We start from the raw sequence: 56060 nt of genomic DNA, 5'->3' as shown, positions 1-56060 counted from the left end.
TGCCGAACTGGTGTTGCGCGTCCGTGAGCTGGCGCCGGACCCGGCCACCCGCATCATCGTCAACTGCGCCGGACGCACCCGCAGCATTATCGGCACGCAGTCACTGATCAATGCCGGCGTGGCCAACCCGGTCTCGGCCCTGCGCAACGGCACCATCGGCTGGACGTTGGCCGGGCAGAAGCTCGCCCATGGTCAGTCGCGACGCTTTGCCCCGACCTCGGAAGCCCACCGCCAGGTCGCCGCCGCGGATGCGCGGCGTGTGGCTGACAAGGCCCGCGTCGGCCGCGCCACCCTCGCCGACCTGCAGCGCTGGCAACAGCAGGCGTCCCGTACCACCTACTTGTTCGATGTGCGCACCCCGGAGGAATTCGAAGCCGGCCACCTGCGCGGCGCGCGCTCGACCCCGGGTGGGCAGTTGGTGCAGGAAACCGATCACGTTGCCAGCGTGCGCGGTGCACGCCTGGTACTGGTCGATGATGACGGTGTGCGCGCCAATATGTCGGCTTCATGGCTGGCCCAACTGGGCTGGGAAGTGCATGTGCTGGACGGCCTGCAAGCCGCAGATTTCAGCGAGCATGGCGCCTGGGTCGCGCCGGTGCCCGCACCGCCCCAGGCCGAACTGATCAGCCCGCACACCCTCGCCGAGTGGCTGGCCCATGGCGACACGGCGGTACTGGATTTCACCGCCAGCGCCAACTACGTCAAACGCCATATCCCTGGTGCCTGGTGGGCCTTGCGCGCGCAACTGCCCCAGGCGCTGGCCAAGGTGCCGGCCGCCCAGCGCTACGTGCTGACCTGCGGCAGCAGCCAACTGGCGCGCCTGGCCGTGGCCGAAGTCGAAGCCATCACCGGCAAGCAAGTGTTCCTGCTGCAAGACGGCACCGCTGGCTGGATCAACGCGCAACTGCCGCTGGAAGAAGGTGAAACCCACCTGGCCTCACCGCGTATCGACCGCTACCGCCGCCCTTACGAAGGCACGGACAACCCCAAGGAAGCCATGCAGGCCTACCTGGACTGGGAGTTCGGTTTAGTCGACCAACTGGCCCGCGACGGCACCCATGGGTTCTATGTGATCTGATCACTTTTCCATACCCGGCACAGATCCCTGTGGGAGGAAGCAAGTCGAATCGTCGCACCGCCTCTCCCACATGGACCGCATCCACCTCAGGGTTAATCCATGCAATTTTAGAATAATAAATAAATACATAATCAGTTATTTTAATAATTAACATATAACCAAAAAGAACTTCACAGTATGTTTTTATGAGCATAACGTAAACTCCTCACCGACCCCTTCTCCAGGCGGAGGTAGCCAAACCTTTTTTCTGATCTGCCTGGAGCCTGCATCCCATGGTCTTTACTACCCCATTCAAGCGCCTGCTCCTGAGCACCGCCCTGGCCCTTGGCCTGGCCACCAGCGCCCACGCCGCCGACCTGCAACCGCTGCGGGTGGCCAACCAGAAATCGACGATCAAGACGCTGCTGGAAGTCTCGGGCGAGGCGAAAAACGTGCCTTATGAAATCCAGTGGTCGGAGTTCCCGTCCGCTTCGCCCCTGGGCGAAGCCTTGAATGCCGGGGCCGTGGATATCGGCGCCTTGGGTGACGCACCCTACGTGTTTGCCTTGGGGGCCGGAGCGTCGCTCAAGGTGGTCAGCATCATCCACGCCGAAGGGCGTAACACCACCGCCCTGCTGGTGCCCAAGGATTCGCCGATCAAGACGGTGGCCGACCTCAAGGGCAAGAAAATCGTGACCGGACGCGGGTCCATCGGCCACTACCTGGTGATCAAGGCCCTGGCCACGGCCGGCCTGACCACCAAGGATGTGCAGTTCATTTTCCTGTTGCCCAGCGAGTCGCGCCTGGTGCTGGATAACGGCACCGTCGACGCCTGGTCGACCTGGGACCCTTACACCACGGTGGTCACCTCACAAAGCCAGGCGCGGATCGTGGCCAGCGGCAACACGCTGTTGAGCAACCACCTGTACCTTGCCGCCACCAGCCAGGCCATCGCCGACAAGCGCACGCAGTTGGACGACTTTGTCGCCCGCGTCGACCGCGCCTACGCCTGGGCCAATACCCACCCCAACGAGTACGCCGCCGCCCAGGCCAAAATCACCGGGCTGCCGCTGGCCGTGCATGTGGCCGTGGCCAAGGAGACCCGCCTGAGCCCGGTGCTGATTGACGACAGCGTGATCAGTGGCCTGCAAGCCACCGCCGACACCTACCAACAAGAAGGCCTGCTGACCAGGCACATCGACGTGTCCCAGGGCTTCGACAAGAGCTTTAACGCCAAGCGTGCCCCCAACAATCAAGCCTCGCGCTAAGGAGCAGAAAACATGAGCAAGCCACGTCAATTGAAATTGGGGGCCATGGTCCACGGTGTCGGCCACGGTTGGGGCGAATGGCGCCACCCGCAGGCGCAACCCAACGCCAGCACGAATTTCGGCTTCTACAAGCAGCAGACCGAGCTCGCCGAAGCGGCCAAGTTCGACTTCGTGTTCATCGCCGACAGCCTTCACATCCACGCCAAGTCCAGCCCGCATTACCTCAACCGTTTCGAGCCGCTGACCATCCTCTCGGCCCTCGCGGCACTGACCACGCACATCGGCCTGGTCGCCACCGTGACCGTCAGCTACACCGAGCCCTATCAGGTCGCGCGCCAGTTCGCGTCGCTGGACCATATCAGCGGCGGTCGTGCCGGTTGGAACGTGGTCACCTCGTGGCTCAGCGGCACCGCCGACAACTTCGGCAAGGTAGAGCACCCGCCGCACGCCGTGCGCTATCGCATCGCCAAGGAACACCTCAACGTGGTCAAGGGCCTGTGGGATTCCTGGGAAGACGACGCCTTTGCCTACAACAAGCAAAGCGGCGAATTCTTTACGCCGAGCAAGCTGCATGCGCTGAACCACAAGGGCGAGTTTTTCTCGGTAAAAGGCCCGCTGAACATTGCGCGCTCGCGCCAGGGCCAACCGGTGATTTTCCAGGCGGGCACGTCCGAAGATGGGCGTAACTTTGCGGCGCAGAACGCCGACGCCATCTTTGTGCACGTGGAGAGCATCGAAGAAGGCCTGGCCTACACCCAGGACCTCAAACGCCGCGCCAAAGGCTTTGGCCGCGACGCCGACAGCCTGTCTATCCTGCCGGGCATCCGCCCGATTGTCGGCCGCGACGAGGCCGAAGTGGAAAGCCGCTATCAGCAGGCCGTGGACCTGGTCACCGTGGAAGATGCGATCGTCGCCCTGGGCCGCCCGTTCAATGACCATGACTTCAGCCAGTACCCCCTGGACGCCCCCTTCCCGGAACTCGGCGACCTGGGCTCCAACAGCCAGAAAGGCGGCTCGGACCGCATCAAGCAACTGGCCAGGGACGAAGGGTTGACCCTGCGCGAAGTGGCCCTGCGGTTCTCACGGCCCAAGCGTGATTTCGTCGGCACCCCGGAGCAGGTCGCCGATGCGATCCAGACCTGGTTCGAGACTGGCGCCAGCGATGGTTTTATCGTCAATTCGGTACTGCCGGATGGGTTGCAGTACTTCACCGAACTGGTGGTGCCGGTGCTCCAACAGCGCGGCCTGTTCCGCACCGAGTACAGCGGCCAGACCCTGCGCGACAATCTCGGCCTGGACGTACCGGCCAATCGCTACAGCGTGATCGACCCCCCCGAAAAGGCCCTGGCCTGAGTACATTCTTATGACCCAACCGTCTCTACGCTCCGTGGAAGTCGCCCACTTCGATGCCCTGCTCGAACGCCTCGGCGCCGAGCTGGCCAGCACCGCGCACCTGTACGACGAAAGCGGTGCCTTCCCCCAGGACAATTTCACGTTGCTGCATGAACACGGCCTGCTCGCCCTCACCGTGCCCAAGGCCCTCGGTGGCGGCGGAGCCAGCCTGCCCCAGGCGCGCAAGGCGATCAGCGCGATTGCCAAGGGTGAACCGTCCACTGCACTGATCCTGGTCATGCAGTACCTGCAACACACCCGCCTGCAAGACAGCAAGACCTGGCCCCGGCACCTGCGCGTGCGAGTCGCCGAAGAGGCGGTACGCAACGGCGCGCTGATCAATGCCCTGCGCGTCGAACCCGACCTCGGCACCCCGGCCCGCGGGGGCCTGCCGGCGACCACGGCGGTGCGCACCGTTGATGGCTGGCGCATCAGCGGGCGCAAGATCTACTCCACCGGCAGCCATGGCCTGAGCTGGTTCAGCGTATGGGCACGCAGCGATGACCCAGACCCACTGGTGGGCATCTGGCTGGTGCCCAAGGACAGCCCCGGCGTGAGCATCATCGACACCTGGGACCACCTGGGCATGCGCGCCACTTGCAGCCATGAAGTGGTGCTCGACAACGTGCTGGTGCCGCTGGATCACGCCGTCAGCGTCAGCCCCTGGAGCGCGCCAAAGCCCGAGCTGGATAGCGAGGATTTCCTATGGATGTCGGTGTTGTTGTCCTCGGTGTATGACGCCGTGGCCCAGGCCGCGCGGGACTGGCTGGTGAATTGGCTGGAAGAACGCACGCCCTCCAACCTCGGCGCGGCGCTGTCCACCCTGCCGCGTTTCCAGGAAACCGTTGGGCATATCGACACCCTGTTGTTTGCCAACCGCAGCCTGTTGGACGCTGCCGCCGAAGGCCACACCCCGGCAGCCAATGCGGCTCAATTGAAGTACCTGGTGACCGGTAACGCCATCCGTGCGGTGGAACTGGCCATTGAGGCGTCCGGCAACCCCGGCCTGTCGCGACACAACCCACTGCAACGGCATTACCGCGACGTGCTGTGCAGCCGCGTGCATACCCCACAGAACGACGCCGTGCTGCAAGGCGTCGGCAAAGCCGTCTTCGCCCAACGCCAGAAGGAACGCACATGAGCCAGGTGATTATTGCCAGCCAACTGGGCGAAGACTACAACGACGTGATCCGCGCGCGCGTCACTGCGATCCACCCTCAAGCCCAGGTGATCGGCGTGCCGGTGGGCGTGCCAGGCGACCTGCCGCCCCAGGCGAATATCCTGCTGCTGCGCCCGATCAATGTGCACGGCTACACGGCACCGGACACCCCACCGCCGGGCTGGCCCTATGGTGCGCAATGGGTGCACCTGGTCTCATCGGGTATCGACTTCTACCCGCAGTGGCTGTTCAACGGCCCACCGGTGACCACCTCCCGGGGCAGCGCCGCCGACAACCTGGCCGAGTTCGCCCTGGCGGCGATCTTTGCCGCCTCCAAGCATTTGCCGGACATCTGGGTGAAGGACTCGCAATGGAACTTCACCGCCCTGCGTCCGCTCAAGGGCACCACCCTGGGCATCCTCGGCTTCGGCGCAATTGGCCAAAGCCTGGCGCACAAAGCCCTGGGCCTGGGCATCAAGGTGGTCGCGCTGCGCCACCGTTCGACGCCGTTGGGTGTTGACGGTGTGCAGGCGGCGGCGGATATCCATGACCTGTTCGCCCGCGCCGACCACTTGGTGGTGGCAGCGCCGCTGACGGAGGCCACGCGGCATATCATCAACCGTGATGTGCTGGGCAGCGCCAAGCCGGGGCTGCACCTGATCAACATCGCACGCGGTGGGTTGCTGGATCAGGAGGCGTTGTTGGAGGCGTTGGATAACGGCCAGGTCGGCCTGGCATCGCTTGACGTGACCGAGCCAGAGCCGCTGCCGGATGGGCACCCGCTGTACAGCCACCCACGGGTGCGGTTATCGCCGCACACCTCGGCGATCTCGACCAATAGCCGCAACGAGATTGCCGATACGTTCCTGGCGAATCTGGAACGCTACGTTTCAGGTATCGAACTATCGAATCTAGCTAACGCCTGACGCCGTTCAACCATGTGGGAGAGGGCTTGCCGTGGCGATCGGGCTTGTTGTGGCGAGCGGGCTTGCCCCGCGTTGGGCTGCGAAGCGGCCCCATCACAGGCGATGTGTTTTTAACTGACACACCGCGCTGCCTGGTTTTGGGGCCGCTTCGCGCCCCAACGCGGGGCAAGCCCGCTCGCCACAACAAGCCCGATCACCACAGCAAGCCTGCTCGCCACAACAAGTCCGATCACGCCTAGTTCTTGCTCGCGAAAAACTCACAGGCGCCGCGTTGATTCAGGAAACACGCGTTATCGTTGACGTTTTTCGCGAGCAAGCTCGCTCCTACAATTAGGGCTTGCCCCCTCTCCCACAGGGGGCCTGTGTCCGTTGGAAACGTTCATTTGATGCGGTAGTGGAAGGTGTTGCGCACCGCTGGTACGGCCACGGCCTTGCCTTCGACGATCCGCGGCTGGTAACGGAAAGTATTCGCCGCCGCCAATGAAGGCCGGATAAACAAGGGGTGGCAGCCGTCCAGCACCTTGGGGTTTTCTACCCGGCCCTGGGGGTTGACGGTGTATTCCACCGAGCAGTCGCCTTCGATGTGCTTGTCCAGGGCGCGTTCGGGATAGTCCGGTGCCTCCTTGCTCAGGGGTTGGTATTGGCGGCTGTCGAAGGCCGCTGCCGGGGCTGGGGCTGGGGTAGCAGCTCGGGCTTTTTCAGCGGCCAGGCGTTGCTGATCGAGGCGCTGTTGTTCCAGCTCGCGGTGGCGTTGTTCGGTGGCCAGGCGTTCCTGCTGCTGCTCGATTTTCTTGTCTTCGACGCGTTTACGCGCCAAGGCGGCTTTCTCGAGTTTTTGCGCCTGGATCTGCGGGTCGACCGTGGGCTTTGCCGGGGCCGGCACCGGTACCACCAGCGGCTCCGACGGTGCGGGCGCGGCCACCACCGGTTCAGGCTCGGGCGCTGGCGCCGGTGGCAGCATGACCAGCTGCGTGTGCATCACCCTAAGGGCATCCACCACGGGCTTCTCCGTCGACCAGCCCAGCATCAACGCGGCCAGCACGCCCACGTGCAGCGCCACCGCCAGGCTGGCGGCGAGGCTGTTTCTGCAAAAACCCGAAGCATCCCGGGGCGCCATCGGCAGGGTCGGACTGTGCATGATCATCGCCGTCATTGCGGGGCCTCGGTCACCAGCCCCAGGTTGCTGACCCCGCCCTTCTGCAACACCGCCATGGCCGCGACCACACGGCCGTAACCGGCGTTGTCGTCGGCGCGGATGTAGACCTGGGTGTCGCTGCGCGCGGCCACCACCTGCATGACCTTGGCGCCCATTTCCTCCAGGCTCACGGCGCTGTCGGTCTGGTGTTGGGTATCGAGTTCGCCGCCGAGGTTCCAGTAATAGCCACCGTCGGCCTTTACCGACAGCGTGAGGATCTGCTGGCGGGTGTCGGTGGCCAACGCCTCGGCGGCGACCTTGGGCAGTTCGATCTTCACGCCCTGGGTCAACATCGGCGCGGTCACCATGAAGATCACCAGCAGCACCAGCATCACATCGATATACGGCACCACGTTCATCTCGGCCTTGGGCCCGTGCTTGCGTTGCGGCCTTACTAACATGGGAGCGCTCCTGTTCAGGCGGCCACGGCCAGGTTGATCGCGGCACCGCGCAGGCTGCGGTGCAGGCGCACTTGCAGCTCATTGCCAAACGCGTAGTAACGGGTGAGCAGAGTCTGGCCGCGCGCCGCGAAACGGTTATAGGCGATCACCGCCGGGATGGCGGCAAACAGGCCGATGGCCGTGGCGATCAAGGCTTCGGCGATGCCCGGCGCTACGGTGGACAACGTGGCCTGCTGCACCTGGGAAAGGCCGATAAAGGAATTCATGATGCCCCACACCGTGCCGAACAGACCGATGTACGGGCTGACCGACCCCACGGTGGCGAGAAATTGCAGGCCCTTTTCCAGCTCGATTTCCTGCTCGGTGATCGCTACCTGCAAGGCCCGCTCGACGCCTTCGAGCACCTGCGGATCATGGCTGTGCAGGTGCTGGTATTCCTGAACCCCGGCAATAAAGATCGGCGCCACGCCGCCCTCGCCCGCCTGCAACGTGTCGCGGTACAGCGCCTGCAAGTCCGGCGCGGCGCGAAAGCGTTGCACAAAACCGTTCAACTGCCGTTCCAGGCGGCGCAGCACACTGCCGCGTTGGATAATCAGGTACCAGCTGAGCAAGGACGCCAACAGCAAGGTAACCATGACCGCCTTGACCAACAGGCTGGCGTCGCTGATCAAACCCCAGATCGTCATATGTTCCATCGTCGCGTGCATAGTGAATCTCCCATTCGATTAAAAAGTGATGACCGGTTGATGACGGTTCACGGCAATTTCAATGCGCGGGTGACCTCGGCCCAGGGCACGAATTTGAAGTTCTGGGTTTGCTCGGGCATGCGCTTGCGCCCGTCCTGCACCACCAGCATGCCCTGGCTCCAAGGCCCACCGAGGTTGATGGCGGTGACTTCCAGGCCATCGGTTTCCGAAGCGCCGTCGATCCCGGCAGCGGCGTTCAAGCCGACGCGGAAGCCGCCATGCACGGCAAACGGCGGCTCGGCATCCACCACCAGGTAGCTGTCATTGCCTTGGCTCGAGATCACCAGGTAGTCATGCTTATCACTCTGGTACAGCGCCAGGCCTTCGACATCCGCATGCAACTGTGGGCCGACCTTGATCACGCTGGTCAAGGTCGCCGGTTGATCGGCACGCGCATCCACCGCCCACACGCCCACATCTTCTTCACCGATAAACAGGCGCTGGCGCTGGTCGTCGGCCACACAGCCTTCGGGTTGGCTGTCGACCTTGAACTGGCGCACCAGCTCGCCCTGCACCCGGCCGTCCGGCGCGCTGAGGCGGTATTGCAGGAAGGTGCCGTCCTTACCGTTGGCGATTGCGTAGATCTCGCCGCTGGCTGGCTGGAACAGGCAAATGCCGTAGATTTCCTTGAGCGGCGTGGGCACTTCACCGGCTTCACGCAGCTCGCCGCTCTGACGGTCGATGCTGAACAGGCTCAGGCTGTTGTGATCGCGGTTGCTCGCCACGGCCAGGTCGACCGTTTGCTGGCCGAGCTTGAAGCGGGGGCGTACATCGACGTTATTCAGGCGGCCCACCGCCAGTTCCTGCAACAGCTTGCCGTCGAGGTCGTAGGCGAGCAGGCCTTGCTTTTTGTTGGTGCCGAGCACACGGCTTTTGCCCGGTGTTTCGGGGTGAATCCAGATCGCCGGGTCATCCGCCGCATCGCCCTGGCGGCCAACCGGGTCGCTCTGGCGCAAGGCCGCGACCTCCGGCAGCAGCGGCGCCACCGCGACGGGCTTGGCCTGCCAGTCGAGCCTGGCCTGGTAGAGCGCGCCGCTGTCGTCATCGCGCACCAGCAGTTGGCGGCCATTGATCGCCAGTTGTTCCGGCTCTTTCAGGCCCGGCAGGGTCAGGCTCGATTGCTCCACCCAGCGCTCGCCGGTTTGCTGGAACAGGTGCAACTGGGCGGTCTTCGGGTCCAGCGCGACCACGCCACCGGGTACCAGCGCCATGGCCCCAGCTTCGCGTTTGGGGTTGTCGAACAGCGCCACCGGGGTGCGTTTCACATCGGCTTCCGGGTGCGCCGGGTAGGCCCACCAGCCCACATTCTCTTCATTCACCACCAATTGCTGGGTGGCGTCGTCCACCTGGCAGAACTGCGCCGACGGCGGCAGCGGCAAACCGCGTACGCGCTGGGGTTCAGCGAGCAAGGTCGAGCCGTTGCCCACCAGCCATTGCTCGCCCTTGCCCTCCTCGCCCACCAGGAACACAAACAGGTTGGCCGCTGCGTCGCGGTACAGGCACAGGCCATTCACCGGGTAGTCGCGGGTCGGCAGGTAGACCGGCGTGCCCCAGGTTTTGCTGGCGCTGTCCAGGTTGATCAGCAGCGCCTGCTGGCGGTCGTTGTCGAGGCTGGCGACCAGCACGTGGGTGCCTGCGGCGCGGGTGTCGAGGCTGCTGAAGTTGCCTTTGAAACGCGCCAGTTCGGCGCCTTTGCTGTCGAGCAGTTGCAGGCCGTCACGGGTGCTGGCGGCCACGCGCTCGCTGGCGTTGGGCAGGAAGGCCACGGCTTCGGCCTTCAGGCTGGGTGCCCAAGGGGTCAGCGCCAGGTCGGCGGCGAATGCATTGCCGCCGGTGGCCAGGGCGATCAGCAGGTATAGCTTGGAAAGTCTCATGAACAAACAAAATCCTTGTCTTGTAGGAGCGAGCTTGCTCGCGAAGAACGTCAACGATGTCGCGGGCTGTCTGGATGCACGCGGTGTTCCGGGCTTTTTCGCGAGCAAGCTCGCTCCTACAGTGGGGTATGGGGTGGGTTAGAAATGGGTGAAGGTCAGGCCCACTTTGTAGGTCGGGCCGTACTCTTCGTATTGGCCGTTGTAGCTGCGGTTGCCGGTGTAGACGAAGTACGACTCGTCGGTGAGGTTCTGGGCCTCGAAGCTGACTTGCAGGTTCTTGGTCAGCGAGTAACGCGCGCTGAAATCGACGAAGGTCTGCGCGTCGACGTGCCGGTCGTGGGCCTTGTCGTTGATCGACGCCAGTTCATACAGGTAGGCCGACTTGTAGTTGGCCGACAGGCGCAGGCTGAGCGTGTCGTCTTCCCAACCGAGCATCAGGTTGCCGACGGTGTCCGACTGGTTGGGCAGGCTGATAGTGCGCTTGCGGTTCGTGCCACTGGCGGCGTCGAAGCCTTCGATATCCGCGCTGGACCGGCTGAAGGTGCTGTTGGCGCCGATCAGCAAACCGTTCCACGGTGCGGGCAGCCAGTCGAACTTCTGTGAGTAGGCCAGTTCCAGGCCGTAGAGCTTGGCGCTGTCGCCGTTGGCGTAGGTATGGGCCTCGGCGAAGTTGGCCCAGGCGCCGGTGCCGGCGAGGTCGGTGTTGTAGACGAAATGCTTGATGTCCTTGTAGAACACGAACGCCGACACAGTTCCGGCGCGGCCCATGAAATGCTCGATGCCCAGGTCCAGGTTGCTCGACTCCAGCGGCTTGAGGTCCGGGTTGCCGAAGGTGGCTTCGTCATCGTCGATCACAAAGCCCGGTGCCAGCTGGCCAAAGGTCGGGCGCACCACCGATTTGGTCCAGGCCGCGCGCACCTGGGTGTTCTTGTCGATCTGGTAGCGCGCATGCAGGCCCGGCAGCCAGTGGTGATAACGGCGCTTGGTCTCGGTGGCGGTGAACTGGCCGTCGGTGGCGCCGGTCCCCTTGGCTTCGAACTCGGTGCCTTCGTAACGCAGGCCGGCGATAAAACGCCAGTCGTCGATGTCGATGGTGTTCATCAGGTAGCCGGCGTTGATGTCTTCGCGGAGGGTGAAGTCGTTGACCCGCGATTCGGTCTCGTCGTAGAAATCCGCCGGGTTGAGGCTGCCAATCAGTTGCTTGATGGCGCCGGGACTGATGCCTGGGCCGTAGTTGCCGAGGCGATAGTCGACGCTGCCCTTCTGGAACTGGGTGAGGTTGAGCTGGTCGGCGCTGTAGCCCAGGGTGTCGAAGTCTTTATAGACCCAGGCTTCAAGGTCGTTGTCCTTGTTCCGTCGACTGACCTTGCCGCCGAACTTGACCTGGGAGGCGTAACCGCTCAGGTCATAGTCGCGGGCCAGGTCCAGGCGCAGGTTTTTCTCGGTGTCGCGGGTGTTCTGCTTTTCCCAATCGACCTTGTCGAGGGTGAAGTTGCTGGCGTCGTAGAAGCCGCTGCCGATGATCGGGCGGGGCTTGTCCTTGTCGTAGAAACCGCTGTTGGCAAAGTCGCCGCCGTCGAAGGTGGCGCCTGCGATATGCGCCGGGCTGTCTTCGCTGGACTGGCTGTAACCGGCCTGGCCGCTCAAGGTCCAAAGGCCCAGCATGCGTTCGCCGCCGAACACGTAGGACTGGATTTCCTGGGTTTCTTCACGGTTCTTCAGCTTGCGCTTGCCCTCGGCATCGCCCAGTTCGCCAGCGGCCTGGGGGTCGGCAAATTCAATACTGGTGGAGTTGCGGGTTTCGCTGTCTTTGTAGCGGCTGTAGAGGGTGCGCAGGTAGTAGCTGCTGAGGTCGTCGGGCTTGTAGTCGAAGTTCAGGCCACCGCCGGCGCGTTCGCGGCTGATGTCGTAGTCGCGCTGTTCGAACTCGTTAAGCCGCGCGCCCCGGCTGAAGTCCCAGGCGCCGCCGGTTTCGACGTTGTCCGAGCCGAAGTCGCGCTTTTGCCAGCTCAGCGCCGCCGCCACGCCGAAGTTGTCGATGCCGTCGCCGAGGCTGAAACGGTTACTGGCGGCGCCGGAGAATTTCGGGCTGGTCTGCCCGGTATTCTTGTCGTAGCTGGCTTCGGTGCTGCCGGTGTAGAACAGGCCGTTGTGGTCGAAGGCCGAGAGACTCTTCACGTCGACGGTACCGCCCAGGGAGTTGGCGTCCATGTCTGGGGTCAGGGTCTTGATCACCGACAGCGACTGCACCAGTTCCGAGGGCAGCACATCAAGGGCCACGGCGCGCCGCTTGCTCTCGGGCGATGGCACCAGGGTACCGTTGATGGTCACGCTGTTAAGGTCCGGGCCCAGGCCGCGCACGCTGACAAAGCGCCCTTCGCCCTGGTCACGCTCGACGCTGATCCCCGGCAGGCGCTGCGCCGCTTCGGCAACGTTTTCGTCGGGCAACTGCGCCACACCGTCGGCATGCACCACGCTCTTGATGCTGTCGGAGGAACGCTGCTCCTTGAGGGCCTTGTCGATGGCCGCAGCCTGGCCGACCACTTCAACGTGTTCGGTGGTGGCCGCTTCCGCCGCGTTGAGCCGTTCACTGGCGATGGCCAGGGCCAAGGCAGTAAGCGTAAAGCTGACGAGCCCGGTGCGCTTGTACATGAAATCCTCCCCAAGAGTCCGTTGGCGCCAGGCAAGTGGCCCGGCAACTGGGAGGGCAAGCTAGGGGTGGGGGATGACGGTTCTGTGACAGGGATCGCCGCGAAGCCCCGTAAACCGTGGGTTTTACCCGATTCTGGATGTGGAATGAGCTGATATGACCTGTGAAGATCCCCTGTGGGAGGGGGCTTGCCCCCGATGGCGGCCTCTGGGCCGACTATTTTTTTGGTTTGGACCGGGTACATATCCGTTGCTGCGGTAACGGCCACTTAGGGTTCCGCCCTTACGGCGGCTCACTTTGGAAAAGCCCCAAAGTAAGCAAAGGGCTCTTGCCCCACCACTCGGCACCTCGCCCAGGCTCGGTGTGCCCGCAATCCGACAGTGATTTGGGGGGCCGCCGCCACGCGCCATCCATGGCGAGGGGCGGCTAAACCGGCATCCCTGCCGGTTTACCCCCCAAATCACTGTCGAATTGCGGCCAGCGTGGTTTAACGGGGCGCCTGAGATCAAGATCTAAAGCAAGATCAAGAGCGGCTCGCTTCGCATCGTGGTTAGCGTTGGCTAATACAACATTGTGTAGATACCCATGCCCCGATGGCGGTGGGTCAGCTGGTATATCTGTTGACTGATACACAGCCATCGGGGGCAAGCCCCCTCCCACATTTTTTGACCTTTGTTGTCTGTGAGATGAGCTGATTCGACCCTCCCCCACCGTCATCCAACGGTCACATGCATCTGCTGTGCTGGCCTCCTCGCTCACTTGTCCAAGGACCCGCGGCCATGTTTTCCGTGCTCAAGCCCCACCGCTGGAAACTCTCGTTGCTGCTGATCGCCGCCAACCTCGGGCTGATCCTGCACCTGGCCTGTGGCGAGTTGAAAAGCGTCAGTGAGTGGGTATGGCTGGATATCTTCGGCGAAGGCGGTTCCGCCCTGCTCGCCCTGGTGTGGCTGGGCCTGGTGCTGAAAAGCCGCCCCGCCGGCCGCGTCACCAACTACCTGGCGCTGGGCCTGTCGTGCATCTTTTTCTCCTGGTGGATCGACAGCCTCGACGAATTCATCCGCCTGCCCGACAGCATCACCTGGGACCACTGGCTGGAGTCCGGGCCGATGCCGGTGGGCATGATCCTGCTGACCATCGGCATCTACCATTGGCACCGCGAACAACTGGCGATCAGCGCGCAGATGGAGAAACGCGAACGGCTGTTTCGCGAACATCGCCTGTTCGACAAACTCACGCCGCTGGCCGGCGCCGATTACCTCAAGCGTCAGTTGGCCGACAGCCTGCAAGACAGCCGCGAGCAACAACAACCGCTGTCGTTGCTGGCCCTGGACCTGGACAATTTCGCCGCCATCAACCAGGCCTACGGCCACGCCGAGGGCGATGCGGTGTTGCAGGCGTTGAGCCATTTGCTCCTGCTCAACCTGCGCCGCCAGGACTTGCTGTGCCGCCTGGCCGGTGACCGCTTTGTCGTGCTGCTGCCCAATACCGGCGAACGCCAGGCCAAGGAGCTGGCGCTGGAGTTGCAGCAAGCGGTGCGCGGCCTGGCCCACAAGACCCGGCAACAGGGCGAACGCCTGCAACTGGCTGCGACCACCGCCGTGGTGATGGCGCTTGAAGAACCGCCCCAGGACTTGCTCAAGCGTCTGAACCTGGCGTTGGCCAGGGCCAAGCAACCGCTTGCGAAAAGTGCCTGAGATGGCCGTGAAAACCAGCTGGTATGAAGCCGACAGCCGCTTCATCCCCGGCCATTACCAACCCGCCACGCTGATCGACCTGGCGCTGTCCCGCGACATCGACAGCCACCGCCTGCTGCGCGGCACCGGGCTGTTTCATGAGGACATCCTGGCGGGTACCGCACGCCTGAGCCCACAGCAGTTTCTCGGCTTGATCGGCAACAGCCGCAAGCTGTTGGACGCCGACGACAGCAGCTTTTTGTTGGGGCAGCGGCTATTGCCCGGTTACTACGGCGCGGCCAGTCACGCTCTGGGCCATGCGCAACACCTGCACCAGGCGCTGGAGATCCTGATCCAGCAACAGGTGCTGCTCAGCCCATTGGCCACGCTGCAACTGGAGCTGGATGAACACCACGCCTACCTGTACTGGCGGGACAGTTGCGGCGCCGGCGAGCATTGGCGCTTCCTGCTGGAAGCGAGCATGACCTCGCTGGTTGCCATGAGCCAATGGCTCAGCGGCCAGCGCCTGCCGTGGGCGTGCAGTTTCAGCCACGGCGAGCCGCGCTATGTCGAACAGTACTGGGTCAACCTGGGCGAACACACGCGCTTCGAGCGCCCGCTGGACATGATGAGCATCCCGCGCGAATACCTCACCCGCGCCTGGCCGGGCGCCTCGGCCACCGCTGGCCAGGTCGCCCGCCAGCAAGCGCGCGAGCAGATCGAACAATTGGGTTTTGCCTGCAGCTTTCTCGACTGCCTGTACGACTACCTGCACGACCAGGTGCGCCAGCCGCCGAGCCTGGAACAGGCAGCCCAGGCCTTCGCCATGAGCCCGGCGACCCTCAAGCGCAAGCTGCACAAACACGACACCGGCTTCCAGGAGCAGGTGGATCGGGTGCGCAAGCAAGTCGCGTTGCACCTGTATCAGGTGAAGGGCTACAGCAACGATGAGGTGGCGGCGTACCTGAACTTCAACGACGCGGCGAACTTCCGGCGCTCATTCAAGCGCTGGACCGGCAGCACGCCGAGCCTGATCCGCCAGCTATTCAACAGCCACTAGCCAGGCGCTCGCGCAGGAACGCCACCAGCGCCTGCACCGGCCGTGAGCTTTGCCGATGCTGGGGATACACCGCCGACAAGGTCAGGTCTTCGGGGGCGAAGTCGTCCAGTACGCTCACCAGGCGCCCGTCCTTCAAGGCATCGCCGACGATAAAGGTCGGCAAGTAGGTCACACCCAGCCCTGCGATGGCGGTGTCGCGCAGCAGGTCGCCGTTATTCACACGTATGCGGCCACTGACCTGCAGTGCCTGCACCTTGCCTTTGAAGCGCCACTGCACCTGGCGGCCATGGCCATAGGGCAGGCAGTCGTGGTCGGCGAGGTCCTCGGGTTTTTGCGGGGTACCGCGCAGGGCCAGGTAGTCGGGACTGGCGCAATACACCCGCGGGATGCTGGCGATACGGCGGGCGATCAGGGTGGAGTCTTCCAGGGTGCCGATGCGCAAGACCAGGTCGTAGCCTTCGCCGATCAGGTCCACAGGGCGGTCGCTGAGGTCGACCTCCACCGACACCTGGGGGTGGCGCTGCAAGAACTGCGGCAGCAGGCAGCCCAGGTGCGCCATGGCAAACGACAGCGGCGCGCTCAGGCGCAGGGTGCCGCGCGGTTCGCTGTTCTGGCCGGCGATGCCCTGCTCCACTTGCTCGACATCGTTGAGCAGGCGCAAGGCGGATTCGTAGTAACTTTGCCCCAGGGGCGTGACATCCAGGCGGCGGGTGGAGCGGTTGAGCAGGCGCACGCCGAGGCGGTCTTCGAGCTGGATCAGGCGGCGGCTGACAAATTGCTTGGACAGGCCGAGTTGCTCGGCGGCGGCAGTAAAGCTGCCGGACTCCATGACCTGGCAGAACAGGCGCATGTCTTCGAAGGGGTTCATTGTCGCTTCTCGGTGGACATTTGGCTGTTTTATAACTGGATAGTCGCATCACCACAATTTAAATGTGGGAGGGGGCTTGCCCCCGATAGCGGTGCATCAGTCAACAATACTGAGACTGACACACCGCAATCGGGGGCAAGCCCCCTCCCACATTGATTACCTAAAGGCTTGAAAACCGCTTACTTGGCAGTGAACGCCGAGTAGCTGTTCATCAGGTTGCGGTAGTTCGGGATGCGCGGCGACAGCAGGTTGGCCAGGCCTTCCATGTCGTTACGCCAGTCCACTTGCAGCTCGCAGGCCACGGCGAACCAGTTCACCAGTTGCGCACCGGCGGCGGTCATACGCGCCCAGGCGGCTTGTTGCACGGTTTCGTTGAAGGTGCCGGAGGCGTCGGTGACCACGAATACCTCGAAGCCTTCTTCCAGGGCGCACAGGGTCGGGAACGCTACGCACACATCCGTTACCACCCCGGCAATGATGATCTGCTTGCGGCCGGTGGCCTTGACGGCCTTGACGAAATCTTCGTTGTCCCAGGCGTTGATCTGGCCAGGACGGGCGATATACGGCGCGTCCGGGAACAGTTCCTTCAGCTCGGGTACCAGTGGGCCGTTAGGACCGCCTTCAAAACTGGTGGTGAGGATGGTCGGCAGGTTGAAGAACTTCGCCACGTCGGCCAGGGCCAGTACGTTGTTCTTGAACTCATTGGGGGAGAAATCCTGCACCAGGGAGATCAGGCCGGTCTGGTGATCCACCAACAGCACCACGGCATCATCTTTATTCAGGCGTTTGTAAGTCATGGGAGTTGCTCCTGTTTGTCGAAAGAGGCGAGTTGATTAAAAGGCAAAGCAAGAACAGCCAAACGCCCCCCAGAAACCCTGGAAGTCGCTGACCGGCACGCTGGAAAGGCGCGCCTTTTCGTGGCTATGGGAATGCACGCCACAGGGGCCGCTGCACTGGTGGACCTGAGCTTGCAACGGCGAAGACGGACGCCAGTGCCCTGGCACCTTGACCACCGGCGACCAGTCCGGCAGCACCGGTACACGCGGTGGCGCGAAACCTTCGAAGTCGCCGGCGCCGTACACCACCTTGCCGCCGACCACGGTGAGCACCGATTCGATCCATTTGATGGCTTCTTCATCGACGCTGAAAAAATCCGCCGACAGCGCGGCGACGTCCGCCAACTGGCCGACCTTGATCTGGCCCTTCTTGCCCTGCTCCGACGAGAACCAGGCGCTGCCGTGGGTGAACAGCTCCAGCGCGGTCAGGCGTGGCAAGCCTTCGGCATGCAGCTCCAGGCCGCCGACGGTACGCCCGCTGACCATCCAGTACAGCGAGGTCCACGGGTTATAGCTCGACACCCGCGTGGCATCGGTGCCCGCGCCCACCGGCACGCCTTCGGCCAGCATGCGTTTGATCGGCGGCGTGGCTTCGGCGGCCTTGGCACCGTAGCGCTCGACAAAGTACTCACCCTGGAACGCCATGCGGTCCTGGATCGCAATACCGCCACCCAGGGCGCGTACGCGCTCGATGTTTTTCGGGGTGATGGTTTCGGCATGGTCGAAGAACCATGGCAGGCCATTGAACGGAATATCGCGGTTGACCTTCTCGAACACGTCCAGCATGCGCGAGATCGATTCGTCATAGGTGGCGTGCAGGCGGAACGGCCAGCGCTGCTCCACCAAGTGACGCACCACCGGTTCCAACTCCTGCTCCATGGTCAGCGGCAGGTCCGGGCGCGGTTCGAGGAAGTCTTCGAAATCCGCCGCGGAGAACACCAGCATCTCGCCAGCGCCGTTGTGGCGCAGGTAGTCGTCGCCCTGGTGCAGGGTGACGCTGCCGGTCCAGTTCTTGAAATCGCTGAGCTCTTCCTTGGGCTTCTGGGTGAACAGGTTGTAGGCGATGCGCACCGTCAGCTGTTCATCCTTGGCCAGTTGCTCGATCACCGCGTAGTCATCGGGGTAGTTCTGGAAACCGCCACCGGCGTCGATCGCACTGGTGAGGCCCAGGCGATTGAGTTCACGCATGAACTGGCGGGTCGAGTTGACCTGGTATTCCAGGGGCAGTTTCGGGCCCTTGGCCAGGGTCGAATACAGAATCATCGCGTTGGGCCGCGCCACCAGCATGCCGGTGGGGTTGCCTTGGCTGTCACGCACAATCTCGCCACCCGGCGGGTTCGGCGTGTCCTTGGTGTAGCCGGCCACGCGCAGGGCGGCGCGGTTGAGCAAGGCGCGGTCATACAGGTGCAGCACGAACACCGGGGTGTCCGGCGCGGCCTGGTTGAGTTCTTCCAGGGTCGGCATGCGCTTTTCGGCGAACTGGAATTCGTTCCAGCCACCGACCACCCGCACCCATTGTGGCGTGGGGGTGCGGTCGGCCTGCTCCTTGAGCATGCGCAGGGCATCGGCCAGGGATGGCACGCCTTCCCAACGCAGTTCGAGGTTATAGTTCAGCCCGCCCCGGATCAGGTGCAGGTGCGAGTCGTTAAGGCCGGGGATCACGGTACGCCCCTTGAGGTCGATGACCTGGGTACCGCTGCCGCGCAGGGCCATGGCCTCACCGTCAGTGCCGACGGCGACGAAGCGCCCCTCGCGAATGGCGACGGCGGTTGCGCGCGGGTTTTCACGGTCCACGGTGTGGAACTGGCCATTGAACAGAATCAGATCGGCGTTCATAGGGTTTCCTTTACAGAGGCTTCAAGCCAGGGAGCGAACAGGCGGGTAGCCGCCGGCATCAGCAGGTAGACCACCAGCAGGACGATGGTCAGGGTGACCAGGAAGGTGGAGACCACGTAGTTGGACAGGAACGGGTGCAGACGCAGGATCGGCCCCCAGATAAACGGCAACAACAAGGTCTGCGGCAAAATCACACACAGGCTGACCACCGCCTGCTTCCAGCGCGGCGGCTTGGCGGCGCTGTCGGCCAGGGGCGTGAACCAGAACTCGTTGGCCGCGCCGATTTCAGTCTGGTCGCCGTCGGCCAGCATCGGCGCAGCTTCAGCGATCAGCTGTTTGCGTTGGGGGGAGTCGAGCCACTGCTCCAGCGCAGCGGTGGTGCCATAGCGCAGTACGCAGGTGAACAGCGCCAGGCCGCCCTGCTTGCTGCGCACCACGTCTACACCGAGGTGGCCGGGGCGCTCGCCGGCGATGCGCACGATGCGCCGCAGCCAGGCTTCGTAGTCGGCTTCAAGGCCTGGCTTGATGCGGTGTTTGACGACCAGGGTGACGACTTCGTCAGGGCTGGTCTTAGGTGTCGGGTCCATGGTGTCTTCCCCCCTGGAACGTTGAGCGATGGGGGAAGTGTGGCGCTATCGGGCAGGGGAAAATTGCATGTACGTGCTGTCTATGCGGCGGCCCCGGGACCGCCCTCGTCACACCGACAGGTAGCGACTGATGGTCGCCTCGTCCACTCGATCACGGGTCTCTTCGATCACAAAGCGGCCCTTCTCGATCACCAGGAAACGGTCGGCGATCTCCAGGGTGAAGGACAGCACCTGCTCCGACACCACGATGGTCAGGTCGCGCAGGTTGCGGATTTCCTTCAGCGTGCGTGCAATGTCCTTGATGATCGACGGCTGGATGCCCTCGGTCGGTTCATCCAGCAGCAACACCTTGGGGTTGGTCGCCAAGGCCCGCGCGATCGCCAACTGCTGTTGCTGCCCGCCCGACAGGTTGCCGCCCTTGCGCGACTGCATGTCGTAGAGCACCGGGAACAGCGCATACAAGTCCTCCGGCACCTTGCCTCGGGCCGAGGCCGGCAGGCCGGTCTGGATGTTTTCCAGCACGCTCATGCTGGGGAAAATCATGCGGCCCTGGGGCACATAGGCAATGCCCCGCGCTACCCGCTCATGGGTTTCCAGCGCCGACACCTCATGGCCGTCCACACTGACCTGGCCTTGCCACTGCGGCAGGATGCCCATCAGGCTCTTGAACAGGGTGGTCTTGCCCATGCCGTTGCGGCCCATCACCGCGACGATCTCGCGCTTGGCCACGTGCAGGTCCAGGTCGTGGAGGATCTGGCTCTGCCCGTAGCCGCAGGACAACTGGTCGATCTTGAACATGCGCGGCTCCTCAGTGGCCCAGATACACTTCGATGACTTTCGGATTGCTTTGCACCGACTCCATGCTGCCCTCGGCCAGGACCTTGCCCTGGTGCAGCACCGTGACCTTGTGGGCAATGCTCTTGACGAATTCCATGTCGTGCTCGATCACCAGCACCGAACGGCCCTGGCTGATGCGGTTGAGCAGCTCGGCGGTCTGCGCGCGCTCGTTGACGCTCATGCCCGCCACCGGTTCATCGAGCATCAGCAGCTCGGGGTCCTGCATCAGCAGCATGCCGATCTCCAACCACTGCTTTTGCCCGTGGGACAGCAGGTCGGCCTGTTGTTGCAACAGGTCGCCGAGGAAGATCTCCCGCGCTACCTCTTGCACCCGTGCGATCACCTGGGCGTTGCGCTTGAAGAACAGCGCGCCCCACACCTTGCGCCCGGCCGGGTAGGACATCTCGAGGTTTTCGAAGACGGTGAGGTTTTCGTAGATCGACGGGTTCTGGAACTTGCGCCCCACGCCTGCGCGCACGATGTTGTACTCGCGCATCTTGGTCAGTTCCTGGCCATCGAACTGGATGCTGCCACTGGTGGCGCGGGTCTTGCCGCAGATCAGGTCCAGTACCGTGGTCTTGCCCGCGCCATTGGGGCCGATCACCACGCGCACTTCGTTGCGGTCGATATACAGGTTGAGGTTGTCGACCGCCTTGAAGCCGTCGAAGGACACCGTCAGGCCCTCGATGGCCAGCACCGGTTTGTTCATTTCAAAGCCAACGGCGGTCATGGTTGGGTCTCCAGGATCTTGCTTTCAGCCTTGGGTCTGGCCTTGGGGACCACGGCTTTCATCGGCGGTGGGCGGCGCAGCAGCTTGGCCAGCGCCTGGCGCCCGTGGCTGTCCCACAACCCGGCCAGGCCATTGGGGAAGTACATGACCACGGCGATAAACAACCCGCCCATCAGGTACAGCCACAACTCGGGGAAGGACTCGGAGAAATAGGTCTTGCCGTAGTTCACCAGCAGCGCGCCATACACCGCGCCGAGCAGCGACATGCGCCCGCCCACCGCCGCGAAGATCACCATCTCGATCGACGGCACGATGCCGACGAACGACGGCGACATAAAGCCTACCTGCAAGGCAAACATCGCCCCGCCGATGGCCGAGAACGCCGCCGCCACACAGAACACGAAAATCTTGAAGCTGGCCACGTCATACCCGGAGAAACGCACGCGCTCTTCCTTGTCGCGCATCGCCATCAACAGCCGGCCCAGCTTGGAGGCGAGGATAAAGCGGCCAATGAAGATGCAACCGAACAGCAAGCCGGCGTTGATGAAGTACAGCAGCATTTTTGCGCTGTCGGTGCGCAGGTCCCAGCCGAGCAGGGTCTTGAGGTCGGTGATGCCGTTGACGCCACCGGTCAGGCCTTGCTGGCCGACGATCAGCACCGTGAGGATCAGCGCAATCGCCTGGGTGACGATGGAAAAGTACACATCGCCCACGCGCCGCTTGAACAGCGCCATGCCGATGATAAAGGCCAGCAGCACCGGCACCGCGATCACCGCCACCAGGGTGAAACTGAAGCTGTGGAACGGCTGCCACAGCCAGGGCAATTCGGTGATCTGGTTCCAGTCCATAAAGTCCGGAATGCCGGGGGTGGATTGAATCTTGGTGCTCTCCGGGTCCGAGGCCTCCAGCTTGAGGAACATCGCCATGCAATAGCCGCCAACGCCAAAGAACACGCCCTGCCCCAGGCTGAGAATGCCGCCATAGCCCCAGCACAGCACCAGCCCCACCGCGACGAACGCGTAGGTCAGGTACTTGCCGACCATGTTCAGCCGGAATGCATCCAGGGTCAGGGGAAACACCACCAGGATCAACAGCGCCAACAGCACGATGCCGATCAGGTTTTGCTGGCCGCCCAGCAGCTTGTCTAAAGCCTTCATCTGCTCGCCTCTACTTGCGCACTTTGATGGAGAACAACCCTTGCGGGCGCAGCATCAGGATCAGAATCACCGACGACAAGGTCAGTACCTTGGCCATCGAGCCACTCAGGAAAAACTCCGACAGCGATTGGGTCTGGGCGATCACGAACGCCGAGGCAATCGTGCCGAACAGGCTTTGCGCGCCGCCGAACACCACCACCAGGAAGGTGTCGACGATGTACTGCGAGCCCGCCGTGGGGCCAGTGGAGCCGATGGTGGTGAACGCCGCACCGGCCACCCCGGCCACGCCACAGCCGAGGGCGAAAGTCATGCGGTCGACCTTGCGTGTGTTGATCCCCACCGCGCGGCTCATCAAGCGGTTCTGCACCGTGGCGCGCACCTGCAGGCCCCAGCGCGAGCGGTACAGCATCAGGAAGATCGCACCGGTCAGCAGCAGGGTCAGGCCCATCATGAACAGGCCATTGCGCGGGATCTCGATGGCGTCGGTGAAGTTCACCGAGCCCATCAACCAGGCCGGTGGCTCAGCGCTGACCTCACGGGCGCCGAACACCGAGCGGAAGGTTTGCTGCATCACCAGGGACAGGCCCCAGGTCGCCAGCAAGGTGTCCAGCGGGCGCTTGTACAAGCGGCTGATCATCGCCCATTCCACCAGCCAGCCAACGGCGCCGGCAACGAGGAACGACAGGGCGATGGCGAAGAAGAAGTAATAGGGCTGGAAACTCGGCGCAAAGTGCGCGGTGAGGCTGGAACATACGTAGGTGGTGTAGGCACCGATCGTCAGGAATTCACCATGGGCCATGTTGATCACGCCCATCTGCCCGAAAATGATCGCCAGCCCCAATGCCATCAACAGCAGCACGCAGAACACGGACAAGCCGTTGAACCCCTGCATCGCCGCGATGGCTCCAAATTCCGATAGCCATTCCATGATGATGGTCTCCTGAGAGCGGGAGGTGATAGTTGGAATGCGATGTGCTTTTGCTCTATGTGGGAGGGGGCTTGCCCCCGATAGCGGTGGTTCAGTTATAGAAATGTCGACTGACACTCCGCCATCGGGGGCAAGTCGAATCGTCGCACCGCCCCTCCCACATTTAGATCTCTTTATGCCTGAGGGTTATTGGTAACCCTTTGGAAACGGGTTCGGCTCGATCAGATCCGATTCGTAGATCACCTTGAACTGCCCGTTCGGCTGCACTTCACCGATGCGCGATTTGCTCCACAGGTGATGGTTTTCGTGGATCTTCACGTAGCCTTCCGGCGCGGTTTTCAGCTCGATGCCCGGGGAGGCGGCGACGACTTTGTCCACGTCGAAACTGCCGGCCTTCTCCACCGCCGCTTTCCACAGCCAAGGGCCGAGGTAGGCCGCCTGGGTCACGTCGCCGATCACCGCGTCCTTGCCGTACTTGGCCTTGAAAGCTTCGACGAAGGCTTTGTTGTTGGGGTTGTCCAGGCTCTGGAAGTACTTCATCGAGGCATAGAAGCCGGCCATGTTTTCGCCGCCGATGCCGAGCAGTTCGTCTTCGGTGACCGACAGGGTCAGCAGGGTTTGCTTGGACGCGTTCACACCCGCCGCGTTGAGCTGTTTGTAGAACGCCACGTTGGAACCGCCCACCACTGCGGCAAAGACCACATCCGGTTTTTTCAGCTTGACCTTGTTGATCAGCGAGCCGAACTGGGTGTTGCCCAGCGGGTAGTAGTCTTCGCCGACCACGGTACCGTGCAGCACATTTTCAATGTGCTTGCGCGCGATCTTCATCGACGTGCGCGGCCAGATGTAGTCGGAGCCGACCAGGTAGAACGTTTTGGCGCCCTTGGTCTTGGCGATCCAGTCGAGGCTGGCGAGGATTTGCTGGGTGGCTTCCTGCCCGGTGTAGATCACGTTTTTCGACTGTTCCAGGCCCTCGTAGAAGGTCGGGTAGTAGAGCAAGCCGTTTTCTTTCTCGAAGATCGGCAGCACCGCTTTACGCGAGGCCGAGGTCCAGCAGCCGAATACCGCAGCCACCTTGTCGTTGACCAGCAGTTTCTTGGCTTTTTCAGCGAAGGTCGGCCAGTCGGACGCGCCGTCTTCCTGGATCACTTTGATCTGCCGTCCCAGAATCCCGCCCGAGGCGTTGATCTGCTCGATGGCCAGGCGCTCGGCCTGGATCGAGCCAGTCTCGGAAATCGCCATGGTGCCGGTGGCCGAGTGCAACTGGCCGACAGTGACTTCGGTAGGCGTCACGGCCAAGCCTTCGTTATCGGCCAGCACGCCCTGGCTGAACAGCGCGGCCGCCAGCAATGACAGGGCCAACAGCGGTTTGGAGCGGATCAATCGTGGTTCCATGGGGCGACTCCTCTGCAATGAGGGCTCCAGCATGGCGGCAGCCGACCCACGCGGGTATACGCAGCCTGACGTAACGGGATACGTCATTTGACGTATGCCACTGCGCACCAATGCAGGGCAGGATCGCGTCCGCCCAGCCACCGCTGACCAATGTGGGAGGGGGCTTGCCCCCGATAGCGCCGGGTCAGCGAACAAATAAGTGACTGACACTCCCTCATCGGGGGCAAGCCCCCTCCCACATTTGACTCGCAGCGCCCGCGAGGGCATGGAACTTGCTCACTCCCTTCGTCCACCCTGCGGAGCCTCCCCACCGTGCAATCCCCTCCCGGCACCCAGCGCATCGTCAAGATCCGCCGCGACTACAACACCTGGGTCGCCGACGAGACCATGGAAGACTATGCCCTGCGCTACACGCCCAAATCCTTTCGCAAATGGTCGGAGCTGCGCATTGCCAACACCGCCCTGGGCGCGGTGTCGTTCCTCGCACTGGAAGCCATCGGCGGTGTATTGGCCCTGAGCTACGGCTTCACCAACACTTTCTGGGCGATCCTTGCCATCAGCCTGGTGGTCTTCCTGACCGGCCTGCCCATCAGTTACTACGCGGCGCGCTACGGCGTGGACATGGACCTGCTGACCCGTGGAGCCGGCTTCGGTTATATCGGCTCGACCATCACCTCCCTGATCTACGCCAGCTTCACCTTCCTGTTCTTCGCCCTGGAAGCGGCGATCATGGCCCTGGCCCTGGAGTTGTATTTCCATATACCGCTGGCCTTTGCCTATGTGATCTGCTCGTTGCTGGTGATCCCGCTGGTGGCCTACGGCGTGACCCTGATCAGCCGCCTGCAACTGTGGACGCAACCGTTGTGGCTGCTGTTGCTGGTGCTGCCGTACGGCTTCGTGTGGTGGAAAAACCCCGATGCCTTCAGCGACTGGACCAGTTTTGTCGGGCGCAGCGGCGATGGCGGCGGTTTCAACCTGTTGGCGTTCTGCGCCGCCTGTACCGTGGCGCTGTCGCTGGTGACGCAGATCGGCGAACAGGTGGACTACCTGCGCTTCCTGCCGGAAAAAACCGCGGCCAACCGCAAGCGCTGGTGGGCCGCCCTGCTCTGCTCCGGCCCCGGCTGGATTATCCCGGGCGCGTTGAAGATGTTTGGCGGGGCGTTCCTGGCCTTTCTCGCCCTGCAACATGAAATCCCCATGGAGCGCGCCGCCGAGCCGACCCAGATGTACCTGGTCGCCTTCCGCTATGTGTTCAGCTCGCCGGAATGGGCCCTCGGCGCAATGGTGCTGTTCGTGTTCATTTCACAGATGAAGATCAACCTGACCAACGCCTACGCCGGCTCCCTGGCCTGGTCGAATTTCTTCGCCCGCGTGACCCACAGCCACCCTGGGCGCGTGGTGTGGCTGGTGTTCAACGTGGCGATCGCGCTGATGCTGATGGAGCTGGGCGTGTTCGATGTGATCGACCAGGTGCTGGGCTTGTACGCCAATATTGCGATTGCCTGGATCGGCACGTTGGTGGCCGACCTGGTGATCAATAAACCCTTGGGGCTGTCACCCAAACATATCGAGTTCAAGCGCGCGCATCTGTACGACATCAACCCGGTGGGCGTCGGCTCGATGCTGATTGCCTCGCTGCTGTCGATCCTCGCCCACTTCGGCCTGTTTGGCGCCCTGGCACAGGCGGCACCGCCCTTCGTGGCGCTGGGCACGGCATTGATCATGGCGCCCCTGTTGGCCTGGCTGACGAAGGGCAAGTACTACATCGCGCGCAGCAGCGACGTGCGCTTGATTCACCCGGTTGCACCGGCGACCCATGCCGTGTGCGGGCTGTGCAGTAACCCGTTCGAGACCGCCGACATGGCGTTCTGCCCGGCCTACAGCACGCCGATCTGCTCGTTGTGTTGCTCGCTGGATGCGCGCTGTGGCGACCGCTGCAAACCCCATGCGCGATTGGTCAGCCAGTTCGAAGGCGTATTGCGCGGGTTGCTGCCCAACACGCTGATGCCGCGCCTGCATACGCGGCTGGCCCATTACCTGGGGCTGCTGTTGGTCCTGGTGTTGCTGCTCGCCGGCGCCTTGGCCTTGATCTACGTGCAGGCCGCCCAAGGGTTGCCGCATTCGGAGACGTTGTACCAGGCGTTCTTCAAGGCGTTCCTCACCCTCTCGGTGCTGGCCGCCGTGCTCGCCTGGTGGGTGGTGCTGACCCGCGAAAGCCGCCGCGTCGCCCAGCAGGAATCCGACCGCCAGACCCTGTTGCTGATGCAGGAAATCGACGCCCACAGCCTCACCGACCAGGCCTTGCAACAGGCCAAGGAAGCCTCGGAAGCGGCCAACGCCGCCAAAAGCCGCTACGTCACCGGCTTGTCCCACGAACTGCGCACGCCGCTCAACAGCATCCTCGGTTTCACCCAGATCCTGCAGCGTGACAGCGCCATGCCCGAGCAGCACCAGGACGCGCTGGCGACCATCCTGCGCAGTGGCTCGCACTTGCTGTCGCTGATCGATGGCCTGCTCGATGTGGCGAAGATCGAGGCCGGCAAGCTGCGCCTGGAGCTGACGGAAATCCCCTTCCCCGAACTGATCCACGACCTGGAGCAGATGTTCACCCCCCAGGCCCAGGACAAGGGCCTGCGCTTTCGCCTGGACTGCGTGGGCAAGATCCCGGCGGTGGTGCGCGGCGATGAAAAACGCGTGCGCCAGATCCTGATCAACCTGCTGGGCAACGCGGTGAATTTCACCGACAGCGGCGAAGTGTGCCTGCGGGTCAGCTACATGCGCGAGACGGCCAATTTTGAAATCATCGACACCGGTATCGGTATTGATCCGGGGCAGATCGAGCGGATTTTCCAGCCGTTCGAGCGTGGCGACCTGATGCGCCAGGACAACGGCGTGGGCCTGGGGCTGACCATTACGCGCATGCTCACTGCCTTGATGGGCGGCGAATTACGCGTGACCAGCGAGCTGGACAAGGGCACCTGCTTCCAGGTGCGGCTGTTCCTGTCGCAAGTGCGCGCGCCGCAAGCGGTGGTGCATGTGGAACACGACATCATCGGCTATCAAGGCGAGCGCCGACGCATCCTGGTGGTGGATGACCATGTGGACCACCGCAAGGTGCTCAGCGGCATGCTCACGCCGTTGGGCTTCGAGGTGATCCAGGCGAGCAACGGCCAGGACGCCATTCGCCAGGTGGCGTTGCTGGCGCCGGACCTGATCCTGATGGACCTGTCGATGCCGACCCTGGACGGCTGGGAGACCAGCCGGCTGATCCGGCGCAATGCGCTGTCCACCGCGCCGATCATCGTGATTTCGGCCAACGCGTTTACCGACGATCGCGAACGCAGCATCGCCGCCGCCTGCAACGACTACCTGGCCAAGCCAGTGCGTACCCCGGAGCTGCTCGGGTGCCTGCAACAGCACCTGGGCTTGCAGTGGGTACGGCGTACCAAGAGCCTGGTCCCGCCGCCGCCACCCAGCGTGCTGCCCAGCGCCGACGACCTCGCGGTACTCGCCGAACTCAGCGCCATTGGCTATGTGCGTGGCCTGCACGAAAAACTCGACACGATCCTTGCCCAGCGCCCCGACGTAGAGCCGTTCATCACTCAAGTCCGCGGGCTGCTCAAGGGTTTTCGCCTGGATGAACTCAACCGAACCCTCAAGGAGGCCGAAGATGAATGCTCTCACCCGCAGCACTGAACCTGGCGTGGTGCTGATCGTCGACGACACGCCGGACAACCTGGCGATGCTCTCCGACGCCCTCGACGACGCCGGCTACATGGTGCTGGTGGCCCTCGATGGCCTCAGCGCGCTGAACCGCGTGCAACGCCGGCGCCCCGATCTGATCCTGCTGGACGCGATGATGCCGGGCCTGGACGGTTTCGAAACCTGCCGCCGGCTCAAGGCAATGCCGGCCAGCGCGGATATCCCGGTGGTGTTCATGACCGGGCTGACCGACAGCAAGCATGTTGTGCAAGGCTTCGAGGTCGGTGGCAGCGACTACGTGACCAAGCCGATCCAGACCGACGAAGTACTGGCGCGGGTGGCGGCGCACTTGCGCACCTCACGCATCCTGATGTCTGCACGGGCGGCGACGCAACCGAGTGCGTTGACCCTGGAGGATGAGCCGGCGCACCGGCTGTTGTCCGCCAGGTTCCAACTGACCGAGCGTGAGGTGGAGGTGTTGCGCTGGGTCGCGTGCGGCAAGACCAACCGGGATATTGGCGATATCCTGGGGTTGAGCCCGCGCACGGTGAACAAGCACCTGGAGCATGTGTATGTGAAGTTGGGAGTGGAGACCCGCACCGCCGCTACGTCAGTGGCGTTAGCGGCAATCTGATGTGGAAGGTCCCGCCAAATCTGCGGTCCCCCCCCTGTGGCGAGCGGGCTTGCCCCGCGTTGGGGCGCGAAGCGGCCCTGAAACCAGTCTCCCGGTTCTACCAGAAGGAATGCGGCGGCCTTATTGGGGCTGCTTCGCAGCCCAACGCGGGGCAAGCCCGCTCGCCACAGTTAGCCCGTCTGCCACAACGGCCCGTCTGCCACAACAGTCCGCTCGGCACTGAAGTGCGGTTCCCCCAGGGGATCTTCATTGCCGGGAATAAGTTAACCGCCGAAGGTTTGTGAAGGCCGGCGCAATGTCGGGTCAAACGGGTTGATCCTGGGACCGATCGCCGCCGCTTCGCGTTTCAACAATTCCACCACCATCGGCAACCGGCTCGGCCCCAGGCGATCGCTGATGGTCGCCACGCTCAATGCCGCCACCGCATGCCCGTCCCGGTTGAGGATCGGTACCGCCAGGCCCGCCATGCCTTCCAGCACCCCGGTGTTGCGCGCCGCATAGCCCAGGTTGCGCACGTTCTCCACCTCCGAACGCAACAGCACCTCGTCATACAGGTGGAAGTCCTTGAGCCGTGGCAAGTTGTAGCGGATCACCGTCTCGCGCTCTTCTTCCGGCAGGAATGCCAGGATGGCCAGGCTGCCCTGCCCCACGCCCAATGCCACGCGCCCGCCGATGTCGCCGGTGAAGGTGCGGATCGGGTACGGGCCCTCGCTGCGGTCCAGGCAGATCGCGTCAAAGCCGCTGCGCGCCAGCAAAAACAATGAGTCGCCCAAGGACGCGCTCAAGCGCAGCATGCTCGGGCGCACCAGGTCGCGCAGGTTGCCGGTCTTGCCCGCGTTCGCCGCCAAGGCGAAGAACTCCAGGCTCAGGCGATAACGTTTGCTGCGCGCGTCCTGTTCGACCATGCCTTCGTCCATCAGGCTGCGCAGCAGGCGGTGGGTGGTGGGCTGGGATAGGCCGACCTGTTGGGCGAGTTGGGTGACGCGCTCACCACCTTCCGGCACCTCACCCAGGGTACGCAGCAACGCGAACAGACGGGACACCCCGCCCGCCCCCACTTCCTTACTGTTGCTATTCCGATCAGTGGAATCCATAACACGCTATCTCATGAGTAATTCTGTTCAGTGAATAAATCTTAAAATAATTGCTCACTCAGTGAAATTCCATCTTCCGCCCATCCTAGTCTTCGTCCTAATCTGCGTCCACAGGGGCGAAATGAACAACAACCGGCAGCCGACTTGAGATCGAGCGCCAACGCACCCGCAACACTCTTTTCGCATCTGCCCAAAACAAAAAAAGCGCGTTTCGACGCGACTGAAAAAAAGGTGGAACGCAGACATGGCATTTCTCCAACTCAACGCCTTGAGCAAACGCTACGGCGCCGTCGACGCGGTGGTCGCCACTGACTTGGCCGTGGAAAAAGGCGAGTTCGTTTCCCTGCTCGGCCCCTCGGGCTGCGGCAAGACCACTACCTTGCAAATGATCGCCGGCTTCGTCGAGGTGAGCGGCGGCCAGATCCTGCTCGACGGCCGCGACATCACCCATTCCAAGCCCGCCAGCCGTGGCCTGGGCGTGGTGTTCCAGAGCTACGCGCTGTTCCCGCACATGAGCGTGCGCGACAACGTCGCCTTCGGCCTGAAGATGCGCAAGGTGCCGGGCAGCGAGATCGCCGCCAAGGTCAAGACCGTGCTGGAGCTGGTGCGCCTGGCCCCCCACGCCGACCGTTACCCACGGGAGTTATCCGGCGGCCAGCGCCAACGCGTGGCCCTGGCGCGCGCCCTGGTGATCGAGCCGCCGGTGTTGCTGCTGGATGAGCCGCTGTCCAACCTCGACGCCAACCTGCGCGAAGAGATGCAGTTTGAAATCCGCCGTATCCAGTGCGCGGTGGGCATCACCACCTTGATGGTCACTCACGACCAGGCCGAGGCGCTGTCCATCAGCGATCGTGTGGTGGTGATGCAAGCCGGGCGCGTGACCCAGATCGATGTGCCGTACACCCTGTACGAACACCCCCGCACGCGGTTTATCTCGGACTTCGTCGGCAAGGCCAACCTGCTGCCCGGCGACTATGACGAGCTCGGCACTGCGCAGGTCCGCCACGCCAAGGGCGACGGCGAGCTGGTGTTGAGCCTGCGCCCGGAAAAAATCCAGCTGGTGGACGCCGGCACCGGCCGCCTGCAAGGCCAGGTCGTCAACCGCTACTTCTTCGGCAGCCAGTGGCTGTACCGCCTCCAGACCGCGCTGGGCGAAATCACCGTGGTGCGCAGCAACGACGGCAGCGCGCCGTTGGGCCATGGCGCAACGGTCGGCCTGGATTGGCAGGCCGACCTGCTGCGGGTATTGGCGACGGATGAGGTGCACGCATGAGTCGGGGTTATTGGCTCTCGCTGCCGGCGCTGGTGCTGTTCGCCGGGCTGCTGATCCTGCCGTTGGGCCTGACGCTGGTGCTGTCGTTCAACGTGTTCGACTATCAGGTGGGTGTAAAGGCGGATGAATGGACCTTGGCCCATTACCTGTCGTTGTTCAGCGATGCGTACTTCTACGAGATCTTCTGGCGCACCTTCTGGATCAGCGCGTTGGTGACCTTGCTGTGCGTGGTGATTGGCGTGCCCGAGGCCTACATCCTTAGCCGCATGGGCACACCGTGGCGCTCGATCTTCCTGATTTTGATCCTCACGCCGCTGTTGATTTCAGTGGTGGTGCGGGCGTTTGGCTGGAGCCTGCTGCTCGGTGCCGACGGGCTGGTGAACCAGATGATCCAGGCGCTGGGCGGGCGCCCGGTGAAGCTGTTGTACACGCCGTTCGCGGTGATCATTGCGCTGGTGCACGTGATGCTGCCGTTCATGATCATTCCGGTGTGGACCTCGCTGCAAAAGCTCGACCCCTCGGCCGAACAGGCGGCGTTGTCGCTGGGCGCAAGCCAGGCCACGGTGATGCGCAAGATCGTGTTGCCGCAGGTCATGCCCGGCGTGCTGTCCGGCACCTTGATTGTGTTCGGCCTGGCCGCCAGCTCCTTTGCGATCCCCGGCCTGCTCGGCGGACGCCGCCTGAAAATGGTCGCCACCGTGGTGTACGACCAGTACCTCTCGGAACTCAACTGGCCCATGGGCGCGACCATCGCGGTGGTGCTGCTGCTGGTCAATCTGCTGATCATGCTGAGCTGGAACCGCATGGTCGAAGGCCGCTACAAAAAGTCCCTGGGGGTTTAAGCGCATGTCCAGAAACGGTCCTTTGGCCCTCGGTTTCCACGGTTTGGTGGTGCTGTTCATGATGGCGCCGCTGGTGGTGGTGTGCCTGGTGGCTTTCACCCCGGAAAACACCTTGAGCCTGCCCACCTCGGGTTTCTCACTGCGCTGGTTTCGCGCCGTGTTCGAGCGGGCCGACTTTATCCAGGCGTTCTATAACAGCCTGATCCTGGCGTTTACCGCCGCGACCTTGGCGACACTGATCGCGGTGCCGGCAGCGTTGGCGATCAGTCGCTATCAGTTCCCGGGGCGCAACTTCTTCAGCACCTTGTTCCTGTCACCGATCATCATCCCGCACCTGGTGCTGGGCGTGGCGATGCTGCGCCTGTTTGCGCTGATGGGGGTGAATGGCAGCTTCACCTGGCTGATGTTGGCGCACGTGGTGATCATCACGCCCTATGTGCTGCGCCTGGTATTGGCGGCGGCGGTCGGCATGGATCGCAGCGCCGAGCAGGCGGCCGAGTCCCTCGGCGCCGGGCGCATCACGCTGTTTCTCAGGGTGACGTTGCCGATGATTTTGCCCGGCGTGGCCGGTGGCTGGTTGCTGGCCTTCATCAACAGTTTCGATGAGGTGACCTTGTCGATCTTTGTCAGCTCGCCAGCCACGCAAACCCTGCCGGTGCGCATGTATGTGTACGCCACCGAGTCCATCGACCCGATGATGGCGGCGGTGTCGGCGCTGGTGATTGCGCTGACGGCGGCGACCATGATTCTGCTCGACCGGGTCTACGGCCTGGACCGCGTGCTGGTGGGGAAACATTAATGGCTCTGTTCAAACGATTGGCCGAGACCGCGCGCCCTGCCGTGGCCTTCACCCTCGACGGGCAACCGGCCACCGGCCTGCGCGGCGACACCCTGCTGACCGCCGTGCTGACCTGCGCCGAGCACCTGCGCGGCAGCGATTTCAGCGCCGAGCGCCGCGCCGGGTTTTGCCTGATGGGCGCCTGCCAGGACTGCTGGGTGCGCCTGGAGGATGGGCGGCGGGTACGCGCCTGCTCGACGTTGCTGGAAGAAGGCCAGGTGATCAGCCGTGATCCGGGGCGCCAGCTATGAAGCCGGTGGTGATTGTGGGCGCAGGCCCGGCGGGGATCAGCGCGGCGCGCACCCTGCTCGACCACGGCGTAAAACCTTGCCTGATCGATGAAAGCCTGCGCGGTGGCGGGCAGATCTATCGGCGCCAACCAGCGGGTTTCCAACGCTCAGCCAAGCAGGTCTACGGTTTTGACGCGCGCAAGGCAGACGCTGTGCACCGCACGATGGATGAGTTGGCCGGTTTGATCGACTATCGGCCCGAAACCCTGGTGTGGAATGCCGAGGACGGTCGCCTGGACACGCTCAAGAGCGGCCGTGCCGACAGCCTCGAGTATTCGCGGATCATCGTCGCGACCGGCGCCACCGACCGCATCCTGCCTGTTTCGGGCTGGACCTTGCCCGGCGTCTACAGCCTGGGCGCCGCGCAAATCGCCTTGAAATACCAGGGCTGCGCCATCGGCGAACGGGTGGCGTTCTGTGGCAGCGGGCCATTGCTGTATTTAGTGGCTTATCAATACGCCAAGGCCGGGGCCAAGGTGGTGGCGGTGCTCGACAGCGCGCCGTTCAGTGCGCAATGCCGTGCGTTGCCGGCGCTGCTCGGGCAACCGGCGACGTTGGCCAAGGGCTTGTATTACCGCGCCTGGCTGAGCGCCCACGGGGTTCCCGTGCATCAGGGCGTGACGCTCCAGCAGATCGAGGGTGAACAGCGGGTCAGCGGTATTCGTTGGGATAGGCAAGATTTGGCCTGTGACGCCGTGGCCTTCGCCCACGCCCTGCGCAGCGAAACCCAACTGGCGGATCTGCTCGGCTGTGAATTTGAATGGAATGCCTTGAACCGTGCCTGGTTGCCGCGCCGGGACAACGCTGGGCGCAGCAGCCTCGCAGGCGTGTACCTGGCAGGCGACGGCGCCGGGATCATGGGCGCGGATGCCGCACAGATGGCGGGCGAGCGGGCGGCGTTGGCGGTGTTGGAAGACTCAGGCGTGGCCATCGATCATCGCCGCCCCGCTGTGCTGGAGCAGCAATTGGCAGGCATCCAACGCTTTCGCCAGGGGTTGGAGACTGCGTTCCCCTTCCCTGAAGACTGGGCGGCGCAGGCACCGGATGAATTGATTGTGTGCCGCTGTGAAGAAGTCAGCGTCGGCGATGTACGCGCCGTGGTGGATGAAGGCCACTGGGAGATCAACCGGGTCAAAGCCCATTGCCGGGTTGGCATGGGCCGCTGCCAGGGCCGCATGTGCGGGCTGGCGGCAGCCGAGATCGTCGCTGAGCGCAGTGGCCGCGGGATTGAACACGTCGGCCGCTTGCGTGGCCAGGCACCGATCAAGCCGCTACCGTTTGGCGTGCAGGTGCAGCCATGATCGACGCCATCGTGTTGGGCGGCGGGATCGTCGGGGCTTCGGCGGCCTTGATGCTGGCGCACAAAGGCCAGCGCGTGGCCCTGGTAGAGCGGGACTTTTGTGGCTCGCATTCCAGTGGCGTGAATTACGGCGGCGTCAGGCGCCAGGGTCGGCCGTTGCATCAGTTGCCGCTGTCGCAGCGCGCCCACCAGCTGTGGGCCGACCTGCCGGGGTTGATCGGTATCGAGGGCGAATACGTGCGCTCCGGGCATCTGAAACTGGCGCGCAGCCATGCGGATTTCGCCGCGTTGCAGGCCTATGCCGAGCAAACCCGAGGTTTTGGCCTGGGCTTGCAGCTGCTCGATCACGCCGAACTGCGCGCACGCTTCCCTTGGGTCGGCGATATCGCAGTGGGGGCTTCACTGTGCCCTGAGGACGGGCACGCCAACCCGCGACTGGTGTCCCCCGCCTTCGCCCGTGCGGCGCAACGCCTGGGCGCATCGGTATACGAGCAGGCCGAGGTGATCCGCATCGAACATGACGGCCGCCATTTCCGCGTACACTGCGCCAACGGCCTGCACCTGCAAGCCCCCTGGTTATTGAACTGCGCCGGCGCCTGGGCCGGCACCCTCGCCGCGCAATTTGGCGAGCCGGTGCCGATCATTTCGGCGCACCCGGCCATGTTGGTCACCGAACCGCTGCCGGTGGTGATGAACGTGAGCACCGGTGTCGAAGGCGGTGGGATTTATGCACGCCAGGTGGCCCGCGGCAATTGCATCCTTGGCGGCGGGCGCGGCTTTGCCCTTGGCCCCCGGCAGGCGCGCCCCGGGCAAGCGGCAGTGCTGGAAATCCTGCGTAATGCCGCCGAGCTGTACCCGTTCCTCAAGGGCGCCCAGGCGATTCGCACCTGGAGCGGCACCGAAGGTTACCTACCCGATCACGAGCCGGTGATCGGCCCCAGCAGCACCCAACCTGGCCTGCTCCACGGTTTCGGCTTTGCCGGCGCCGGGTTCCAGCTGGGCCCAGCGGTCGGTGAAGCCCTGGCAGAGATCGTCTGCGACGGGGCCAGCCGCCAACCCATCGAAGCGTTTTCCATCCGTCGTTTCCAAGCCTGAGAGGAAAAACATCCATGAACACTCGTATTGCGCTGTCCTGCTTGTCCCTCGCTCTGCTCGCCTCCACCGCCCATGCCGCGCCGACGCTGTACCTGGGCATGAACGGCGGCACCATGGAACGGGTGTACGCCGACAAGGTGCTGCCTGCGTTCGAGAAGGCCAACAACGTCAAGGTGGTGATCGTGCCCGGCACGTCGTCGGACATCCTCGCCAAGGTCCAGGCCAACAAAGACAACCCGCAGATGCACGTGATGTTCCTCGACGACGGCATCATGTACCGCGCCATCTCCATGGGCTTGTGCGACAAACTGGCAGCCAGCCCGACCCTGGAACAGATCCCGGCCAAGGCGAAGATCAAGGACCAGGCCGTGGCCGTGACGTTGGGCGTCACCGGCCTGGGCTACAACGCCAGGATGTTCAAGGAAAAAGGCTGGGCCGCCCCCACCTCATGGATGGACCTGGCCGACCCGCGCTTCAAGGACAAAGTGGTGTTCCAGTCCGTGGCCTCTTCCACTTTCGGCCTGCACGGTTTCCTCATGTTCAACCGCCTCCAGGGCGGCGACGAAACCAACGTGGAGCCCGGCTTCAAGGCCTGGCCAAAAACCGTCGGCCCCAACGTGCTGGAATATATCGCCAGCTCCGCGAAAATCTCCGAGATGGTGCAAACCGACGAAGCGGCGATCTTCCCCCTCACCCCAACCCAGGTGGCCACCCAGAAACTCCTCGGTGTGCCAATGGAATACGCGCAACCCAAGGAAGGCGCCGTGGTGCTGAACGTGGCCGAGTGCGTGATCGCGCGTAATGACCAACCGGAACTGGCACAGAAACTCGCCGCCTTTTTGCTGACCGCCGAGGCCCAGGCCCCGGCGCTGGAGGAAGGCGACCAGATCCCGTCGAACCCGACCACCCCGACCACCGACAAGACCCGCGCGCGGGTAGAGGCGATGCAGGGGTATTTGCAGACGGCGATTTCGATCGATTGGGACCAGGTGAACCAGGCGCGGCCGGAGTGGAATGCGCGGTGGAGTCGGTCGATTGAGCGGTAGGCGGGTATAGCTTGCGCTCCCACGTTGTTGACGTGGGAGCCGCCGTTACCCTTCCCTACCCGCCCTGGCCTTGAGTTTATTGCAGTAATTTTTGTAGATCGCTCTCGCGGTATTTCGTTGAATGCGGATTTCAAATAATTTTTGCCGCATTTCCCGGTGGCGTTCGGTATTGAGCAGAAGCAATCCCAGGAGTGGAAATACAACGCCCAGAGAAAACGCCACGGTATGCGGGCGGTATTGAATCGTTGGTATGACCAGCATCAGGCAGAAAGCGAAATAGCCCGCCAGGAGTCCAACTGCCCAGTTGAAGCCACGCACAATCATGAAATTGGAAAACCCGAAGAAAAACGTCAGCGACAGAAGCCCCCACCCCATCAATTCGGTTCTCAGTGACGGCTCGAGCTTGCGCAAATAGTGATCATCAACCAGCACGGTCACCATAGCGGTTGAGAAGATAGCCATGAATATCGTGCTCATGAACACTGGAAAGTTACGGCGGAGAAAACGGAGAGGTGACTCATTCACTCTGAAATCTCCTCGTACCAGCCCACAACTATCGTCGTGGCATTTCCAACGTGACCATGTTGATAACTTCCAGCCAGCCCCGAAATCCCGCCCAGAACATCGTTTAATGGTTCGTTGAAGCGTCGAACCCTGCGGCTTTCTACCCGTTCACGGGGGGTGAGGTGGGCCCAGGGGAAACCGTCCTTCAATACGCTGCTAGCCATTCCTTTACTCCTGAACTCACAAGAGCGCAGAGCGTAAAGAATCAATATCCGTCAAGAATGTAGGAAGGTTTCCTTTTTTAAGACAGGCACTTCCCGATCTGGTCTCAGCGCCTTGTAGTCAATCCTGGGAATGGGAAAGGTACCGCCGCAGAAAGCCGATGGCGGGCCGATCCGGTTCGGCTGGAATATTCGCGAGCACATCAACATTTGATCGTCCGTTCAAGCGGGAACTATCGGCAGCGCGCGTTTGTGCGCTGTCTTGCTGTACGCCCCTTCGACAATCGTCCTCACCCGCTCACTCACCGGCTCGCCCATCAGGTAGGCATCGATCTCTTCGTACGTGCAGCCATAGGCATGTTCATCCAGCTTGCCCGGTACGAGTTCTTCCAGGTCGGCAGTGGGCTGCTTGTGCACCAGGTTCGTCGGTGCCCCAAGGGCACTGGCCAACAGGCGCACCTGGGTCTTGGTCAGGCCCGACAGCGGTGCCAGGTCACAGGCGCCGTCGCCGAATTTGGTGAAGAAGCCCATCAATGCCTCGGCGCCGTGGTCGGTGCCGACGACCAGGCCGTTGTGCAGGTTGGCCACGGCGTACTGGGCGATCATGCGGGTACGGGCCTTGACGTTGCCTTTGATGAAGTCGACATGCTCCGCACTGGCTTCAGTGGCGCTCAGGCTGGCCATCAGGCCGTCGACGCTGGCGGCGATGTCGAGGGTGTCGATCTGGCCCGGAGCGATGAAGTCCAGGGAGGCCTGGGCGTCGTGTTCGTCGGCCTGGCTCTTGTAGGGCAGGCGCATGGCAATAAAACGCGCGGCGTAGTCCTCGGCCCGCAGTTGCTCCACCGCCAACTGGCACAGGCGACCGGCGGTGAGCGAATCGACGCCGCCGCTGATGCCCAGTACCAGGGCCTTGCAGCCTGAGTGGCGCAAGGTGGTCTTGATGAAGTCGATGCGCCGTTGGATTTCCTTGGCTTCACTGCCCTTGACCAGTTGCCGATCGATATTCAGTTCCTGCGCGATACGTTCTTGCATGTCACACCTCCACCCTGCCCACGTTGAACACCTGTGCCGCGTACTGCAAAAACGAGGCGTCTTCGCAGACATTCTTGATCGGATCATCGGAGAATTTCACCACCGGTTCGCCGTGCACCCGCACCAGCTTCATGACGATACTCAGCGACTCGACGCCCTCCACATCGCACGCCAGGCTCGTGCCCATGCCGAAACCGAACTTGGCCTTGCCACGCACGTGACGCAGGATCGGCAGGCATTTTTCGAAGTTCAGGCCGTCGGAGAACATCAGGTCCTTGGTCATCGGGTCGATGCCCAATGCTTTGTAGCGGGCCAGGACTTTGTCGGCCCAGGCGATGGGATCGCCGGAGTCCTGGCGCAAACCGTCGTACAACTTGGCGAAGTACAGGTCGAAGTCCTTGAGGAAAAAGTCGGTGCTGATGGTGTCGGTCAAGGCAATGCCCAGGCGGCCGCGGTATTCACGTACCCAGTTTTCCAGGCCGGCGTTCTGGCTTTCGCGCAAGCGCCCCAGTTGCTGGTGCACCATCATCCACTGGTGAGCCATGGTACCAATCAGCGGCAGGTCGAATTCGTAGGCCAGGTGCGCGTTGCTGGTGCCCACGAAGTGGCCGGGGAAGTCGCGGCGCATGATGTCCACCACTTCACGCTGGGCCTTGAATGACAGGCGCCGACGGGTGGAAAAGTCAGAGACGCGCAGGTCGGCCAGCTCGTCGCGGCTGAGGTGTTTCTCCAGCCAATCGAATTTCTGGTAGAGCTTGCGGGTGACGTCTTCCAGGGTCACGTCCGGGTACTTGTCGCGGTTGCGCAACTCACTGACCAGCGCCAGCACCGGCTGCTCGAACATGATGCAGTGCAGCATCGGGCCGACCACGCGGATATTCAGCTGGCCGTCGATTTCGCTGACGTGGATGTAGCGCAGGTTGAAGCGGAACAGGCCGAGGAAGCGTTCGTAGTCGGGGGTGAGGTATTCGCGAAAGCGTGGGTTGAACAGGAAGCGCAGCTCGCCTTCGCGCATTTGCAGGCCGGCCATTTTTTCAAGCTCGGCACGCAGTTCGGGGATCAGGTGACCGAGTTTTTCCCTGGAGCGCACGATGAAGTTGTATTCGACGTCGACGTTGGGGTGCTGGTGCAACACCGCCTGCATCATGGTGAAGGTGTAGTAGTCGGTGTCGAGCAAGCCCTGGATCACCGGGGCTTCGTAGTCGTAGGCACTTTCCATGGTGTGTCTCCTTAACGCGTGGCCATCGCGGCCAGTTCTTCGCGGGTGCTGCTGATCACAGCCCCGGCCTTGAGCAACTCATTGACGGCCTGCACGCTCCCCTCGTCGCTGATTCCCCGGCATGCCGGCAGGTGCAGGACCACCTCCAGGCCAGCCTTGAGCAGTTGCAGCGCAGTGGTCTTGACGCAGTAGTCCAGGGCCAGGCCGCCGACAATCACACGGACCACGCCTTGGGCCTTGAGGTATTCGATCACGCCCGTGGAGAGCTTGTCGTGCAGGTCGTGGTAGCAGGCGCCGTAAGGGTGCAGGTCGGGTTCGACGCCTTTCCAGATGAAGTAATCGTAGTCATATGGGGCGGGCAACTCGTCCAGCAGGGTGAAACCCTCGGTGCCCGGCACGCAGTGGCTGACCCAGGTGACATCGGCGTGCGCCAGGCCGGTGGGTTGCAGCATCTCGCTGGGTTGGGCAACCACCCAGGGGGCGTGCGGGCTGTGGGCATCTTTGCTGCCGATGCGGTGGCCGGCGAGGCTGGCCATGTAGTTGAGTTCAGCACCGATCTGGTCACCACCCGCCACCGGCAACTCGTTGGGGCACAGCGGCGTAAAGCTCTTCTGGGCGTCGACGTCGAATGAAGCGATGGCAGTTTTCGAGAGGGTCATGGCGGTTCTCCTGTGGCCTGGAAACAAAAGTACACGTCATGTACTTTCATTGCAAGAAACATTTGTTTATCTATTCTGGACTCAGTACATGACATATCTATTCGATCCGTTAGACTGTGCCCCACCGCTGTTTACAAGGACTCCACATGCCACTGAGCGCCTACCTCCACACCGTCGACCTCTGCGTGCTGTGCTACTGCCGCGCGGCGGGAGAATTAAAGCTGCTGCTGAATAAACGCGACGCCGAGCCATTCGCCGGGCATTGGGCGCTGCCGGGCGTGGTGGTGAATGGTGGGGTGCAGGATCTGAGCCTCCAGGATGCCGTGGAACGCTTGCGCGCCAGCAGCAAGGTTGGCCTGGCGTTGGCCTGGAGCGAGCAAGTGGGCACGGTGGGCGATGCGTTTCGCGACCCGCGTTGCTGGTCGTCGTCCACTTATTACCTGGCGATCGTCGCCGATGAGGTGGCGCTGGGTGAGCATCAGGGCTGGTTCTCGCTGAAGGCGGTGGCCGATGGCAGCATCAAGTTGCCGTTCGATCACAACAGCATCGTCGCGGCCGTGCAGGAGCGGCTGTTGTCCAAGTCGCTGTACAGCAACTTGCCCTTGATGTTCCTGGGCCATGAGTTCAGCGCGCCGGAAGCGACGACGATCTTCTCGCTGGTGCTGGCGCGGCCAGTGTTGAAGACCAGTATTCGCCAGCGCTTGTTGAAGCTGACGGAGGCAGGGTACTTGCGCGAGACGGGACGCAAGAAGCAAGGCGAAGGCGGCAGGCCCCAGGCGACGGTGGAGAACCTGAGACCTGGGGAGGTTTATTTCTTTGATCGCAGTTTTGCTGACTAGCCTCGATTTAAAGAACACCGATCATCCAATGTGGGAGGGGGCTTGCCCCCGATGGCGGTAGATCGGTCTATATATGTACTAACTGTCACACTGCCATCGGGGGCAAGTCGAATCGTCGCACCGCCCCTCCCACATTATTTTGATTGGGGTATGGCTTCAGCTCATCCAGTTGCCGCCATCGACGTTATAGGTTTGCGCCACCACATAATCGGCCTCCTTCGACGCCAGGAAAATCGCCATCCCGGTCAAATCCTCGGCTGTCCCCATCCGCCCAAACGGCACCTCGGCCGCCACCTGCCGCTTCTTCTCGCCCGGCGCCAGCCCTTCATGCTTGGCGAACAATGCATCCACCCCGTCCCAATGCTCGCCATCCACCACCCCCGGCGCGATGGCGTTGACGTTGATGCCCTGCTTGATCAGGTTCAGCCCCGCCGATTGCGTGAGGCTGATCACCGCCGCCTTGGTCGCGCAGTAGATCGCCACCAGCGGCTCGCCACGACGCCCGGCCTGGCTGGCCATGTTGATGATCTTGCCGCCATGGCCCTGGCTGATCATCTGCCGTGCCGCCGCCTGCAACGTGAACAACGTGCCGGCAACGTTGATCGAGAACAGCCGCTCATAACTGTCACGGGTGATATCGACGATGGGCGACAGGTCGAACAGTGCGGCGTTGTTGACCAGGATATCCAGCTTGGCGGCCTGGGCCACCACGGCGGCAATTGCGCTGTCGATGGAAACTTGGTCGGTGACGTCCATCGCCACCGCGTAAGCCTGGGGCCCGAGTTCGGCCGCTGTGGCCTGGGCGCGTTGCAGGTTGATATCGGCGATAGCCACGGTCGCGCCTTCGGCGATATAGGCCTGGGCAAAGGCGCGGCCGATGCCGCGCGCCGATCCGGTGATCAGCGCGCTCTTTCCTTCGAGTCGTTTCATGGGTTTGTCCGTCAACGTTATTTGGGATAGCCGGCGCGTTTCATCTCACGCTCGGTGGTGGACTGGGCCTGCTGCAATGCCTGATCGACCGACATGCCGCCGGTCAACGCCGCCGAAAGCAGCTTGCCGACGGAAGTGCCGATGGCCTGGAACTCGGGGATGGTCACGTACTGGATGCCCACGTACGGCACCGGCTGGGCCGAGGGATGCGCGGGATCGGCGTGCTTCATCATCTCCAGGGTGACCTGGGCGAACGGTGCGGCCTTCAGGTAGGCCGCGCTGTAGGTGGATTGGCGCGTGCCCGGCGGTACGTTGGCGAGACCCTCCTTGTCAGCCACCAACTGGATGTAGTCCTTGGAAGTGGCCCAGGTGATAAAGGTCCTGGCGGCGTCCTTGTGCTTGGACGTGGCGGGGATCGCCAGGGACCAGGCATAGAGCCAGGAAGAGCCTTTGTCGGTGACTTCGGTGGGCGCGGCGACGAACCCTACGCTGTCGGCGACCTTGCTCTGGCTCTTGTCGGTGGTGAACGAGCCGGCGACGCTGGCATCCACCCAGATGGCGCATTTGCCGCTGTTGAACAGTGCCAGGGTTTCGTTGAAGCCGTTGCTGGACACACCCGGCGGGCCGTATTGCTTGAGGGTGTTGACGTAGAAGGTGGCCGCCGCGGTCCACTCGGGGCTGGTCAATTCCGGCTTCCACTGCTCATCGAACCAGCGTGCGCCAAAGGCGTTGGCCATGGTGCTGAGCAGCGCGATGTTCTCGCCCCAGCCGGCCTTGCCGCGCAGGCACATCCCGTATTGGTCTTGGTCTTTAGCCGTGAGCCTGGCGGCGAACTCGCCGAGCTGGGTCCAGGTGGGGTGCGCGGGCATGCTCAGGCCGGCTTGTTTGAACAGGTCGGTGCGGTAATAAGTGACGGTGCTTTCGCCGTAGAACGGCAAGGCGTACAGGGTGTCGTTGACCGACAGGCCCTGGCGCACCGAGGGGAAGATGTCTTCGGCGTCGTAGTCGGCGGGCAGTTGGGTCAACGGCTCCAGCCAGTGCTTGGCGCCCCACAGCGGGGTTTCGTAGGTGCCGATGGTCAGCACGTCGAACTGCCCGCCCTGGGTGGCGATATCGGTGGTGAGGCGTTGACGCAGCACGTTTTCTTCCAGCACCACCCAGTTGAGCCGGATGTCTGGGTGCTGCTGCTCGAACACCTTGGACAGGCGTTGCATGCGGATCATGTCGCTGTTGTTGACCGTGGCGATGGTCACGGTGTCGGCGGCCTGGCTGGGCACGGCCAGTGCCAGGGCGGACAGCAGGAACAGTGCTTGCGGGAACGTGGCTTTGCAGGACTGGAGCATGGCGGTTTGCACCTGTTGTTTTTGTTGTCGAGGGCCGATTACAGCAGCTTGGCCAGGCCCTAACAAACCCATGGCGCATGCACGACTGATACTTTTTTAACCGCCGGCCCCGGATCAAAAAAGTATCAGCGCCGGACGAAACCAGAGGTAGCGCTGCCGTTGCCAACCCGCGTATTTTGAGGCGATTCCACAAGCAAAAGAGGCATCAGCATGCCCGTCGACCGCGCCGCCCTGTTCGAACACCGCCCTGCCGAGCTGGAAGTGATCCTGCCCGAACCTGAGCACGGCTTTCGCTGGTTCGAACATGACTACCCTTTTGAGCTGGCGCGCTGGAACCACCACCCCGAATTCGAAATCCACCTGATCCGCCAGGGCAGTGGCAAGCTGGTAGCGGGCGACTATATCGGGGCGTTCAGCGCCGGACATGTGGCGCTGATCGGCCCGGACCTGCCCCACGACTGGATTGGCGAGCTGGCACCCGGCGAATACCTGAAGGGTCGCGATGTGGTGCTGCAATTCGACGGCGCCGCCCTCCTCGCCCTGCGCAAGACCCTGCCGGAGCTCGGCGACTTGCACACGCTGTTCGAACAGGCCCGGCGCGGCCTGGAGTTCAGCGGCGACACCGCCGCGCAGGCTGCGCGTTTGCTCGAGGCCATCGGCAGCGCCCACGGCCTGCAACGCCTGATCCTGTTCCTGCAACTGCTCGACACCCTGAGGAACGCCCCGCCCCCCGAGGTGAAAGCCCTGGCCAGCGCCTGCTACGCACCAACCCTGGACGCGCGCAGCGCCGAGCGCATCAACAAGGCGTTCGACTACCTGATGCGTGAACTGACCGGCGACTTGCGCCTGTCGGTCATCGCGCAGCAACTGGAGATGAGCGAACCGGGCTTCTCACGCTTCTTCAAGCGCAACACCGGCCACGGGTTCATTGACCTGATGCGCAAGTTCCGCGTGCAGCGCGCCTGTCGCCTGTTGCTGCAAAGCGAGATGTCGGTGGCGGATATCTGCTTTGAGGTGGGCTACGCCAACCTGTCCAACTTCAACCGGCACTTTCGCATCGAGATGCACCAGACACCCAGCGAATACCGGCGCGAAACCGCCATGCACTTGTTCAATCGGATTGAAAAAATGACACCGCGTCATTTCTGATCAAAAGGTCGATTAATCGCGATTTTTTCCAGTCCATTCAAGCCATTGCGCAAAGTTGGTACGACCTGTGCGAGCGTGTGCGCAACGAACTTGGTCGCCAAGTTCGCCTCAACCCGAAGAATCGGGTTCAAACCGCGTACGAATAGGGATTTTCAATGCACTTGACCTCAAGGCGTCCTGCTTATTTTGGTGTTTCCCTGCTACTGGTTGCCGTTACGGGAGTACTCAGCCCGCCCATTTTGGCGCAGCAACCGCCCATCGATGACTCAGCACAGGGCGAAACCCTCAGCCCGGAAGCCAGCCCGGCGAAAAAAGGCGTGTACCTGTCGGACTGGTTTAACCAGGACCTGACCTTGATCGGCAGCAAGGACATCAGCTTCGGCCCCAAACCGCAGGACGATGTCTACCTGGAATACGAGTACTTCGGCCGCAAGGGCCCCTTCGAGTTGTACGGCTACATCGACGTGCCGAAGATCCTCGGCATCGGCAACAGTCACGACAAAGGCGCGTGGGACCACGGCTCGCCGGTGTTCATGGAGCACGAGCCGCGTATCTCCATCGATTACCTGGCCGGCCGCAGCCTGGCCATCGGCCCCTTCAAGGAATGGTACGTGGCCTTTGACTGGATCTACGACCACGGCAGCAACCAGGCCAACCGTGCCAACACCCTGTACAGCGGCCTCGGCACCGATATCGACACCCACTCGCGTGTCAACCTCTCGGCGAACTTCTACGGGCGTTACCAGTGGGAAAACTATGGCGCCAGCAATGAATATTCGTGGGACGGCTACCGTGCGCAGATGAAATACATCGTGCCCATCGACACGTTCGACAACGGTGCCTCGCTGACCTACATCGGTTTCACCAACTACGATTTCGGCTCGGACCTGCACAAGGACAACCCGGCCCGTACCGCCAACGCGCTGGTGGCAACCAACGTGCTGCTGTATTCATTCACCCATTTGCGCTTCACCCTGGTCGGCCGTTATTTTCATAACGGCGGCAACTGGGAGGATGGCAGCGAGTTGAATTTCGGCGAAGGCAACTTCCGCGCACGCTCCGACGGCTGGGGTTACTACGCTGGCGTGGGCTACCAATTCTGATCAAGGAGTACTGGATGAAAGCGTTTACCCGTCTCACGCTGGCTATCGGCCTGACCCTGCTGCCCCACATGGTGCTGGCTGACACACCCACGCCGATCAAACCGAAAGTGATGCTGATCACCATGTTCGCCCCTGAGGCGCAAACCTGGATCGAGCGCCTGGAACTCAAGCAGGAGGTGCGCGTACCGGGCTTGTCCGCCGACTACCCAGTGATCCGCTGCAACACCCAGGACGTATGCCTGCTGGTCACCGGCATGGGCCAGACCAACGCCGCCGCGTCCACCCTGGCCCTGGCGTTGTCGCCCAAGTTCGACCTGCGCCACAGCTATTTCCTGATCGCGGGGATCGCCGGCATCAGCCCCAAGCACGGCACCCTCGGCACGGCCGCCTGGGCCCACTACCTGGTGGAATTCGGCACCCAGTGGGAGCTGGATTCGCGGGATGCACCCAAGGATTGGCCGACCGGGTATATCGGCATCAACACCAAGGGGCCCAACGAAAAGCCGCCACTGGACTACAAGACCGAAGTGTTCGAGCTGAACCCCAAGCTGCAGGCCAAGGCGTTCGCCCTGTCGCACAAGGTCGAACTCACGGAAAGCAAAGAGTCCGCCGCCTGGCGCAAACACTACCCCGCCGCCCCCGCCAACCAGCCGCCGCAAGTCACTCGTTGCGACACCCTGGCGGGCAACACCTGGTTCTCCGGCACGCGCCTGAGCGAGCGCGCCGAGGTGTGGACCAAGCTGCTCACGGACAACAAAGGCGAATACTGCACCACCCAGCAGGAAGACAACTCCACCTATGAAGCTTTGCTACGCGCCAGCCGTGAAGGGTTAGTGGATATCCAGCGCCTGGCCGTCGTACGTGCCGGATCGGACTTCGACCGCCCGTACCCTGGCTACAGCGAAGTGGACAACCTGCTCAAATACGCCGACCAGGGAGGGTTCGTACCCGCGTTGGAGAACCTGTACCGCACGGGCAATCCGTTGGTACAGGCGATCCTGAAGAACTGGTCGGCATGGGAAAAAGGCGTTCCCGACGCCTAGTGCCGAGCGAAATGTAGGGGGCAGCGTCCATCGCCGTCTGTAGGAGCGAGGGGGACGCCTAGTTCTTGCTCGCGAAAAACTCACAGGCGCCGCGTTCATTCAGGAAGCGCGCGTTATCGTTGAGGTTTTTCGCGAGCAAGAACTAGGCGTCCCCCTCGCTCCTACAAAAAGGCCTTAACTGCCCCGATCGTGTCAGGGCAGCAAGATGATTTTGTCGGCGCTGCCTAGATTCACGTCCTCATAGCACTGCACGCCATCGGCCAGCGCCACTTCGCGCAGGCCAGTCGGCAATGGCAGTTGCCCTTCATCGAAAAAGCGTCCGAACTGCTCCAGCATCACCGCGCATTGCTCGCAGTTGTAGAGCAATGAATTGATGCCCACCACCGAGCCACCCTTGCGGTACAGGGCCAGGGCCGGCAGTTGTACGTGGCCGTCCACCGGTGCGGCAATGATCGCGATGCGGCCAAACGGAGCCAGGCCGGCCACGGCGGCTGGCAGCCAGAAACCGGTGGTGTCGAAGATCACATCGGCGCCGCCCTTGAACACCGCATGAACCTGCGCGCCCAGTTCTTCGGGCTTGCCCAACGCAATGGCGTCGAACCCTTGCCCCTGCAACACCTCGACCTGGTCAGCCTTACGCACCGCCGCCAACACGTGGGCGCCGCGGATGTTCGCCAAGGCCAATGCCGCACTGCCCACAGCACCATTGGCGCCGATCACCAGCAACCGCGTGCCTTTGCCCACGCCACTGCGCTCCAGCGCATCCCAGGCCGTGGTGTACGGCACTCCCAGGCTGGCGGCCTGGGAAAAACTCAGGTGCGCAGGTTTATGCGCGACACCTTTGGCCGACACGGTGAGGTACTGGGCGTGGGAGCCGTCAGCGAAAAAGCCCAGGTCGCGGCCGGTACCCCAGACTTCCTGGCCCACCAGTGCCTGCGGACCTTGCACGACCACGCCGGCAAAGTCGCGCCCAGGTATGCGCGGCACTGTGGTGTAGGGGAAACGCCCGAGTACGTTCTTCACGTCGCTGGGGTTAAGGCCCGCGGCCTTGATCTGGACCAGCACCTCATCGGCGGCGGGCACCGGGGTGGCAACCTCGACGAAGCGCAGGGCAGCGAGGTCGCCGGTGGCGGAAAATTGCAGTGCATTCATGGCCAATATCCATCGAGGGGAAGAAAGGGATCAGGACAACCAACCGGCGACCAACTGCCGGCCCATGGGCCAGAGCTGCTCACCGAGCAGCATGCCCATCAGGCCCACCAGCGCGATGGCCGGCGGTGCGGGCGAACGAAAGTCCAGGGCGCCGTAGATCAAGCCGACGAACAGGCCGATAGCCAGGGAAATCAGATAGTTCATGGTGGTGAGTGCCTGATGGGTAGATGGGCCCAGTGTAGAGAGCCCATCGCTGAAGCATCGGCCAAGTGCTTCAGGATTTCGGCCAACCCTCAGCCGTTGTACTGCGACGGTGCCACACCGAGCTCGCGGCGGAACATGTCGCTGAAACTGCTCGGCGAATAGCCCAGGGAGCGCGCGATAGCACTCACCGACTGGCCCTGGATCAACTCAGCCACCGCCGTGGCCAGTTGCACCTGTCGACGCCATTCGGCGAAGCCCATGCCCAGGTGGTTCTGGAACAGTCGCGCCAGCGTCCGCACACTGGCGCCGGCCGCTTCGGCGTGTTGCTCAAAGGGAATCTCCAGGGACGGCGCCGCCATGACCGCCTGGCAGGCATTGATCAGCCGCCGGTCGACGCCCACCGGCATGGCGATGCGAATGGGCGAGCGGCGCGCACGTTGCAGCTCCAGCAAGGCCAGGCCGACCACCGCGTCGTAATAGCCTGCATCGCCAGTGTCCCCCTGCTCCACCAGCGTGACGATCAACTCGCGCAGCAACCCACCGACTTCGATGACCTGCACCTGGCTGTCCAGCGTCGTCGCCAAGGCTGGACGCAAGTAGATATTGCGCATCTGCAAATCCGAGACCACGCGGATGCCGTGCTCCACCCCCGGTGGCAACCACACCGCCCGCTGGGGCGGCACCACCAGCGCCTCCTGGGGTGTCTCGACCCACATCACGCCGCTCATGGCGTAGAGCAACTGGCCCCAGTCGTGGCTATGGGGCTCCACGTACAAACCGCGCGGGTAGGTGCGCGCCAGGGGCAGTACGGGGACGGCGTGGTCACTGAGGTCGGGGGGCGCGGCCTGGGCCATGGGAAACACATCGTTCAAGGGTGAGCCGCCATGGTAATGACCACCGCTCGACAATCCGAGTGAATTTTTGCGGCCCACGAGGATCACTTGCTTACACCTGAAGGTTTGATGGGCCCATGAATAACGCAAAACTGTTTGTGATCGACTACACCCTGCATGGCGAACCCAAGTCATTCATCATTCGCCTGGAACAGCTCGATGCCGCTCAAGCCTGGCATTGGGCGAGCTGTGACGCCGGCGTGGGGCGCATCGGTCGCTTTGCCCGTGAGCAAGTGAAGAAAACCAGCCAGGAGCAGGCCGAGAAATTCGGCATTGAAAACGTGCAATGGCGCCGCTCGGATGCGCGCGCCCAGGCTTGATCAAGGAGCGATACCCATGGATTCAACCCGGCAAGTCAACGGCAAGGCCCGGATTGACTACACCCAGGACACCCTGTTCGGGCCACTGGCCAAGCATGTCGAATGCCAAGTGAGTGTGCAGCAAAGGGCCGGATGGCTGGTGTTGAAGGTGTTCCAGCCACTGCCCGATGATCTACATGCCGCGCAAACCGTAGTGTTTGCATTGGAGGGGCGGCGCACCAGCGCCGTGGTGAAAGACAGCCACCGCCTGGCCGATCACAGCCTGCGCCTGGAACTGGAAACCCAATAGGCCAAATCGAACCGCTGAAGCGTGGGAGGAAGCAGCCCCCCCTCCCACCGTCATAACTGCGCTCAACCTTTGGCCGACTTGGCGCACTCACACCCCGTCGGCGCTGCACAGGGTTCGCCATGGGCATGGTGCTCGGCACAGCCCTGGCAGCAATAACCCTTACCGTCTTTCATTACTGCATCAGCCCCCAACACGCACTTGCAGTGTGGGCAGGCACAGGTTGCATCTGGCATGGTCAGACTCCTTCTTCATGGTCGTCCGGTGCGGCGAGCGCCAGCACCTTAAGCAGTGACTGCAGGCCGGCGCGGATGGTTCCAACCATCAATCGGTACGGGTATTGCTGCGGTACATGAACACCAGCGCCAGGGCCAGGCAGGCCATGGCCACGATGCGGCTGCCCGACAATTCGATCGCCGGGTTGCCCAGCCAGCCGAAGTTATCGATCAACATACCCATGCCCAACTGCCCGACGATCACCGCGACAGTGGCGACCGCCGTGCCGACCACCGGTACCGCGCCGACCATGACCATCATGTACACCACGCCGAACAGCGCGCCGGTCAGTTGCCATTTCGGCACGTCCAGCAGGCTCAAGGCCTGGGCCGGCTCGAAGAAGAAAATCAACAGCGCAGTGGTCAATGCGCCCACCGCAAAGGTCAGCAGGCTGCTGCGCAATACCCCCACCGCCTGGCCCAGGCGACCATTGATCGCCGCCTGCACACTCAACACCGCACCCGCGGCAATCACCAGCACCAATAACAGAATCAGGTTCATTGCCTTACCCTCGTGCAATCAAAACAAGTGCCGCCACAATCAACGCCAAGGCGATCCAGCGCTCGCCATTGACCCGCTTGCGCGCGGTGCCGAACCAACCGAAATGGTCAATCAGCACGCTCTTGCCGACCTGGCCCGACAGAATCGCGATCATCGTCATCGCGATACCGATATGCGGCGTGGCCAGGGTCAACACCACCACATACATCGGCCCCAGGAAGCCGCCGATCAACTGCCAGCGCGGCAAGTCGGTCAACGCCGGGCCCTTTTGCGGGCCGCTGAACAACAGCAGCAAATACAGGATGGCCGAGCCGACGCCGAAGATGCTCAAGGTCGCCCACAAGTGGCCCACCTGCACACCCAACGGCCCGAGCAAACCGGCTTCCACGGACAAGCCCATGCCCGCCAGGATCACCAGTGGCAACAACAGCAACCTGAGCGCATTTTTTTTCGTGGTGGCCCGCGCCACACCCTCGACAGAACTGGCCTGCATACATCACCTGCGCTTTAACAAAAGATTGGATGGCGCGCATTATCCGGTGGCCGTGCTGTGCGATAAATGGGAGCATACAGACAACACCTTTGCGCATTACGCACAACACGGGGGCACGATGCAGGGTTTGAATGAATTGAGTTTCAAGGCGCTGCGCCTGTTCGTCGCGGTGCTGGACCATGGCAGCTTTTCTGAAGTGGCGCGTCGCGAAAGCCTGGCGCCCTCCTCCATTTCGCGGCAGATCCAATTGATGGAACAGGCCCTCGGCCAGCAGTTGCTCTACCGCCACACCCGCGCAGTGACCCCCACCGAGGCCGGGCGTCTGCTTGGACGGCATGCACGCGTGATGCTGGAGCAGTTGGAAGTCGCCAGCCAGGCCCTGCAGGAACAGGACAGCGAACCCAGCGGGCTGGTGCGGATCAACGCGCCGATGGTGTTCGGCCAGCGCCACCTGTCACCGTGGCTGGGGGCGTTATGCCGGCGCTACCCCAAGCTGCAACTGGATATCCAGCAAACCGACACCTACGTTGACCCGCTGCAAGATGGCACCGACTTGCTGTTCCGCATCGGCGTGCTCAACGACTCCAGCATGCAGGCGCGCATCTTCGCCCCCCAGCGCTTTCGCATCGCCGCCAGCCCCGCCTACCTGGCCCGGCACGGCACGCCCAGGCACCCGGACGAACTGCTCAATCACCAGTGCCTGGCCTATAAAGGCATCACCGGCCAGCAGCGCTGGTTCTTCCGCCGTGACCAGGGCGACTGGACGCCCTACAGCGTCAAGGGCCCGATCACCGGCAACCACGCCGACACCCTGACCCACGCCGCCGAACAGGGCCTGGGGCTGGTGGTGTTTCCTTCCTGGCTGATCGGCGAAAGCCTGCGGGCCGGAACCTTACAGGCGGTACTGACAGAGTACGAAGTGGCAACCACCCTGGAGCCCCAGCAGATTGCAGCGTTGTGGCCCGGGAGCCGGCGTTTGTCGCTGAAGGTGCGGACGGTGATCGATTACTTCGTGGAGTGTTTTGGGGCCGTGCCGTACTGGGATCGAGGGGAGGTACCGGTTGTGTAGACCGCCCGAGCTACCCAGCTGATTCAAAACAACCACTGCCCAAGCAACCACGCATTCGCCCCGCTGATCACCGCAAACAGAAACCATGCCAGCCACCGCGTCGGCAGCCGATTGACGAACGGCCCCATCAATTGCGGGTCGCCGGTCATGCGGATCAGCGGGTACAGCGCAAACGGCAATTGCAGGCTGAGCACCACCTGGCTGAGGATCAGCAGCTTGCCAATCGCGTCATCGCCCATCAGCCACACGCCAAGGAACGCCGGGATCAGCGCCAGCCCACGGGTGATCAGGCGGCGTTGCCAGCACGGAATACGCAGGTTGAGGTAACCCTCCATGATCACCTGGCCGGCGATGGTGCCGGTAAAGGTCGAACTCTGCCCGGACGCCAGCAAGGCGACCCCAAAGAGGATGCTGGCAAAGGCGCCGCCCACCAGCGGGTCAAGCAGGTGGTAGGCGTCCTGGATTTCCACCACATCGGTATGACCGGTCTTGTAGAAGGCAGCGGCGGCGAGTATCAGGATCGCGGCGTTGACCAGCAACGCCAGGGCCAGGGAGCCGATGGTATCGATGCGTGCCAGCTTGACCGCGTCCTGTTTGCTGGCGAGGTCTTTGCCGATCAGGCGGGTTTGCACGATCGAGGTATGCAGGTAAAGGTTATGGGGCATCACCGTGGCGCCGAGGATCCCAATAGCCAGGTACAGCGGTGCGGCATCGCTGATGGCCGACAGTGACGGGGTGAAGCCGCTGAGCACGTCCGGCCAATAGGGTTTGATCAGCACCAGCTCGATAAAGAAGCACACGCCGATGGTCGCCACCAACGCCAGCATGATCGCTTCCAGGCGGCGGAACCCACGGTTTTGCAGGGCCAGGATCAGCAGTGTGTCGAATGCGGTGATGACAATGCCGGTGGTCAGGGATACGCCGAGCAGCAGGTGGAACGCCAGGGCGCAGCCGAGTACTTCGGCGAGGTCGGTGGCAATGATGGAGATTTCCGCCAGCGCCCACTGGGTGCGCGCAGAGCGTGGGCTGTAGCGCTCGCGGCACAGTTGCGCCAGGTCCTTGCCGGTGGCGATACCCAGGCGCGAGCACAAGCACTGCACCGCCATGCCTGCCAGGCTGGCCAGCAGCACCACAAACAGCAGGTTGTAGCCGTAGCGTGAACCGGCCTCGATGGCCGTGGCCCAGTTGCCTGGGTCCATGTAGCCGATGGAGATCAGCAAGCCGGGGCCGGCGAACATCAGCACCCGTTTGAAAAACGAGGCCTTGGGGTCAACGATGATAGAGCCGGCAACTTCCGGCGGGCAGAACGGGGCGGTAGCGACTTTCGGCAGACTGAATTTCACGCGGTATCCCAGGCAAACACACAAGACAGAGGCGCAGCTTATCAGTCGGACGCGACCGTGCGCATTACCGTCTCCCGAGGCAAATCGAATGCCTCGACCACCTGCACCACCAGGTCCATCTCCTGGTTCAGCGCCTCGCGCTCCATGCGTTGGCGAATCACGCCGATCACCAGCACCGCCAGGGTGGTAATGGAGTACGCCGGGCCGGAGAACGCACGCACACCGCTTACCACCAGCATCGCCGCCGCCAGCGCCTGGCCCACTACCGGAATCGCCGAGGCCGCCCCCCGGCGCAGGATAAACCCGGTCAGCCCCGCCAAGGCGGTGCCGCTAAGGGCCGTGGCGGCCGAACGGCCGACATCGAAACGATTGAACAGCCCCTGTTCCTTTTGCGCGGCGGCCTGGAGTTCAGCGTCGAATACTTGCCGGTCGGCGTTGCTGAGTTTGTGCTTGTACTGCTCGATCAGTTTTTCCGCGACCTGGGCTTCAATGTCGGCCAATGCAACGGTGTCCACTGGATCATCGAACGTGATCCCCAACCGCTGCGCCACGTCCTCGGCAATCTGGCGATAACTCACGCCATGGCCACGGGCCAGGTTCATGAAGCTGTCACCGCCCATGCGCTGTAGCTCGATCGCCAGCTTCAACGGCTCGCGCACGCCGGCGTCAATCGAGGCGCTGCGTTTTTGCGCCATCAACTCGGCGAGGAATTTCAGCTCTTCCGCGCGTGCCTGTACCAACGCCGGAAACAGGTCCCCGTCTTCCTCGGCAAAGCGCACCTGCGCACTGCGCTGGTCGGCGCGGATCATGCCGCGCCGCTCCTGCAACAGGTCGGTGTACTGCACCACCGTGCGCAACTGCGGCCAATACGCGGCATGATCGAAGCTGGCCAGGTGCACATTCGTCACCTTGGCCTTGAGCGCCGGCGTGACGGGAATCGCATATCGACCGATGCAGCGCTCGGTGTCGGGTTTCAGCGCCAGGGCCCAGTCCTTGCTGGAGTGGCAGTTGATCACCCGCCCCTTGAGCGGCGCCGCTATTTCATCCCACGGGCTCGACGTACAGATCGCGCCACCCATCAACAGCAAATTGTCCAACGGCAGTTCGCGGGCGGTGTCGGGGTTGGCCAGCACGCTCTTGACCAGGATCCGTGCGCCGAGGGAATGGCCGATCAGGTTGATGCGCCGCACGTCCAGCGATTCGCCGTGCAGGTAGCTGGCCAGCTCCGGCAATAAGGTCTTGGCCACTTCATCGACGCGCGCCTCGACGCTTTTGTAGTGATCGAGAAAATACGCGATCGCCTTGCCCACCCCCACCGTTGCCGCTCCCAGGCCACCCCCGCCGAGCATCGAGGTGATCACGTCCTTGAAGGGCGCAAACACATTTTCCAGGAAATGCCCCGCTGGCCAGAACAGCATCAGGTTGGTCGAACCTTCGATTGCCGCCAGCTGTTCCTTGAAGTTGCCCAGTTGTTGCCGGTTGAAGAATGCCGAATAACCGTGAACGTAGAGATTGAGCACATCCCCCTGGGGCTCGCCACACAGAACGAACGTGGGCTTGCGGGTGCGGTGCATTTCATCCCACTGGTGTTGCATGGGCCGGTGACTCCTGGTGACAAGGGAGAGCGATAGTAACAAAGGGCGGGCCGCTGGAAGGTGAATCCTGACCGACGCGGCAGCGGCACGCCGCCTTGCCCCTGGCATTTTTCATTGCACGCCCCGCCGTGCGGTTCCGCTACGTGGCCGCCTTAGGCTTTATTTTCGGGCTGGCCTGGCGGTGGGGTTATACCGCCGGCCCACCCCGGCGCACGGCAAGACGCGCCGTCCGCGAAAGGAGCGATCTTGCGCTGAACGTCGGGAAACCACGGGATAATGTCCCGGTTCGCGTACATCGCACGCATGCAGCCAGGCAGCGTATTCAGGACCGACCTTCGGCGGTTTCTTCAAATGCTTCCCCCGCCTTCAAGCAAACACCTCTCAAAAACACAATTTTGAAGCGGTAAAAAGCGCTCTAATAGCCGCCTGTCGATTGGTTTTAAAGATTTTGGAGTTCGCAATGCCCCATGAAGGCAACCTGTTACAAGCAGCCGTGGTGTTCCTGCTCGCCGCCGTGCTGACCGTGCCCCTGGCCAAGCGCCTGCAATTGGGCGCGGTGCTCGGGTATCTGTTCGCCGGCGTCATCATCGGCCCATCAGTGCTTGGGCTGATCGGCAACCCGCAAAGCGTTGCGCAGTTCTCGGAACTGGGCGTGGTGTTGCTGCTGTTCATCATCGGGCTGGAGTTGTCGCCCAAGCGTCTCTGGGTAATGCGCAAGGCGGTGTTCGGTGTCGGCCTGGCCCAGGTGCTGCTCACCGGCTTGGTGATGGGCGCGGTGGCGCTGTGGCTGTTTGGCCAGGCGTGGAACAGCGCAATCGTGCTGGGGCTGGGCCTGGCGTTGTCCTCCACCGCCTTCGGCCTGCAAAGCCTGGCCGAGCGCAAGGAGCTGAACCAGCCCCACGGGCGCCTGGCCTTTGCCATCCTGCTGTTCCAGGACATCGCCGCGATCCCGCTGATCGCCATGGTGCCGCTGCTTGCCGGCAGCGACCACCCGACCAACGAAGCGCAAGGCGTGCAGCACGTGTTGCAGATCCTCGGCAGCATCGCCGTGGTGATCATCGGCGGGCGCTACCTGTTGCGCCCGGTGTTTCGCATTGTCGCCAAGACCGGCCTGCGCGAAGTGTCCACCGCCACGGCCCTGCTGGTGGTGATCGGCACGGCGTGGCTGATGGAGCTGGTCGGCGTGTCCATGGCCCT

The 56060-nt window shown here is 62.9% G+C and carries 54 protein-coding genes (2 of these 54 cut by a window edge); 24 read left to right on the top strand and 30 right to left on the bottom strand.

Translation table 11 applies throughout. The features are described 5' to 3' along the window. From QU606_RS16245 to QU606_RS16225, 5 genes are all read left to right on the top strand, one after another. A protein-coding gene (locus QU606_RS16245; RefSeq protein WP_024074886.1) for a rhodanese-related sulfurtransferase crosses the window boundary here: on the top strand, positions 1-1078 show its 3' portion. Its footprint begins 506 nt before the window's first position; the window shows 1078 of its 1584 coding nt (coding positions 507-1584); its start codon lies off the left edge, out of view; it ends in the stop codon at positions 1076-1078. 272 nt (positions 1079-1350) lie between these two features. Beyond that, positions 1351-2325, top strand: coding sequence for an ABC transporter substrate-binding protein (locus QU606_RS16240; protein WP_024074885.1), 975 nt, complete (start codon positions 1351-1353; stop codon positions 2323-2325). Positions 2326-2337: 12 nt separating this feature from the next. Then, entirely contained in the window at positions 2338-3678 is a 1341-nt protein-coding gene (locus tag QU606_RS16235) for an LLM class flavin-dependent oxidoreductase (RefSeq protein WP_304998589.1), read from the top strand. A 10-nt stretch (positions 3679-3688) separates the two neighbouring features. Then, the gene (locus QU606_RS16230) at positions 3689-4858 is read left to right on the top strand and encodes an acyl-CoA dehydrogenase family protein (RefSeq protein ID WP_304998588.1); all 1170 of its coding nucleotides are present in this window, start codon (positions 3689-3691) and stop codon (positions 4856-4858) included. Beyond that, a complete protein-coding gene (locus QU606_RS16225) occupies positions 4855-5802 on the top strand; it encodes a D-isomer specific 2-hydroxyacid dehydrogenase family protein (protein WP_069076430.1) in 948 nt (315 codons plus the stop codon). Before QU606_RS16230 ends, QU606_RS16225 begins: the two co-directional genes overlap by 4 nt. Positions 5803-6181: 379 nt before the next feature. Here the strand turns inward: QU606_RS16225 and QU606_RS16220 are convergent, their stop codons facing one another. The 5 genes from QU606_RS16220 to QU606_RS16200 all read right to left on the bottom strand — a co-directional run bounded on the left by QU606_RS16220 (position 6182) and on the right by QU606_RS16200 (position 12670). After that, positions 6182-6955: an energy transducer TonB gene (locus tag QU606_RS16220; protein ID WP_304998587.1), complete on the bottom strand. Its 774-nt coding sequence runs from the start codon at positions 6953-6955 to the stop codon at positions 6182-6184. After that, positions 6952-7398, bottom strand: a complete 447-nt coding sequence (gene tolR / locus QU606_RS16215; RefSeq protein ID WP_024074880.1) for a protein TolR — start codon at positions 7396-7398, stop codon at positions 6952-6954. Before tolR ends, QU606_RS16220 begins: the two co-directional genes overlap by 4 nt. Before the next feature lie 14 nt (positions 7399-7412). Then, entirely contained in the window at positions 7413-8105 is a 693-nt protein-coding gene (gene tolQ / locus QU606_RS16210) for a protein TolQ (RefSeq protein ID WP_024074879.1), read from the bottom strand. A 47-nt stretch (positions 8106-8152) separates the two neighbouring features. Next, positions 8153-10018 (bottom strand): phytase, encoded by a 1866-nt coding sequence (locus QU606_RS16205; protein ID WP_193690516.1) that lies wholly within the window; start codon positions 10016-10018, stop codon positions 8153-8155. A gap of 138 nt (positions 10019-10156) precedes the next feature. Next, positions 10157-12670: a TonB-dependent receptor gene (locus tag QU606_RS16200; protein WP_069076458.1), complete on the bottom strand. Its 2514-nt coding sequence runs from the start codon at positions 12668-12670 to the stop codon at positions 10157-10159. A 777-nt stretch (positions 12671-13447) separates the two neighbouring features. Here QU606_RS16200 and QU606_RS16195 point away from each other — a divergent pair. Further along, positions 13448-14362, top strand: coding sequence for a GGDEF domain-containing protein (locus tag QU606_RS16195; RefSeq protein ID WP_024074876.1), 915 nt, complete (start codon positions 13448-13450; stop codon positions 14360-14362). Between the two features lies 1 nt (position 14363). After that, entirely contained in the window at positions 14364-15401 is a 1038-nt protein-coding gene (locus tag QU606_RS16190; RefSeq protein ID WP_024074875.1) for an AraC family transcriptional regulator, read from the top strand. Here the strand turns inward: QU606_RS16190 and QU606_RS16185 are convergent. The 9 genes from QU606_RS16185 to urtA all read right to left on the bottom strand — a co-directional run bounded on the left by QU606_RS16185 (position 15388) and on the right by urtA (position 24575). Beyond that, positions 15388-16269 (bottom strand): LysR family transcriptional regulator, encoded by an 882-nt coding sequence (locus QU606_RS16185; RefSeq protein ID WP_024074874.1) that lies wholly within the window; start codon positions 16267-16269, stop codon positions 15388-15390. The genes QU606_RS16190 and QU606_RS16185 overlap by 14 nt on opposite strands. Positions 16270-16448: 179 nt before the next feature. Next, positions 16449-17066 carry an isochorismate family cysteine hydrolase YcaC gene (ycaC, locus tag QU606_RS16180; RefSeq protein WP_024074873.1) on the bottom strand — a complete coding sequence of 206 codons (618 nt, stop codon included), beginning with the start codon at positions 17064-17066 and terminating at the stop codon, positions 16449-16451. Positions 17067-17102: 36 nt separating this feature from the next. Next, positions 17103-18941, bottom strand: coding sequence for an amidohydrolase (locus tag QU606_RS16175; RefSeq protein WP_024074872.1), 1839 nt, complete (start codon positions 18939-18941; stop codon positions 17103-17105). After that, positions 18938-19528 (bottom strand): antibiotic biosynthesis monooxygenase, encoded by a 591-nt coding sequence (locus QU606_RS16170; protein ID WP_024074871.1) that lies wholly within the window; start codon positions 19526-19528, stop codon positions 18938-18940. The genes QU606_RS16175 and QU606_RS16170 overlap by 4 nt, the downstream gene beginning before the upstream one ends. A 108-nt stretch (positions 19529-19636) precedes the next feature. Beyond that, complete coding sequence (urtE, locus tag QU606_RS16165; RefSeq protein ID WP_024074870.1) at positions 19637-20326, bottom strand: urea ABC transporter ATP-binding subunit UrtE; 690 nt, start codon at positions 20324-20326, stop codon at positions 19637-19639. A 10-nt stretch (positions 20327-20336) separates the two neighbouring features. Continuing rightward, the gene (gene urtD, locus QU606_RS16160) at positions 20337-21095 is read right to left on the bottom strand and encodes an urea ABC transporter ATP-binding protein UrtD (RefSeq protein WP_024074869.1); all 759 of its coding nucleotides are present in this window, start codon (positions 21093-21095) and stop codon (positions 20337-20339) included. Next, a complete protein-coding gene (gene urtC / locus QU606_RS16155; protein ID WP_102625386.1) occupies positions 21092-22252 on the bottom strand; it encodes an urea ABC transporter permease subunit UrtC in 1161 nt (386 codons plus the stop codon). The genes urtD and urtC overlap by 4 nt, the downstream gene beginning before the upstream one ends. A gap of 10 nt (positions 22253-22262) precedes the next feature. Next, positions 22263-23180 (bottom strand): urea ABC transporter permease subunit UrtB, encoded by a 918-nt coding sequence (urtB, locus tag QU606_RS16150; RefSeq protein WP_024074867.1) that lies wholly within the window; start codon positions 23178-23180, stop codon positions 22263-22265. A 186-nt stretch (positions 23181-23366) separates the two neighbouring features. Then, complete coding sequence (gene urtA, locus QU606_RS16145; protein WP_024074866.1) at positions 23367-24575, bottom strand: urea ABC transporter substrate-binding protein; 1209 nt, start codon at positions 24573-24575, stop codon at positions 23367-23369. Between the two features lie 312 nt (positions 24576-24887). On the opposite strand from urtA, the gene QU606_RS16140 reads away from it, so the two are divergent. Together QU606_RS16140 and QU606_RS16135 are read left to right on the top strand one after the other, a co-directional pair. Beyond that, entirely contained in the window at positions 24888-28271 is a 3384-nt protein-coding gene (locus QU606_RS16140) for an ATP-binding protein (RefSeq protein ID WP_102625387.1), read from the top strand. Continuing rightward, positions 28246-28911: a response regulator gene (locus tag QU606_RS16135; protein ID WP_024074864.1), complete on the top strand. Its 666-nt coding sequence runs from the start codon at positions 28246-28248 to the stop codon at positions 28909-28911. Before QU606_RS16140 ends, QU606_RS16135 begins: the two co-directional genes overlap by 26 nt. Positions 28912-29174: 263 nt before the next feature. Here QU606_RS16135 and QU606_RS16130 read toward each other — a convergent pair whose 3' ends face one another. Continuing rightward, on the bottom strand, positions 29175-30005 hold the full coding sequence (locus tag QU606_RS16130; RefSeq protein ID WP_304998586.1) for an IclR family transcriptional regulator: 831 nt from the start codon (positions 30003-30005) through the stop codon (positions 29175-29177). Positions 30006-30249: 244 nt separating this feature from the next. On the opposite strand from QU606_RS16130, the gene QU606_RS16125 reads away from it, so the two are divergent. Genes QU606_RS16125 through QU606_RS16095 form a run of 7 tightly spaced genes read left to right on the top strand, consistent with a single transcriptional unit; the run spans position 30250 to position 36689 of the window. Then, positions 30250-31278, top strand: a complete 1029-nt coding sequence (locus QU606_RS16125; protein ID WP_304998585.1) for an ABC transporter ATP-binding protein — start codon at positions 30250-30252, stop codon at positions 31276-31278. Next, entirely contained in the window at positions 31275-32120 is an 846-nt protein-coding gene (locus tag QU606_RS16120; RefSeq protein WP_069075768.1) for an ABC transporter permease, read from the top strand. The genes QU606_RS16125 and QU606_RS16120 overlap by 4 nt, the downstream gene beginning before the upstream one ends. A gap of 4 nt (positions 32121-32124) precedes the next feature. Next, a complete protein-coding gene (locus tag QU606_RS16115) occupies positions 32125-32919 on the top strand; it encodes an ABC transporter permease (protein ID WP_024074860.1) in 795 nt (264 codons plus the stop codon). Then, a complete protein-coding gene (locus tag QU606_RS16110) occupies positions 32919-33209 on the top strand; it encodes a (2Fe-2S)-binding protein (RefSeq protein ID WP_024074859.1) in 291 nt (96 codons plus the stop codon). Before QU606_RS16115 ends, QU606_RS16110 begins: the two co-directional genes overlap by 1 nt. After that, entirely contained in the window at positions 33206-34549 is a 1344-nt protein-coding gene (locus QU606_RS16105; protein ID WP_304998584.1) for an NAD(P)/FAD-dependent oxidoreductase, read from the top strand. The genes QU606_RS16110 and QU606_RS16105 overlap by 4 nt, the downstream gene beginning before the upstream one ends. Continuing rightward, positions 34546-35643, top strand: coding sequence for an FAD-binding oxidoreductase (locus QU606_RS16100; RefSeq protein ID WP_304998583.1), 1098 nt, complete (start codon positions 34546-34548; stop codon positions 35641-35643). The genes QU606_RS16105 and QU606_RS16100 overlap by 4 nt, the downstream gene beginning before the upstream one ends. Positions 35644-35657: 14 nt before the next feature. Continuing rightward, entirely contained in the window at positions 35658-36689 is a 1032-nt protein-coding gene (locus tag QU606_RS16095; RefSeq protein ID WP_024074856.1) for an ABC transporter substrate-binding protein, read from the top strand. 45 nt (positions 36690-36734) lie between these two features. Here QU606_RS16095 and QU606_RS16090 read toward each other — a convergent pair whose 3' ends face one another. The 5 genes from QU606_RS16090 to QU606_RS16070 all read right to left on the bottom strand — a co-directional run bounded on the left by QU606_RS16090 (position 36735) and on the right by QU606_RS16070 (position 40324). Then, positions 36735-37151, bottom strand: a complete 417-nt coding sequence (locus QU606_RS16090) for a hypothetical protein (RefSeq protein ID WP_223817850.1) — start codon at positions 37149-37151, stop codon at positions 36735-36737. Between the two features lie 59 nt (positions 37152-37210). Continuing rightward, on the bottom strand, positions 37211-37417 hold the full coding sequence (locus tag QU606_RS16085) for a hypothetical protein (RefSeq protein WP_150054877.1): 207 nt from the start codon (positions 37415-37417) through the stop codon (positions 37211-37213). A gap of 219 nt (positions 37418-37636) precedes the next feature. Next, positions 37637-38446 (bottom strand): ammonia-dependent NAD(+) synthetase, encoded by an 810-nt coding sequence (gene nadE, locus QU606_RS16080; protein WP_304998582.1) that lies wholly within the window; start codon positions 38444-38446, stop codon positions 37637-37639. A 1-nt stretch (position 38447) separates the two neighbouring features. After that, positions 38448-39665, bottom strand: coding sequence for a nicotinate phosphoribosyltransferase (gene pncB / locus QU606_RS16075; RefSeq protein ID WP_304998581.1), 1218 nt, complete (start codon positions 39663-39665; stop codon positions 38448-38450). An 11-nt stretch (positions 39666-39676) separates the two neighbouring features. Then, complete coding sequence (locus QU606_RS16070; RefSeq protein ID WP_024074851.1) at positions 39677-40324, bottom strand: nicotinamidase; 648 nt, start codon at positions 40322-40324, stop codon at positions 39677-39679. A 146-nt stretch (positions 40325-40470) separates the two neighbouring features. Here QU606_RS16070 and QU606_RS16065 point away from each other — a divergent pair, with 146 nt between their 5' ends. Then, a complete protein-coding gene (locus QU606_RS16065; protein ID WP_069075773.1) occupies positions 40471-41163 on the top strand; it encodes an NUDIX hydrolase in 693 nt (230 codons plus the stop codon). Positions 41164-41319: 156 nt separating this feature from the next. Here the strand turns inward: QU606_RS16065 and QU606_RS16060 are convergent, their stop codons facing one another. Together QU606_RS16060 and QU606_RS16055 are read right to left on the bottom strand one after the other, a co-directional pair. After that, entirely contained in the window at positions 41320-42093 is a 774-nt protein-coding gene (locus tag QU606_RS16060; protein WP_304998580.1) for an L-iditol 2-dehydrogenase, read from the bottom strand. A 17-nt stretch (positions 42094-42110) separates the two neighbouring features. Continuing rightward, the gene (locus QU606_RS16055; RefSeq protein ID WP_304998579.1) at positions 42111-43436 is read right to left on the bottom strand and encodes a sugar ABC transporter substrate-binding protein; all 1326 of its coding nucleotides are present in this window, start codon (positions 43434-43436) and stop codon (positions 42111-42113) included. 210 nt (positions 43437-43646) lie between these two features. Here QU606_RS16055 and QU606_RS16050 point away from each other — a divergent pair, with 210 nt between their 5' ends. From QU606_RS16050 to QU606_RS16040, 3 genes are all read left to right on the top strand, one after another. Next, complete coding sequence (locus QU606_RS16050; RefSeq protein WP_069075776.1) at positions 43647-44585, top strand: AraC family transcriptional regulator; 939 nt, start codon at positions 43647-43649, stop codon at positions 44583-44585. 155 nt (positions 44586-44740) lie between these two features. Continuing rightward, positions 44741-45688 carry a nucleoside-specific channel-forming protein Tsx gene (locus QU606_RS16045; protein ID WP_069075777.1) on the top strand — a complete coding sequence of 316 codons (948 nt, stop codon included), beginning with the start codon at positions 44741-44743 and terminating at the stop codon, positions 45686-45688. A gap of 14 nt (positions 45689-45702) precedes the next feature. Beyond that, positions 45703-46731 carry a purine nucleoside permease gene (locus tag QU606_RS16040; RefSeq protein WP_069075778.1) on the top strand — a complete coding sequence of 343 codons (1029 nt, stop codon included), beginning with the start codon at positions 45703-45705 and terminating at the stop codon, positions 46729-46731. A 192-nt stretch (positions 46732-46923) separates the two neighbouring features. Here QU606_RS16040 and QU606_RS16035 read toward each other — a convergent pair whose 3' ends face one another. The 3 genes from QU606_RS16035 to QU606_RS16025 all read right to left on the bottom strand — a co-directional run bounded on the left by QU606_RS16035 (position 46924) and on the right by QU606_RS16025 (position 48941). Beyond that, positions 46924-47883, bottom strand: coding sequence for a zinc-binding alcohol dehydrogenase family protein (locus QU606_RS16035; RefSeq protein WP_102625153.1), 960 nt, complete (start codon positions 47881-47883; stop codon positions 46924-46926). A gap of 30 nt (positions 47884-47913) precedes the next feature. Further along, complete coding sequence (locus tag QU606_RS16030; protein WP_024074843.1) at positions 47914-48087, bottom strand: DUF1427 family protein; 174 nt, start codon at positions 48085-48087, stop codon at positions 47914-47916. An 89-nt stretch (positions 48088-48176) separates the two neighbouring features. After that, complete coding sequence (locus tag QU606_RS16025; protein ID WP_024074842.1) at positions 48177-48941, bottom strand: helix-turn-helix transcriptional regulator; 765 nt, start codon at positions 48939-48941, stop codon at positions 48177-48179. Positions 48942-49057: 116 nt separating this feature from the next. Between QU606_RS16025 and QU606_RS16020 the strand changes: the two genes are divergently transcribed. Together QU606_RS16020 and QU606_RS16015 are read left to right on the top strand one after the other, a co-directional pair. Beyond that, complete coding sequence (locus tag QU606_RS16020) at positions 49058-49300, top strand: DUF6555 family protein (RefSeq protein WP_024074841.1); 243 nt, start codon at positions 49058-49060, stop codon at positions 49298-49300. Between the two features lie 16 nt (positions 49301-49316). Continuing rightward, positions 49317-49589 carry a hypothetical protein gene (locus tag QU606_RS16015; RefSeq protein WP_024074840.1) on the top strand — a complete coding sequence of 91 codons (273 nt, stop codon included), beginning with the start codon at positions 49317-49319 and terminating at the stop codon, positions 49587-49589. A 62-nt stretch (positions 49590-49651) separates the two neighbouring features. Here QU606_RS16015 and QU606_RS16010 read toward each other — a convergent pair whose 3' ends face one another. From QU606_RS16010 to QU606_RS16000, 3 genes are all read right to left on the bottom strand, one after another. Then, positions 49652-49822 (bottom strand): metallothionein, encoded by a 171-nt coding sequence (locus QU606_RS16010; protein ID WP_081329179.1) that lies wholly within the window; start codon positions 49820-49822, stop codon positions 49652-49654. Positions 49823-49910: 88 nt separating this feature from the next. Beyond that, positions 49911-50363 carry a DMT family transporter gene (locus QU606_RS16005; RefSeq protein ID WP_024074839.1) on the bottom strand — a complete coding sequence of 151 codons (453 nt, stop codon included), beginning with the start codon at positions 50361-50363 and terminating at the stop codon, positions 49911-49913. A gap of 4 nt (positions 50364-50367) precedes the next feature. Beyond that, positions 50368-50856, bottom strand: a complete 489-nt coding sequence (locus tag QU606_RS16000; protein WP_304998577.1) for a DMT family transporter — start codon at positions 50854-50856, stop codon at positions 50368-50370. 118 nt (positions 50857-50974) lie between these two features. Between QU606_RS16000 and QU606_RS15995 the strand changes: the two genes are divergently transcribed. After that, positions 50975-51925, top strand: a complete 951-nt coding sequence (locus tag QU606_RS15995) for a LysR family transcriptional regulator (protein WP_102625160.1) — start codon at positions 50975-50977, stop codon at positions 51923-51925. 23 nt (positions 51926-51948) lie between these two features. Here the strand turns inward: QU606_RS15995 and QU606_RS15990 are convergent, their stop codons facing one another. Together QU606_RS15990 and QU606_RS15985 are read right to left on the bottom strand one after the other, a co-directional pair. Continuing rightward, positions 51949-53268 carry an Nramp family divalent metal transporter gene (locus QU606_RS15990; protein WP_024074836.1) on the bottom strand — a complete coding sequence of 440 codons (1320 nt, stop codon included), beginning with the start codon at positions 53266-53268 and terminating at the stop codon, positions 51949-51951. A 41-nt stretch (positions 53269-53309) separates the two neighbouring features. After that, a complete protein-coding gene (locus tag QU606_RS15985; RefSeq protein ID WP_304998575.1) occupies positions 53310-54863 on the bottom strand; it encodes a DUF726 domain-containing protein in 1554 nt (517 codons plus the stop codon). Between the two features lie 460 nt (positions 54864-55323). Here QU606_RS15985 and QU606_RS15980 point away from each other — a divergent pair, with 460 nt between their 5' ends. Further along, positions 55324-56060, top strand: partial view of a monovalent cation:proton antiporter-2 (CPA2) family protein gene (locus QU606_RS15980; RefSeq protein WP_024074834.1) — the beginning only. 1072 nt of this gene lie beyond the right edge of the window; 737 of the gene's 1809 nt are visible here — the first part of the coding sequence; it begins with the start codon at positions 55324-55326; its stop codon lies off the right edge, out of view.

The sequence above is a fragment of the Pseudomonas sp. OVF7 genome (assembly GCF_030644265.1).
GTDB lineage: Bacteria > Pseudomonadota > Gammaproteobacteria > Pseudomonadales > Pseudomonadaceae > Aquipseudomonas > Aquipseudomonas gorinensis.
This window is presented reverse-complemented; position numbering and strand designations above follow the sequence as displayed.

Coding starts and splice junctions, on each gene's coding strand:
- QU606_RS16235 (WP_304998589.1), top strand. CDS start 2,338: ATGAGCAAGCCACGTCAATTGAAATTGGGGGCCATGGTCCACGGTGTC.
- ycaC (WP_024074873.1), bottom strand. CDS start 17,066: ATGACTTACAAACGCCTGAATAAAGATGATGCCGTGGTGCTGTTGGTG.
- QU606_RS16170 (WP_024074871.1), bottom strand. CDS start 19,528: ATGGACCCGACACCTAAGACCAGCCCTGACGAAGTCGTCACCCTGGTC.
- QU606_RS16025 (WP_024074842.1), bottom strand. CDS start 48,941: ATGGCCCAGGCCGCGCCCCCCGACCTCAGTGACCACGCCGTCCCCGTA.
- QU606_RS16135 (WP_024074864.1), top strand. CDS start 28,246: ATGAATGCTCTCACCCGCAGCACTGAACCTGGCGTGGTGCTGATCGTC.
- urtB (WP_024074867.1), bottom strand. CDS start 23,180: ATGGAATGGCTATCGGAATTTGGAGCCATCGCGGCGATGCAGGGGTTC.
- QU606_RS16115 (WP_024074860.1), top strand. CDS start 32,125: ATGTCCAGAAACGGTCCTTTGGCCCTCGGTTTCCACGGTTTGGTGGTG.
- QU606_RS16225 (WP_069076430.1), top strand. CDS start 4,855: ATGAGCCAGGTGATTATTGCCAGCCAACTGGGCGAAGACTACAACGAC.
- QU606_RS16105 (WP_304998584.1), top strand. CDS start 33,206: ATGAAGCCGGTGGTGATTGTGGGCGCAGGCCCGGCGGGGATCAGCGCG.
- QU606_RS15995 (WP_102625160.1), top strand. CDS start 50,975: ATGCAGGGTTTGAATGAATTGAGTTTCAAGGCGCTGCGCCTGTTCGTC.
- QU606_RS16175 (WP_024074872.1), bottom strand. CDS start 18,941: ATGAACGCCGATCTGATTCTGTTCAATGGCCAGTTCCACACCGTGGAC.
- QU606_RS16065 (WP_069075773.1), top strand. CDS start 40,471: ATGCCACTGAGCGCCTACCTCCACACCGTCGACCTCTGCGTGCTGTGC.
- QU606_RS16015 (WP_024074840.1), top strand. CDS start 49,317: ATGGATTCAACCCGGCAAGTCAACGGCAAGGCCCGGATTGACTACACC.
- QU606_RS16110 (WP_024074859.1), top strand. CDS start 32,919: ATGGCTCTGTTCAAACGATTGGCCGAGACCGCGCGCCCTGCCGTGGCC.
- QU606_RS16120 (WP_069075768.1), top strand. CDS start 31,275: ATGAGTCGGGGTTATTGGCTCTCGCTGCCGGCGCTGGTGCTGTTCGCC.
- urtD (WP_024074869.1), bottom strand. CDS start 21,095: ATGACCGCCGTTGGCTTTGAAATGAACAAACCGGTGCTGGCCATCGAG.
- QU606_RS16130 (WP_304998586.1), bottom strand. CDS start 30,005: ATGGATTCCACTGATCGGAATAGCAACAGTAAGGAAGTGGGGGCGGGC.
- QU606_RS16070 (WP_024074851.1), bottom strand. CDS start 40,324: ATGACCCTCTCGAAAACTGCCATCGCTTCATTCGACGTCGACGCCCAG.
- QU606_RS16230 (WP_304998588.1), top strand. CDS start 3,689: ATGACCCAACCGTCTCTACGCTCCGTGGAAGTCGCCCACTTCGATGCC.
- nadE (WP_304998582.1), bottom strand. CDS start 38,446: ATGCAAGAACGTATCGCGCAGGAACTGAATATCGATCGGCAACTGGTC.
- QU606_RS15985 (WP_304998575.1), bottom strand. CDS start 54,863: ATGCAACACCAGTGGGATGAAATGCACCGCACCCGCAAGCCCACGTTC.
- QU606_RS16055 (WP_304998579.1), bottom strand. CDS start 43,436: ATGCTCCAGTCCTGCAAAGCCACGTTCCCGCAAGCACTGTTCCTGCTG.
- QU606_RS16240 (WP_024074885.1), top strand. CDS start 1,351: ATGGTCTTTACTACCCCATTCAAGCGCCTGCTCCTGAGCACCGCCCTG.
- urtE (WP_024074870.1), bottom strand. CDS start 20,326: ATGTTCAAGATCGACCAGTTGTCCTGCGGCTACGGGCAGAGCCAGATC.
- QU606_RS16030 (WP_024074843.1), bottom strand. CDS start 48,087: ATGAACTATCTGATTTCCCTGGCTATCGGCCTGTTCGTCGGCTTGATC.
- tolQ (WP_024074879.1), bottom strand. CDS start 8,105: ATGCACGCGACGATGGAACATATGACGATCTGGGGTTTGATCAGCGAC.
- QU606_RS16220 (WP_304998587.1), bottom strand. CDS start 6,955: ATGACGGCGATGATCATGCACAGTCCGACCCTGCCGATGGCGCCCCGG.
- QU606_RS16185 (WP_024074874.1), bottom strand. CDS start 16,269: ATGAACCCCTTCGAAGACATGCGCCTGTTCTGCCAGGTCATGGAGTCC.
- QU606_RS16045 (WP_069075777.1), top strand. CDS start 44,741: ATGCACTTGACCTCAAGGCGTCCTGCTTATTTTGGTGTTTCCCTGCTA.
- QU606_RS16095 (WP_024074856.1), top strand. CDS start 35,658: ATGAACACTCGTATTGCGCTGTCCTGCTTGTCCCTCGCTCTGCTCGCC.
- tolR (WP_024074880.1), bottom strand. CDS start 7,398: ATGTTAGTAAGGCCGCAACGCAAGCACGGGCCCAAGGCCGAGATGAAC.
- QU606_RS16205 (WP_193690516.1), bottom strand. CDS start 10,018: ATGAGACTTTCCAAGCTATACCTGCTGATCGCCCTGGCCACCGGCGGC.
- pncB (WP_304998581.1), bottom strand. CDS start 39,665: ATGGAAAGTGCCTACGACTACGAAGCCCCGGTGATCCAGGGCTTGCTC.
- urtC (WP_102625386.1), bottom strand. CDS start 22,252: ATGAAGGCTTTAGACAAGCTGCTGGGCGGCCAGCAAAACCTGATCGGC.
- QU606_RS16020 (WP_024074841.1), top strand. CDS start 49,058: ATGAATAACGCAAAACTGTTTGTGATCGACTACACCCTGCATGGCGAA.
- urtA (WP_024074866.1), bottom strand. CDS start 24,575: ATGGAACCACGATTGATCCGCTCCAAACCGCTGTTGGCCCTGTCATTG.
- QU606_RS16005 (WP_024074839.1), bottom strand. CDS start 50,363: ATGAACCTGATTCTGTTATTGGTGCTGGTGATTGCCGCGGGTGCGGTG.
- QU606_RS16200 (WP_069076458.1), bottom strand. CDS start 12,670: ATGTACAAGCGCACCGGGCTCGTCAGCTTTACGCTTACTGCCTTGGCC.
- QU606_RS16100 (WP_304998583.1), top strand. CDS start 34,546: ATGATCGACGCCATCGTGTTGGGCGGCGGGATCGTCGGGGCTTCGGCG.
- QU606_RS16060 (WP_304998580.1), bottom strand. CDS start 42,093: ATGAAACGACTCGAAGGAAAGAGCGCGCTGATCACCGGATCGGCGCGC.
- QU606_RS16085 (WP_150054877.1), bottom strand. CDS start 37,417: ATGGCTAGCAGCGTATTGAAGGACGGTTTCCCCTGGGCCCACCTCACC.
- QU606_RS16190 (WP_024074875.1), top strand. CDS start 14,364: ATGGCCGTGAAAACCAGCTGGTATGAAGCCGACAGCCGCTTCATCCCC.
- QU606_RS16000 (WP_304998577.1), bottom strand. CDS start 50,856: ATGCAGGCCAGTTCTGTCGAGGGTGTGGCGCGGGCCACCACGAAAAAA.
- QU606_RS16010 (WP_081329179.1), bottom strand. CDS start 49,822: ATGCCAGATGCAACCTGTGCCTGCCCACACTGCAAGTGCGTGTTGGGG.
- QU606_RS16035 (WP_102625153.1), bottom strand. CDS start 47,883: ATGAATGCACTGCAATTTTCCGCCACCGGCGACCTCGCTGCCCTGCGC.
- QU606_RS16050 (WP_069075776.1), top strand. CDS start 43,647: ATGCCCGTCGACCGCGCCGCCCTGTTCGAACACCGCCCTGCCGAGCTG.
- QU606_RS16090 (WP_223817850.1), bottom strand. CDS start 37,151: ATGGCTATCTTCTCAACCGCTATGGTGACCGTGCTGGTTGATGATCAC.
- QU606_RS16125 (WP_304998585.1), top strand. CDS start 30,250: ATGGCATTTCTCCAACTCAACGCCTTGAGCAAACGCTACGGCGCCGTC.
- QU606_RS16195 (WP_024074876.1), top strand. CDS start 13,448: ATGTTTTCCGTGCTCAAGCCCCACCGCTGGAAACTCTCGTTGCTGCTG.
- QU606_RS16040 (WP_069075778.1), top strand. CDS start 45,703: ATGAAAGCGTTTACCCGTCTCACGCTGGCTATCGGCCTGACCCTGCTG.